Origin of the sequence: Paenarthrobacter sp. PH39-S1, from assembly GCF_030063245.1 — a bacterium.
In the GTDB taxonomy this organism is placed as follows: Bacteria; Actinomycetota; Actinomycetes; order Actinomycetales; family Micrococcaceae; genus Arthrobacter_M.
On sequence record NZ_JASISR010000008.1, the window covers coordinates 56,869 to 112,844 of the forward strand.

The 55,976-nt window shown below is 61.6% G+C and carries 62 protein-coding genes, 1 tRNA gene and 1 pseudogene (2 of these 64 only partly in view); 10 read left to right on the top strand and 54 right to left on the bottom strand.

The features are described 5' to 3' along the window. From rpsM to rpsJ, 27 genes and pseudogenes are all read right to left on the bottom strand, one after another. On the bottom strand, positions 1-164 hold the 5' end (the start) of the coding sequence (rpsM, locus tag QMG52_RS07045; protein ID WP_196396962.1) for a 30S ribosomal protein S13. Its footprint begins 214 nt before the window's first position; the window shows 164 of its 378 coding nt (coding positions 1-164); the start codon lies at positions 162-164; its stop codon lies off the left edge, out of view. 204 nt (positions 165-368) lie between these two features. Next, entirely contained in the window at positions 369-482 is a 114-nt protein-coding gene (rpmJ, locus tag QMG52_RS07050) for a 50S ribosomal protein L36 (RefSeq protein ID WP_009358722.1), read from the bottom strand. A gap of 30 nt (positions 483-512) precedes the next feature. Then, positions 513-734 carry a translation initiation factor IF-1 gene (infA, locus tag QMG52_RS07055; RefSeq protein WP_009358723.1) on the bottom strand — a complete coding sequence of 74 codons (222 nt, stop codon included), beginning with the start codon at positions 732-734 and terminating at the stop codon, positions 513-515. A 234-nt stretch (positions 735-968) separates the two neighbouring features. Continuing rightward, positions 969-1,946: a P1 family peptidase gene (locus QMG52_RS07060; protein WP_283559717.1), complete on the bottom strand. Its 978-nt coding sequence runs from the start codon at positions 1,944-1,946 to the stop codon at positions 969-971. A gap of 39 nt (positions 1,947-1,985) precedes the next feature. Beyond that, positions 1,986-2,828, bottom strand: coding sequence for a type I methionyl aminopeptidase (map, locus tag QMG52_RS07065; protein WP_283559718.1), 843 nt, complete (start codon positions 2,826-2,828; stop codon positions 1,986-1,988). 82 nt (positions 2,829-2,910) lie between these two features. Then, positions 2,911-3,480 carry an adenylate kinase gene (locus tag QMG52_RS07070; protein WP_434621635.1) on the bottom strand — a complete coding sequence of 190 codons (570 nt, stop codon included), beginning with the start codon at positions 3,478-3,480 and terminating at the stop codon, positions 2,911-2,913. 5 nt (positions 3,481-3,485) lie between these two features. Further along, positions 3,486-4,811, bottom strand: a complete 1,326-nt coding sequence (secY, locus tag QMG52_RS07075) for a preprotein translocase subunit SecY (protein ID WP_283559720.1) — start codon at positions 4,809-4,811, stop codon at positions 3,486-3,488. Positions 4,812-5,020: 209 nt separating this feature from the next. Beyond that, a complete protein-coding gene (gene rplO, locus QMG52_RS07080; RefSeq protein WP_283559721.1) occupies positions 5,021-5,518 on the bottom strand; it encodes a 50S ribosomal protein L15 in 498 nt (165 codons plus the stop codon). A 2-nt stretch (positions 5,519-5,520) separates the two neighbouring features. Further along, positions 5,521-5,733, bottom strand: a complete 213-nt coding sequence (rpmD, locus tag QMG52_RS07085) for a 50S ribosomal protein L30 (protein ID WP_283559722.1) — start codon at positions 5,731-5,733, stop codon at positions 5,521-5,523. Further along, a complete protein-coding gene (gene rpsE, locus QMG52_RS07090; RefSeq protein ID WP_434614945.1) occupies positions 5,733-6,518 on the bottom strand; it encodes a 30S ribosomal protein S5 in 786 nt (261 codons plus the stop codon). Before rpsE ends, rpmD begins: the two co-directional genes overlap by 1 nt. Continuing rightward, entirely contained in the window at positions 6,515-6,886 is a 372-nt protein-coding gene (rplR, locus tag QMG52_RS07095) for a 50S ribosomal protein L18 (RefSeq protein ID WP_283559724.1), read from the bottom strand. The genes rpsE and rplR overlap by 4 nt, the downstream gene beginning before the upstream one ends. A gap of 2 nt (positions 6,887-6,888) precedes the next feature. After that, entirely contained in the window at positions 6,889-7,425 is a 537-nt protein-coding gene (rplF, locus tag QMG52_RS07100) for a 50S ribosomal protein L6 (protein WP_283559725.1), read from the bottom strand. 18 nt (positions 7,426-7,443) lie between these two features. Beyond that, positions 7,444-7,842, bottom strand: a complete 399-nt coding sequence (gene rpsH / locus QMG52_RS07105) for a 30S ribosomal protein S8 (RefSeq protein ID WP_283559726.1) — start codon at positions 7,840-7,842, stop codon at positions 7,444-7,446. 108 nt (positions 7,843-7,950) lie between these two features. Then, on the bottom strand, positions 7,951-8,550 hold the full coding sequence (gene rplE, locus QMG52_RS07110) for a 50S ribosomal protein L5 (RefSeq protein WP_283559727.1): 600 nt from the start codon (positions 8,548-8,550) through the stop codon (positions 7,951-7,953). Beyond that, positions 8,547-8,927: a 50S ribosomal protein L24 gene (gene rplX / locus QMG52_RS07115; protein ID WP_283559728.1), complete on the bottom strand. Its 381-nt coding sequence runs from the start codon at positions 8,925-8,927 to the stop codon at positions 8,547-8,549. Before rplX ends, rplE begins: the two co-directional genes overlap by 4 nt. A 3-nt stretch (positions 8,928-8,930) precedes the next feature. Beyond that, positions 8,931-9,299, bottom strand: coding sequence for a 50S ribosomal protein L14 (rplN, locus tag QMG52_RS07120; protein ID WP_283559729.1), 369 nt, complete (start codon positions 9,297-9,299; stop codon positions 8,931-8,933). A 211-nt stretch (positions 9,300-9,510) separates the two neighbouring features. Beyond that, positions 9,511-9,831: a 30S ribosomal protein S17 gene (rpsQ, locus tag QMG52_RS07125; protein WP_283559730.1), complete on the bottom strand. Its 321-nt coding sequence runs from the start codon at positions 9,829-9,831 to the stop codon at positions 9,511-9,513. After that, entirely contained in the window at positions 9,828-10,202 is a 375-nt protein-coding gene (gene rpmC / locus QMG52_RS07130; protein WP_283559731.1) for a 50S ribosomal protein L29, read from the bottom strand. Before rpmC ends, rpsQ begins: the two co-directional genes overlap by 4 nt. A gap of 2 nt (positions 10,203-10,204) precedes the next feature. Further along, positions 10,205-10,621, bottom strand: coding sequence for a 50S ribosomal protein L16 (rplP, locus tag QMG52_RS07135; protein WP_196396948.1), 417 nt, complete (start codon positions 10,619-10,621; stop codon positions 10,205-10,207). Next, on the bottom strand, positions 10,622-11,503 hold the full coding sequence (rpsC, locus tag QMG52_RS07140) for a 30S ribosomal protein S3 (RefSeq protein ID WP_283559732.1): 882 nt from the start codon (positions 11,501-11,503) through the stop codon (positions 10,622-10,624). After that, a complete protein-coding gene (rplV, locus tag QMG52_RS07145; RefSeq protein WP_283559733.1) occupies positions 11,504-11,869 on the bottom strand; it encodes a 50S ribosomal protein L22 in 366 nt (121 codons plus the stop codon). It lies immediately after the preceding gene. 38 nt (positions 11,870-11,907) lie between these two features. Beyond that, positions 11,908-12,189, bottom strand: coding sequence for a 30S ribosomal protein S19 (rpsS, locus tag QMG52_RS07150; RefSeq protein ID WP_283559734.1), 282 nt, complete (start codon positions 12,187-12,189; stop codon positions 11,908-11,910). Between the two features lie 11 nt (positions 12,190-12,200). After that, positions 12,201-13,040, bottom strand: a complete 840-nt coding sequence (gene rplB / locus QMG52_RS07155; protein ID WP_283559735.1) for a 50S ribosomal protein L2 — start codon at positions 13,038-13,040, stop codon at positions 12,201-12,203. 30 nt (positions 13,041-13,070) lie between these two features. Further along, entirely contained in the window at positions 13,071-13,376 is a 306-nt protein-coding gene (rplW, locus tag QMG52_RS07160) for a 50S ribosomal protein L23 (protein ID WP_196396943.1), read from the bottom strand. A gap of 194 nt (positions 13,377-13,570) precedes the next feature. Next, positions 13,571-14,173: pseudogene (gene rplD / locus QMG52_RS07165) on the bottom strand (50S ribosomal protein L4); the annotation flags it as partial. 4 nt (positions 14,174-14,177) lie between these two features. After that, positions 14,178-14,828, bottom strand: a complete 651-nt coding sequence (gene rplC / locus QMG52_RS07170; RefSeq protein ID WP_283559736.1) for a 50S ribosomal protein L3 — start codon at positions 14,826-14,828, stop codon at positions 14,178-14,180. A 17-nt stretch (positions 14,829-14,845) separates the two neighbouring features. Beyond that, positions 14,846-15,154 carry a 30S ribosomal protein S10 gene (rpsJ, locus tag QMG52_RS07175; RefSeq protein ID WP_003803825.1) on the bottom strand — a complete coding sequence of 103 codons (309 nt, stop codon included), beginning with the start codon at positions 15,152-15,154 and terminating at the stop codon, positions 14,846-14,848. A 570-nt stretch (positions 15,155-15,724) separates the two neighbouring features. Between rpsJ and QMG52_RS07180 the strand changes: the two genes are divergently transcribed. After that, complete coding sequence (locus QMG52_RS07180) at positions 15,725-17,161, top strand: GH1 family beta-glucosidase (RefSeq protein WP_283559737.1); 1,437 nt, start codon at positions 15,725-15,727, stop codon at positions 17,159-17,161. Positions 17,162-17,283: 122 nt separating this feature from the next. On the opposite strand, the gene tuf is transcribed toward QMG52_RS07180, so the two are convergent. From tuf to rpsL, 4 genes are all read right to left on the bottom strand, one after another. Beyond that, positions 17,284-18,474 (bottom strand): elongation factor Tu, encoded by a 1,191-nt coding sequence (tuf, locus tag QMG52_RS07185; RefSeq protein ID WP_283559738.1) that lies wholly within the window; start codon positions 18,472-18,474, stop codon positions 17,284-17,286. 160 nt (positions 18,475-18,634) lie between these two features. Continuing rightward, on the bottom strand, positions 18,635-20,737 hold the full coding sequence (fusA, locus tag QMG52_RS07190; RefSeq protein WP_283559739.1) for an elongation factor G: 2,103 nt from the start codon (positions 20,735-20,737) through the stop codon (positions 18,635-18,637). 77 nt (positions 20,738-20,814) lie between these two features. Beyond that, positions 20,815-21,285, bottom strand: a complete 471-nt coding sequence (rpsG, locus tag QMG52_RS07195) for a 30S ribosomal protein S7 (protein ID WP_196396940.1) — start codon at positions 21,283-21,285, stop codon at positions 20,815-20,817. A 1-nt stretch (position 21,286) separates the two neighbouring features. Then, positions 21,287-21,661: a 30S ribosomal protein S12 gene (rpsL, locus tag QMG52_RS07200; RefSeq protein WP_196396939.1), complete on the bottom strand. Its 375-nt coding sequence runs from the start codon at positions 21,659-21,661 to the stop codon at positions 21,287-21,289. 402 nt (positions 21,662-22,063) lie between these two features. On the opposite strand from rpsL, the gene QMG52_RS07205 reads away from it, so the two are divergent. Then, positions 22,064-22,828, top strand: coding sequence for a C1 family peptidase (locus tag QMG52_RS07205; RefSeq protein WP_283559740.1), 765 nt, complete (start codon positions 22,064-22,066; stop codon positions 22,826-22,828). A 199-nt stretch (positions 22,829-23,027) separates the two neighbouring features. Here QMG52_RS07205 and QMG52_RS07210 read toward each other — a convergent pair whose 3' ends face one another. Next, positions 23,028-26,930: a DNA-directed RNA polymerase subunit beta' gene (locus QMG52_RS07210; protein WP_283559741.1), complete on the bottom strand. Its 3,903-nt coding sequence runs from the start codon at positions 26,928-26,930 to the stop codon at positions 23,028-23,030. A gap of 279 nt (positions 26,931-27,209) precedes the next feature. Next, complete coding sequence (gene rpoB / locus QMG52_RS07215) at positions 27,210-30,743, bottom strand: DNA-directed RNA polymerase subunit beta (protein WP_283559742.1); 3,534 nt, start codon at positions 30,741-30,743, stop codon at positions 27,210-27,212. A gap of 364 nt (positions 30,744-31,107) precedes the next feature. Here rpoB and QMG52_RS07220 point away from each other — a divergent pair, with 364 nt between their 5' ends. Further along, complete coding sequence (locus tag QMG52_RS07220) at positions 31,108-32,301, top strand: acetyl-CoA C-acetyltransferase (protein WP_283559743.1); 1,194 nt, start codon at positions 31,108-31,110, stop codon at positions 32,299-32,301. Between the two features lie 189 nt (positions 32,302-32,490). On the opposite strand, the gene rplL is transcribed toward QMG52_RS07220, so the two are convergent. From rplL to QMG52_RS07265, 9 genes are all read right to left on the bottom strand, one after another. Beyond that, complete coding sequence (gene rplL / locus QMG52_RS07225) at positions 32,491-32,865, bottom strand: 50S ribosomal protein L7/L12 (RefSeq protein WP_283559744.1); 375 nt, start codon at positions 32,863-32,865, stop codon at positions 32,491-32,493. A 97-nt stretch (positions 32,866-32,962) separates the two neighbouring features. Then, positions 32,963-33,553, bottom strand: a complete 591-nt coding sequence (gene rplJ / locus QMG52_RS07230; protein WP_283559746.1) for a 50S ribosomal protein L10 — start codon at positions 33,551-33,553, stop codon at positions 32,963-32,965. Between the two features lie 308 nt (positions 33,554-33,861). Then, complete coding sequence (locus QMG52_RS07235) at positions 33,862-34,974, bottom strand: GNAT family N-acetyltransferase (RefSeq protein ID WP_283559747.1); 1,113 nt, start codon at positions 34,972-34,974, stop codon at positions 33,862-33,864. A 179-nt stretch (positions 34,975-35,153) separates the two neighbouring features. Further along, positions 35,154-35,714 carry a GNAT family N-acetyltransferase gene (locus QMG52_RS07240; protein ID WP_283559748.1) on the bottom strand — a complete coding sequence of 187 codons (561 nt, stop codon included), beginning with the start codon at positions 35,712-35,714 and terminating at the stop codon, positions 35,154-35,156. 122 nt (positions 35,715-35,836) lie between these two features. Beyond that, on the bottom strand, positions 35,837-36,544 hold the full coding sequence (gene rplA / locus QMG52_RS07245) for a 50S ribosomal protein L1 (RefSeq protein WP_283559749.1): 708 nt from the start codon (positions 36,542-36,544) through the stop codon (positions 35,837-35,839). A 268-nt stretch (positions 36,545-36,812) separates the two neighbouring features. Then, positions 36,813-37,244, bottom strand: a complete 432-nt coding sequence (rplK, locus tag QMG52_RS07250; protein WP_283559750.1) for a 50S ribosomal protein L11 — start codon at positions 37,242-37,244, stop codon at positions 36,813-36,815. Positions 37,245-37,385: 141 nt separating this feature from the next. Further along, positions 37,386-38,336, bottom strand: coding sequence for a transcription termination/antitermination protein NusG (gene nusG / locus QMG52_RS07255; protein WP_283559751.1), 951 nt, complete (start codon positions 38,334-38,336; stop codon positions 37,386-37,388). Positions 38,337-38,423: 87 nt separating this feature from the next. Beyond that, positions 38,424-38,717: a preprotein translocase subunit SecE gene (gene secE, locus QMG52_RS07260; protein ID WP_283559752.1), complete on the bottom strand. Its 294-nt coding sequence runs from the start codon at positions 38,715-38,717 to the stop codon at positions 38,424-38,426. 160 nt (positions 38,718-38,877) lie between these two features. Next, positions 38,878-38,950 (bottom strand) — tRNA-Trp (locus QMG52_RS07265). Positions 38,951-39,162: 212 nt separating this feature from the next. Here QMG52_RS07265 and QMG52_RS07270 point away from each other — a divergent pair. Then, on the top strand, positions 39,163-40,398 hold the full coding sequence (locus QMG52_RS07270) for a pyridoxal phosphate-dependent aminotransferase (RefSeq protein ID WP_283559753.1): 1,236 nt from the start codon (positions 39,163-39,165) through the stop codon (positions 40,396-40,398). A gap of 60 nt (positions 40,399-40,458) precedes the next feature. Here the strand turns inward: QMG52_RS07270 and QMG52_RS07275 are convergent, their stop codons facing one another. From QMG52_RS07275 to QMG52_RS07325, 11 genes are all read right to left on the bottom strand, one after another. Continuing rightward, entirely contained in the window at positions 40,459-41,184 is a 726-nt protein-coding gene (locus tag QMG52_RS07275; protein ID WP_283559754.1) for a glycosyltransferase family 2 protein, read from the bottom strand. An 86-nt stretch (positions 41,185-41,270) separates the two neighbouring features. Then, entirely contained in the window at positions 41,271-41,486 is a 216-nt protein-coding gene (locus QMG52_RS07280) for a hypothetical protein (protein ID WP_283559755.1), read from the bottom strand. 151 nt (positions 41,487-41,637) lie between these two features. Continuing rightward, positions 41,638-43,047, bottom strand: a complete 1,410-nt coding sequence (locus tag QMG52_RS07285) for a cryptochrome/photolyase family protein (protein WP_283559756.1) — start codon at positions 43,045-43,047, stop codon at positions 41,638-41,640. Positions 43,048-43,086: 39 nt separating this feature from the next. After that, positions 43,087-43,569 carry a pyridoxamine 5'-phosphate oxidase family protein gene (locus tag QMG52_RS07290; protein ID WP_283559757.1) on the bottom strand — a complete coding sequence of 161 codons (483 nt, stop codon included), beginning with the start codon at positions 43,567-43,569 and terminating at the stop codon, positions 43,087-43,089. 77 nt (positions 43,570-43,646) lie between these two features. Next, on the bottom strand, positions 43,647-44,528 hold the full coding sequence (locus QMG52_RS07295; RefSeq protein WP_283559758.1) for a prenyltransferase: 882 nt from the start codon (positions 44,526-44,528) through the stop codon (positions 43,647-43,649). Next, entirely contained in the window at positions 44,521-44,883 is a 363-nt protein-coding gene (locus QMG52_RS07300) for a lycopene cyclase domain-containing protein (protein ID WP_283559759.1), read from the bottom strand. The genes QMG52_RS07295 and QMG52_RS07300 overlap by 8 nt, the downstream gene beginning before the upstream one ends. Further along, on the bottom strand, positions 44,880-45,263 hold the full coding sequence (locus tag QMG52_RS07305; protein WP_283559760.1) for a lycopene cyclase domain-containing protein: 384 nt from the start codon (positions 45,261-45,263) through the stop codon (positions 44,880-44,882). The genes QMG52_RS07300 and QMG52_RS07305 overlap by 4 nt, the downstream gene beginning before the upstream one ends. Then, the gene (gene crtI / locus QMG52_RS07310) at positions 45,263-46,918 is read right to left on the bottom strand and encodes a phytoene desaturase family protein (RefSeq protein WP_283559761.1); all 1,656 of its coding nucleotides are present in this window, start codon (positions 46,916-46,918) and stop codon (positions 45,263-45,265) included. Before crtI ends, QMG52_RS07305 begins: the two co-directional genes overlap by 1 nt. Continuing rightward, positions 46,911-47,804, bottom strand: a complete 894-nt coding sequence (locus QMG52_RS07315; RefSeq protein ID WP_283559762.1) for a phytoene/squalene synthase family protein — start codon at positions 47,802-47,804, stop codon at positions 46,911-46,913. The genes crtI and QMG52_RS07315 overlap by 8 nt, the downstream gene beginning before the upstream one ends. A gap of 6 nt (positions 47,805-47,810) precedes the next feature. Further along, a complete protein-coding gene (locus tag QMG52_RS07320) occupies positions 47,811-49,001 on the bottom strand; it encodes a polyprenyl synthetase family protein (RefSeq protein WP_283559763.1) in 1,191 nt (396 codons plus the stop codon). Further along, positions 49,001-49,492 (bottom strand): MarR family winged helix-turn-helix transcriptional regulator, encoded by a 492-nt coding sequence (locus QMG52_RS07325; RefSeq protein WP_283559799.1) that lies wholly within the window; start codon positions 49,490-49,492, stop codon positions 49,001-49,003. Before QMG52_RS07325 ends, QMG52_RS07320 begins: the two co-directional genes overlap by 1 nt. Before the next feature lie 83 nt (positions 49,493-49,575). Between QMG52_RS07325 and QMG52_RS07330 the strand changes: the two genes are divergently transcribed. From QMG52_RS07330 to idi, 4 genes are read left to right on the top strand one after another with little or no spacing between them, the layout of a single operon-like run. Next, entirely contained in the window at positions 49,576-50,460 is an 885-nt protein-coding gene (locus QMG52_RS07330) for a TspO-related membrane protein (protein WP_283559764.1), read from the top strand. Continuing rightward, positions 50,457-52,130 carry an MFS transporter gene (locus tag QMG52_RS07335; protein ID WP_283559765.1) on the top strand — a complete coding sequence of 558 codons (1,674 nt, stop codon included), beginning with the start codon at positions 50,457-50,459 and terminating at the stop codon, positions 52,128-52,130. The genes QMG52_RS07330 and QMG52_RS07335 overlap by 4 nt, the downstream gene beginning before the upstream one ends. Continuing rightward, positions 52,127-53,623 (top strand): SDR family oxidoreductase, encoded by a 1,497-nt coding sequence (locus tag QMG52_RS07340; RefSeq protein WP_283559766.1) that lies wholly within the window; start codon positions 52,127-52,129, stop codon positions 53,621-53,623. Before QMG52_RS07335 ends, QMG52_RS07340 begins: the two co-directional genes overlap by 4 nt. Continuing rightward, positions 53,620-54,162: an isopentenyl-diphosphate Delta-isomerase gene (gene idi, locus QMG52_RS07345; protein WP_283559767.1), complete on the top strand. Its 543-nt coding sequence runs from the start codon at positions 53,620-53,622 to the stop codon at positions 54,160-54,162. Before QMG52_RS07340 ends, idi begins: the two co-directional genes overlap by 4 nt. 40 nt (positions 54,163-54,202) lie before the next feature. Here idi and QMG52_RS07350 read toward each other — a convergent pair whose 3' ends face one another. Further along, complete coding sequence (locus tag QMG52_RS07350) at positions 54,203-54,508, bottom strand: hypothetical protein (RefSeq protein ID WP_283559768.1); 306 nt, start codon at positions 54,506-54,508, stop codon at positions 54,203-54,205. Positions 54,509-54,719: 211 nt separating this feature from the next. On the opposite strand from QMG52_RS07350, the gene QMG52_RS07355 reads away from it, so the two are divergent. Beyond that, a complete protein-coding gene (locus QMG52_RS07355; protein ID WP_283559769.1) occupies positions 54,720-55,745 on the top strand; it encodes a 6-phosphofructokinase in 1,026 nt (341 codons plus the stop codon). 59 nt (positions 55,746-55,804) lie between these two features. After that, positions 55,805-55,976, top strand: the start of a protein-coding gene (locus QMG52_RS07360) for a GNAT family N-acetyltransferase (RefSeq protein ID WP_283559770.1). It continues 536 nt past the right edge of the window; 172 of the gene's 708 nt are visible here — the first part of the coding sequence; its start codon is at positions 55,805-55,807; its stop codon lies beyond the right edge, outside the window.

Below are 55,976 nucleotides of genomic sequence, written 5' to 3' on the forward strand. Positions count from 1 at the left end.
TGAACCATTTCAGCGTCGGACAGGTCCTTTACACGGACGTCGGGAGAGATCCCGGTGTCAGCCAAAGTCTTGTGAGCACGGGTCTTGCCCACGCCGTAGATGTATGTAAGCGCTACTTCCAGCCGCTTTTCGCGGGGAAGGTCTACGCCAGCGAGACGTGCCATATCGGCTGTACTCCTTGTGTAAACCGGAGGTCCTAAGCAGTACACCCACACGTTCCGTGTGGCCCCGGCCTCCGACCGGGGGTCCGCTGACTGTTTCGGTTTGACCCGACACCCGATGGGCAACCATCGGGACAGCTCAGCTTGTGCTGCCTTTAATTTACTTGCGTGGGTAAAGCAGTGTCAGGAATTTCCCGGAAAGGGAAATCAGCCCTGGCGCTGCTTGTGGCGCGGGTTCTCGCAGATCACCATGACTCGACCATTACGGCGAATCACCTTGCACTTTTCGCAGATCTGCTTGACGCTCGGCTTGACCTTCATGGCGTTCCTTTGCGTGTTGTGCAGTTGTGGTTATTTGTAGCGGTAGACAATACGACCACGTGTCAGGTCGTAAGGGCTCAGCTCCACCACTACTCGGTCCTCAGGAAGGATACGAATATAGTGCTGGCGCATTTTTCCTGAGATATGGGCAAGAACGATGTGCTTGTTGGTCAGCTCAACGCGAAACATCGCATTGGGCAGAGCCTCAGTCACAACGCCCTCGATCTCAATGACCCCGTCTTTCTTGGCCATATCCTCCGCTAACTGGTTCGGCCTCATGCCTGAAGATCTGGTAAATATCCCGGCAGGGGGCTAGGTTTACTACTGATTTGGTGTTTAAGTTGCCCCGGCACCCGGTCACAAATGCTTCCCAGCCCTGAGCCCATCCACAACTGATGCGAATCAGCGGGCGGATTCTACTCTGGAGAAGGCACGCGAGGGCGCAGACAACCAACAAGCCACTCTACGTCATGACAGGGGATAAAGTTAAATCCGTTCCGTCCCGGGCTCCGGGTACGCGGGCAGCGAGCCGGCCTTGGTCGAAATGGCACTGGCGGAATGGATGCCATCCAGGATGGCCAGCCGCACCGCCGTGGCCGCCGCCGCCTGCAGTTCCATCAGTGAGCCGACCAGGGAACCGGTCCCGGAGTCGAGCGCCGCGGCACCGGTGGCGAGGGTGAAGATGGTGTCCCCATCGGCCAAGGTATGCACCGGGTCCAGCGCCCGCGCCATCCCGGCGTGCGCCGCCGTCGCCGTCCTTTTGGCTTCGGCTGCTGTCAGCACGGCGTTGGTCGCCACCACCACGAGAGTCGTATTCAGCCCGGCGGACTCCTTGGGTCCGCCGGGTGTCCCGTCCACTGGTGCGGACGGCTGCCACGGCAGCCCGGCAGCGTTAACAACGGCGAAGGCGCCGACCAGCACGTCCCGGTTGGCTCCCGTCAAACGCACCGAAGCGGTGCCCGTGCCGCCCTTGAACCGGCCCCCACCCAGCGCCGCCCCGGTGCCGGCACCGACGTTGCCGCGCGCCACCCCACCGTGTTCATCCGAGGCCCCGGCGGCAGCCGCGGCTGCATACCCCATCGCCGCATCCGGCCGGGCCGCGAAGTCACCACCGCGGCCAAGATCAAAAATGGCGGCGGCGGGCACGATCGGGACCACCCCTCCCGGAACCCGGAAGCCGCGGCCTTGCTCCTCGCACCACAGCTGCGCGCCCGTGGCCGCCGCCAACCCGAAGGCGCTGCCGCCGGTCAGCACCACCGCATCCACGGTGGGAACCAATGTGGTCGGATCCAGCGCATCAGTCTCGTGGGTTCCCGGGCCACCGCCGCGGACGTCAACGGAACCAATGCTGTCCGGCGGCGGAAGCACCACGCTGACACCGGTCAGCCAGCCGTCGCCGACGCGCTGTACCTGCCCCACCCTGATGCCCGGGACGTCGGTAATGGATCCGCCGGTCTCACTCATGCTTCCATTGTGCCCGCATCCACACCCCTGCGGCCGGGACTAGGCCGCGGGAACCGGGACAGGGGTCACGCCCAGCGGAACCAGCCGGGACGCCCCGCCGTCCTCGGCGCTCAGGACCCAGATGCCCTGGTCATGAATCGCTATCGAGTGCTCCCAGTGCGCCGCCCTGGCGCCATCGGCCGTGATTACGGTCCAATCGTCACCGAGCACCTCGGTGTCCAGCCCCCCACGCACCAGCATCGGTTCAATGGCCAGGCACAGACCGGACCGGAGCCGCGGACCGCGGTGGCTCGTGCGGTAATTGAGCACATCCGGGGGCATGTGCATCGCGCTCCCGATGCCGTGGCCCACGTAGTCCTCCAGGATGCCCAGCGCGTGCCCCGGCACCGAGCTGACGTAATCATCGATCGCTGCACCGATATCACCGACAAATTTCCCACCAGCCATCGCCGCAATCCCGCGCCACATGGCTTCCTCGGTAATGTCCGAGAGCCGCTGGTCCGCCGGGTCCGCCGCCGGCGCTGCGCCAACAATCATGCTCCGTGCAGAGTCCGAGTGCCAGCCATCGATGATCGCCCCGCCATCCACGGACAGGACGTCGCCGTCCTTGAGCACGCGCGCGGACGGGATGCCGTGGACCACCTCCTCATTGATCGAGGTGCAGACAGTGGCCGGAAACCCGTGATAGCCCAGAAAGTTGGAGGTCGCACCGGCTTCCTTGAGCACGCCGGCGAAGGCAACATCCAGATCCTTCGTCGTCGCTCCCGCAACGGCGGTCGCCAGCACCGTGTCCAGGGCACGGCTGAGCACCACGCCGGCCTCGGCCATGGTGCGCATCTGCGCGTTTGATTTGTATTCGATCCGCGGTTGGCCGAAAGCCATGGCAGTGTCCCTTCCAAAAGACTAAACAGCTAAGGCTCCTCCCTGGCGGGGAGGAGCCTCAGCGTGCATGATTACGCAAAATTTAGGCGGTCTTGGCTACTTCGATGGCCTTCATAACGCGGTCTGTGACCTCATCGATTTCACCGATCCCGTCGACCTGCGTCAGGATCCCGCGTTCGGCATACCGTGCGACGACGGCTTCGGTCTGTCCGTGGTAAAGGTCCAGACGGTGCCGGATGACGGCGGTGTTGTCGTCGCTGCGTCCGGTGTCCAGCGCCCGTCCGAGCAGACGCTTGACCAGCTCGTCGTCGTCGGCCGTCAACTGCAGCACAACGTCCAGCCTCGACTCGGCTTGGGCCAGAATGTCGTCGAGCTCATCGACCTGAACCGTGGTCCTCGGGTAGCCGTCCAGCAGGAACCCGTCCTGCACATCGTCCTGCAGCAGCCGGTCGCGGACCATCTTGTTCGTCACGCTGTCCGGGACAAAGTCGCCGTTGTCCATGTACTTTTTCGCCTCGATGCCCAGCGGCGTCTCACCCTTGACGTTGGCGCGGAAGATATCTCCGGTGGATATCGCCACCACGCCCAGCCGCTCGGAAATCCGTTCCGCCTGAGTGCCTTTACCCGATCCGGGGGGACCGATAATCAGCATTCTCGTCATCGCAATAACCCTTCGTAGTGGCGTTGTTGAAGCTGCGCATCGATCTGCTTGACCGTTTCCAACCCAACGCCAACAATGATCAACAGCGAGGTTCCGCCGAACGGGAAGTTCTGGTTTGCCTGAATCAGGACCAGAGCGATCAGCGGGATCAGCGCCACAAAACCGAGGTACACGGCTCCGGGCAGCGTGATGCGCGAAATAACGTACTGCAGGTAGTCCTGGGTCGGTTTTCCCGCGCGGATGCCCGGAATGAAGCCGCCGTACTTCTTCATGTTGTCCGACACTTCTTCAGGGTTGAAGGTGATGGCCACATAGAAGTAGGTGAAGAAGACGATCAGCAGGAAATAGATCACCATGTACAGCGGATGATCGCCCTTCGTTAGGTTGCTCGTGACCCAGGTGACCCAGGCCGGCGGCTCGCTGCCGTTCTTGGGCGCGGCGAACTGCGCGATCAACGACGGCAGGTAGAGCATCGAGGAGGCGAAGATCACCGGGATAACGCCGGCCATATTGACCTTGATCGGAATGTACGTGCTGGTTCCGCCCATCGTGCGGCGGCCGATCATGCGTTTGGCGTACTGTACCGGGACCCGCCGCTGCGACTGTTCAACAAAGACAACAAGAGCGACGACGACGAGCCCGATCAGCAGGACCGTCATAAAGACGCCCCAGCCCTTGGTCTTGATGATTTCACCCAGCGAGGTGGGGAAGCGCGCCGCGATGGCGATAAAGATGAGCAACGACATTCCGTTGCCCACGCCCTTCTCCGTGATGAGCTCCCCCATCCACATGATCAGACCGGTACCCGCGGTCAGCGTGATGACCAGCAGGAGGGTGGTGATCAGGCTGTCATTGGGAATGATGGCCGTCGGAGTGCCGGCGGCGCCGCAGTTGCCCAGCAGCTGTCCGGAACGCGCCAGCGTTACCAGCGTGGTGGCATTCAAAAGCCCCAGGGCGATGGTCAGGTACCGGGTGTACTGGGTCAGGGTCCCCTGCCCCTGGGCCCCTTCCAGATGCAGCTCCTGGAAGCGCGGGATCACCACGCGCAGCAGCTGAATGATGATGCTGGCCGTGATATAGGGCATGATGCCCAGGGCAAAGATGGAAACCTGAAGCAGGGCGCCGCCGCTGAACAGATTCACCAGCTGATAGATGCCTTGGTTCGTGTCGGCGCTGTTCAGGCAGGCCTGGACATTGCGGTAGTTCACACCGGGCGAGGGGACAAAAGCACCCAAGCGGAAGATAGCGATTATTCCCAGCGTGAACAACAACTTGCGTCGCAGATCAGGCGTGCGAAAGGCGCGGCCAAATGCGGTAAGCAAGCGTCCTCCTGAAGTCTAGTAAGTTGAGGCGGGATCCGGTCGATGAGGCCCAATAACCGAGTCTAATGGGTGGCGCGGCCGGCAAAGGAACGACGGCGTGCAGCTGGCAGCAGGTGTGCTTCGCACCTTAGATGACGAAAACTCTTGGTGAGCGGGAACACGTCCCGCTCACCAAGAGTCTAGTCTGCTGACAGATTCACTCGTAAACGTTAAAGTTCGGTCGTGCTTCCGCCTGCTGCGGCAATCTTTTCTTTTGCACTGGTTGAGTATGCATCGACTGTGACATCAACCTTGACGGTGATGTCACCGGTGCCGAGCACCTTCACGGGCTGGTTCTTGCGGACCGCACCCTTCTCAACCAGGTCCGCCACGGAGATGGTGCCACCGTCGGGGAACAGCTCGGAGATCCTGTCCAGGTTCACGACCTGGTACTCGACCCGGAACGGGTTCTTGAAGCCGCGCAGTTTCGGCAGCCTCATGTGCAGTGGCAGCTGGCCACCGGCGAATCCGGCCTTGATCTGGTAGCGGGCCTTCGTACCCTTGGTACCACGCCCGGCAGTCTTACCCTTGGAACCTTCACCACGACCGACTCGGGTCTTGGCGGTTTTGGCTCCGGGGGCGGGACGCAGGTGATGGACCTTCAGAGCAGTCTGCTTCTGGGGAGTCTGCTCCTGGGCAGTTCCCTCGGTCGTCTTGTCTGTAGCCATAATTACTTCGCCTCCTCAACCTTTATCAGGTGCGGAACCGTGTTGATCATGCCAACGGTCACTGCGTCAGCCGTACGAACGACGGAGTCGCCGATGTGCTTTAGGCCCAGCGAACGCAACGTGTCCTTCTGGTTCTGCTTGCCACCAATGGTGGACTTGGTCTGAGTGATTTCCAGTTTCGCGTCAGACGCCTGGATTCTCTTCGGTGTCGTCATTACGCACCCACCTTCTGGTTCTGCATGGCACGCAGCAGGGCCGGCGGAACAACCTCGTCCAGCGGCAGGCCCCGACGGGCAGCCACAGCGGCAGGTTCTTCCAGGGCCTTCAGCGCGGCAACAGTTGCGTGCACAATGTTGATGGCGTTGGTCGAGCCCAGGGACTTGGAGAGAACATCGTGGATGCCCACGCACTCCAGAATGGCGCGGACCGGACCGCCGGCGATAACACCGGTACCCGGGGAAGCCGGACGCAGCAGGACAACGCCTGCAGCAGCCTCGCCCTGAACCTGGTGCGGGATGGTCCCGCCGATGCGCGGAACGCGGAAGAAGGACTTCTTGGCTTCTTCAACGCCCTTGGCAATGGCCGCGGGAACTTCCTTGGCCTTGCCGTAGCCGACGCCGACCATGCCATTGCCGTCCCCGACGACGACCAGTGCGGTGAAGCTGAAGCGACGACCGCCCTTGACGACCTTGGCGACACGGTTGATGTTGACAACGCGCTCGACGAACTGGTTCTTCTCGGCCTCGCGGCCGCCCCGTCCGCCATCGCGTCCACCACGGCCACCATCGCGTCCACCACGGCCACCTTCGCGGCCGCCCCGATCGCCGCCGCGGCTTGCGCCACGGCCGCCATCGGTTGCAGTCGCCGGAGCGGCTGCGGCGGTTGCGTTGTCAGCTGCCGCATTCTCAGCGCCTGCGGCTTTGGTCGCTGCTGCGGCTGTTGCGGTGCCTTCGGCACTTGTTTCAGACACAGTGTTCTCCTTGTTGATGTTTTCGCTCACAGTGCCAGCCCACCTTCACGTGCGCCTTCAGCGATCGCTGCGACGCGGCCGTGGTAACGGTTGCCTCCGCGGTCGAAGACGACGGCTTCGATACCGGCCTTCTTTGCGCGCTCGGCAACGAGCTCGCCAACGCGCTTGGCCTTGGCGGTCTTATCACCGTCAAATGCGCGCAGGTCGGCTTCAAGCGTCGAAGCGGAGGCCACGGTTACACCCTGGCTGTCATCGACGATCTGAACGAATACGTGGCGCGCTGAGCGGTTGACCACCAGACGCGGGCGGACCGCGGTACCGGTGACGCGCTTGCGGACCCGCAGGTGGCGACGGCCGCGTGCTGCGGACTTGGACTTGCCTTTAACGGACATAGCCATGATTACTTACCAGCCTTTCCGACCTTGCGGCGGATGATCTCGCCGGCGTAACGGATGCCCTTGCCCTTGTACGGGTCCGGCTTCCGGAGCTTGCGGATGTTGGCAGCAACCTCGCCCACCTGCTGCTTGTTGTTGCCTGAGACAGAGATCTTGGTGGGGCCCTCTACCGTCAGTGTGATGCCGGCGGGAGCCTTGACGGCAACCGGGTGGCTGTAGCCCAGGGCGAACTCGAGATCCGAGCCCTTCGCCTGGACACGGTAACCGGTCCCAACGATTTCCAGCTTCTTCTCGTACCCCTGGGTAACGCCAATAATCAGGTTGTTGATCAGGGTACGGGTGAGGCCGTGCAGCGAACGCGAGGCGCGCTCGTCGTTGGGGCGGCTGACAGTCAGCGTGCCTTCTTCAAGAGCGACCTCGATCGGGCTGGCCACAGTGTGGTCCAGCTCGCCTTTGGGACCCTTGACGGAAACTACGCTGCCATTGATCTTGACCTCTACGCCGGCGGGCACGGAGATGGGGAGACGTCCAATACGTGACATTATTCTTTCCCTTCCCTGTTACCAGACGTAGGCGAGGACTTCCCCACCCACGCCTTTCTTGGCGGCCTGACGGTCGGTCAGCAGACCGGAAGACGTCGACAGTATGGCGATACCCAGGCCACCGAGCACGCGCGGCAAGGTGGTGGACTTAGCGTAAACGCGCAGGCCGGGCTTAGAGATCCGACGGATGCCGGCGATTGAACGCTGGCGCTCCGGGCCGAATTTCAGGTCAATGGTCAGCTTCTTGCCGACCTCAGCGTCTTCGATCTTCCAGGCTGCGATGTAACCCTCAGCCTTGAGAATGTCGGCAACGTGTCCCTTGAGTTTGCTGTATGGCATGGTCACGGAATCGTGGTATGCCGAGTTTGCATTGCGCAGACGCGTGAGCATATCTGCGACAGGATCTGTCATTGTCATGTGGGCTCTTGCCCTCCCTCGAAACGGTTTCCTTGCCCGGCGCCAAGGCTTGTCGGGACCTCGGTCCCGACAAGCCTTGCTACCGGAATACCGGACCTGTTACGTAGATTAGTTATCTTCGGTCTTGAACGGGAAGCCAAGCGCCTTCAGCAGCGCACGGCCCTCGTCGTCGGTCTTTGCGGTGGTGACAACCGTGATATCCATACCGCGGACGCGGTCGATGGAATCCTGGTCGATCTCATGGAACATAACCTGCTCGGTCAGACCGAAGGTGTAGTTTCCGTTGCCATCGAACTGCTTGCCGTTGAGGCCGCGGAAGTCACGGATACGCGGAAGAGCCAGCGACACCAGACGATCCACGAACTCCCACATGCGGTCGCCGCGCAAAGTTGCGTGCGTACCGATCGGCATGCCTTCGCGCAGTTTGAACTGTGCGATGGATTTGCGGGCCTTGGTGACCACGGGCTTCTGGCCGGTAATCAGGGTCAGATCGCGGACAGCGCCGTCGATCAGCTTGGAGTCCTTGGCGGCATCTCCAACACCCATGTTCACAACAACCTTGACCAGGCGGGGCACCTGGTTGACGTTCTCGTACTTGAAATCGTCAGCCAGGGTCTTCTTAATCTCGGCCGCGTAGCGGGCCTTCAGACGGGGCGCGACCTTCGGGGCAGCGTTATCGGCTGCGGCCTCAGTTACTGCTGCACTCATGACAGGTCCTTCCCGGAGCTCTTGGCAACACGGACGCGGACGTCACGCGAGCGGCCGTCGCGCTCGACGGTCTCGGTGCGGTAGCCAACGCGCGTCGGCTTCTTCGTGGACGGGTCCACGACGGCGACGTTGGAAATGTGGATAGCGGCTTCCACCGTCTCGATGCCACCGGTCTTGGTGCCGCCCTGCGACTGCCCAGCCTTGGTGTGCTTCGTGACCCGGTTGACGCCCTCCACCAGCACGCGGTTCGTCTCCGGGAAAACGCGCAGAACCTTGCCCTGCTTGCCGCGGTCTCCGCCGCGCTCCTGCTTGGCGCCGGACATGACCTGAACCAGGTCACCCTTTTTGATCTTGAGCTTCACTGTTTTCTGTCCCATGGTTTAGAGCACCTCCGGAGCAAGCGAGATGATCTTCATGAACTTCTTGTCGCGAAGTTCACGGCCAACGGGACCGAAGATACGGGTACCGCGGGGGTCGCCGTCGTTCTTCAGAATCACCGCAGCGTTCTCATCAAATTTAATGTAGGAACCATCCGCGCGGCGGCGTTCCTTCTTGGTGCGAACGATGACGGCCTTGACGACGTCACCCTTCTTGACGTTTCCGCCCGGGATTGCATCCTTGACGGTGGCGACAATAACGTCACCGATGCCTGCGTAGCGACGGCCAGACCCGCCGAGAACACGGATGGTCAGGATTTCCTTGGCCCCCGTGTTGTCAGCGATCTTAAGTCGCGACTCCTGCTGAATCACTTAGTACTCCTGTCGTCGCGCCGGTTCTCTCAACGAGCCTTGCGGAACGGATATTTGTCTCATGGACGGCCTGGTGTCCAGAACCATCCCCACGGCCTCCCAATGTATGCCGCGCTGGGCGCAGCATACATTGGGTCCTTCGGCCCGCGTGGGCCCAAGGCATCTCCCGCCTTTGACGGCGCGTGCGGAGACCAGGCAAACTACAGTTTTGCTATTTGGCCTTTTCGAGAATCTCGACCAGACGCCACCGCTTGGTAGCGGAAAGCGGCCGGGTTTCACTGATCAGAACCATGTCGCCGATGCCGGCGGTGTTCTGCTCATCGTGAACTTTGACCTTTGAGGTGCGACGGATAACTTTACCGTACAAAGCGTGCTTTACACGATCTTCAACCTCTACGACGATCGTCTTCTCCATTTTGTCGGAGACGACGTAGCCGCGAAGCTTCTTCCGGTCACCCCGGACCGCGGCCTTGGCCGCGCCCGTCGTGGCTCCGGTTTCAGCCGCGGCTGCATCCTTATGCTCAGTGCTCACTTGGCGTCCTCCTCAGACTTGTCAGCCTTCTTGGCAGCCTTTTTGGCTTCCTTGTCGGCCTTGTCAGCCTTCTTTTCGGCGTCAGCCTTCTTGTCAGTCTTCTTGCCTGCCTTGTCCTCGGACACGGCATCCACCACCGCGGTGGCGACGGCCGGGCGGATGCCCAGCTCGCGCTCACGCAGCACGGTGTAGATCCGGGCAATGTCGCGCTTCACAGCGCGCAAACGACCGTGGTTTTCAAGCTGACCAGTGGCGGACTGGAAACGGAGGTTGAACAGCTCCTCCTTAGCTTTACGGAGTTCTTCAACGAGACGCTCGTTGTCCAAACCATCAAGCTGCTCAGGTGCAAGTTCCTTTGACCCAACTGCCATTTCTATTCACCACCTTCGCGACGCACAATGCGTGCCTTCAACGGGAGCTTGTGGATTGCCAGGCGCAGGGCCTCACGAGCTACCTCTTCATTTACACCAGACAGTTCAAACAGGACACGGCCCGGCTTGACGTTCGCGATCCACCACTCGGGTGAACCCTTACCGGAACCCATGCGGGTTTCGGCCGGCTTCTTTGTCAGCGGACGGTCCGGGTAGATGTTGATCCAGACCTTACCGCCACGCTTGATATGACGCGTCATGGCGATACGAGCGGACTCGATCTGACGGTTCGTGACGTAGGCCGGAGTCAGCGCCTGGATTCCCCAGTCACCGAAGGTGACAGTGGTACCGCCGGTTGCCTGGCCGGAACGGCCGGGGTGGTGCTGCTTGCGGAACCTAACTCGACGTGGGATAAGCATTTAAGCCTGTCCTCCTTCTGCTGCCGGAGCAGCCGCCTGTGCCACGGGAGCGGCGGCCGCGGGGGCTGCGGCCGGAGCTGCACCCTCAGCGGACTCGCCCTGCGGGCGGTCATTACGACGACGGTCGCCGCCGCGGGGGGCGCCAGCGCCGCCCCGGGGTCCACGATCGCCGCCGTCGCCGTCCCTACGCGGGGCACGGCCACGGGACGGAGCGGCAGCTGCCTGGGCAGCCAGCTCCTTGGACGTGACGTCGCCCTTGTAGATCCAGACCTTGACTCCGATGCGGCCAAACACAGTCTTGGCTTCGAAGAAGCCGTAGTCGATGTTGGCACGCAGGGTGTGCAGGGGCACACGGCCTTCGCGGTAGAACTCGGTGCGGGACATTTCCGCTCCGCCCAGACGGCCTGCACAAGCGACACGGATGCCCTTGACGCTGCCGGTGCGCTGTGCCGACTGCATGGCCTTCTTCATCGCGCGGCGGAAAGCCACACGCGAAGTCAGCTGCTCGGCGATGCCCTGGGCCACCAGCTGCGCGTCTGCTTCCGGGTTCTTTACCTCCAGGATGTTCAGCTGCACCTGCTTCCCTGTGAGCTTCTCCAGCTCGCCGCGGATGCGGTCCGCCTCGGCGCCACGGCGGCCGATTACGATGCCCGGACGGGCCGTGTGGATATCCACACGGACGCGGTCCCGGGTGCGCTCGATCTCAACCTTGGAGATGCCGGCCCGCTCCATGCCGGTGGACATGAGCGCGCGGATCTTGATGTCCTCGCGGACAAAATCCTTGTAACGCTGGCCGGCCTTGTTGCTGTCAGCAAACCAGTGCGAAACATGGTCGGTGGTGATGCCGAGTCGGAACCCGTGCGGGTTTACTTTCTGTCCCACTTAGCGAGCCTCCTCTTTCTCGGGAGTTGCAACGACCAGGGTGATGTGGCTGGTGCGTTTCTTGATCTGGAACGCACGGCCCTGGGCCCGCGGCCGGAACCGCTTCATCGTTGCGCCTTCATCAACGAATGCTTCGCTGATGTACAAATCGCCTTCATCAAACGCGATGCTGTCGCGGTCAGCCAGTACGCGGGCGTTAGCCATCGCGGACTGGAGTACCTTGAAGACCGGTTCTGAAGCTGCCTGGGGGGCAAACTTCAGTATCGCCATTGCCTCATTCGCCTGCTTGCCACGAATCAGGTTGACGACGCGCCGGGCCTTCATAGGCGTTACGCGAATATGACGCGCAATTGCCTTGGCTTCCATTGCTATCCTTCTCTCGTCTTAGCCGTCAGTGCAGGCGCCTAGCGGCGCTTGCCCTTACGGTCGTCCTTCACATGGCCGCGGAATGTCCGCGTCAGAGCGAATTCGCCGAGCTTGTGCCCGACCATCGACTCGGTCACAAACACGGGGATGTGCTTGCGCCCGTCATGCACGGCGATCGTGTGTCCCAGCATGTCCGGGATGATCATCGAGCGGCGGGACCAGGTCTTAATAACGTTCTTGGTGCCCTTTTCGTTTTCCGCAGCGACCTTGACAAAGAGGTGCTGGTCAACGAAAGGACCCTTTTTTAGACTGCGTGGCATGCGTCAGGCTCCTATCGCTTGTTCTTGCCAGTACGACGGCGACGCACAATGAGTTTGTCGCTCTCTTTGTTCGGGCGGCGGGTACGGCCCTCGGGCTTACCGTTCGGGTTGACTGGGTGACGTCCACCGGAAGTCTTGCCCTCACCACCACCATGGGGGTGGTCCACCGGGTTCATGGCCACACCACGCACGGTCGGGCGGACGCCCTTCCAGCGCATACGGCCGGCCTTACCCCAGTTGATGTTGGACTGTTCAGCGTTACCGACCTCACCGATCGTCGCGCGGCAGCGGACGTCAACGTTGCGGATTTCGCCGGAAGGCAGTCGCAGCTGGGCGAAGCGGCCTTCCTTGGCGACGAGCTGGGTTGATGCTCCGGCGGAGCGGGCCATCTTGGCGCCGCCTCCGGGACGCAACTCCACGGCGTGGATAACGGTACCCACCGGGATGTTGCGCAGCGGCAGGTTGTTACCCGGTTTGATGTCGGCACTCGCGCCGGCCTCAACAAAGTCACCCTGCTTGAGCTTGTTCGGAGCGATGATGTACCGCTTGGTGCCATCAAGGTAGTGCAGCAGCGCAATACGCGCGGTGCGGTTGGGATCATATTCGATCTCAGCAACGCGGGCATTAATGCCGTCTTTGTCGTGACGACGGAAGTCGATCAGACGGTACTGGCGCTTGTGGCCACCACCCTTGTGACGGGTCGTGATGCGGCCGGTGTTGTTGCGGCCACCCTTTTTGGGCAGCGGACGTACCAGAGACTTTTCCGGCGTCGACCGCGTGATTTCGGTGAAGTCGGCAACGCTCGAGCCACGACGGCCCGGGGTTGTCGGCTTGTATTTACGGATTCCCATGTTTTATTTCCTCGTTAAAGTGGTCTCCGCTTATGAAAGCGGACCGCCGAAGATGTCGATTGTGCCTTCTTTGAGGGTCACGATGGCACGCTTGGTGCCCTTGCGCTGACCCCATCCGAACTTGGTCCGCTTGCGCTTACCGGCACGATTGAGAGTGTTGATCGATTCGACCTTGACGGAGAAAATCTTCTCCACGGCCAACTTGATCTCGGTCTTGTTCGAGCGGGGGTCGACCAGGAAGGTGTACTTACCTTCATCGATCAAGCCGTAGCTCTTTTCCGATACGACGGGTGCAATGACGACGTCGCGCGGATCCTTGATGGTGGCGGCGCTCACTTGGCGTCCTCCTCGGTTACTGGGGCTTCGACAGATGCCTCGGCCGCAGCCTTCGGAGCGGCCTTGGCCTTGGGGGCGGCCTTAGCTGCGGCTGCGTCAACCACCACTGAATCAACCACCACCGCTTCAATTGCAGCGTCGTCGGCGGCGGCGTCAACATCCTCAAGTCCGAGCAGCGCACCGGAAGCGAAAGCCTCCGCAGCAGCGTTGCCGGACACGAAAGCATCGTAGGCAGCCTTGGTGAAGACAACGTCGTCGGAAACCAGCACGTCGTAGGTGTTCAGCTGATCCACGTACAGCACGTGCAGGTCCGGCAGGTTGCGCACGGACAGTGCCACGACGTCGTTTGACCGCTCAATCGCGACGAGCAGGTTCTTGCGCGCGGTGAGTGAACGCAATGCTGCCAGCGCTTCCTTGGCGGACGGCTTGGAGCCGCTCACCAGGTCGGCGACGACGTGGATACGGCCGTTGCGTGCCCGGTCGGAGAGAGCGCCGCGCAGTGCAGCTGCCTTCATCTTCTTGGGTGTGCGCTGGGAGTAGTCACGCGGTGTCGGCCCATGGACAACGCCACCACCGGTCATGTGAGGAGCACGGATGGAACCCTGACGGGCGCGGCCGGTGCCCTTCTGCTTGAATGGCTTACGGCCTGCACCGGATACCTCGGCGCGGGTCTTCGTCTTGTGCGTGCCCTGGCGGGCAGCGGCAAGCTGAGCCACGACGACCTGGTGCAGCAACGGCACGTTGGTCTGAACGTCGAAGATCTCTGCAGGCAGGTCTACGGAAATAGTCTTTGCCATTTGGTTATGCTCCCTTCACGGCAGTGCGCACGAGGACGACCTGGCCGCGGGCGCCGGGAACGGCACCCTTGATGAGCAGCAGCGACTTCGCGGCGTCAACGCCATGAACCGTGAGGTTCAGCGTGGTGTGACGGACGGCGCCCATGCGGCCGGCCATGCGCACGCCCTTGAATACGCGGCTGGGGGTGGATGCGCCACCGATGGAGCCAGGCTTGCGGTGGTTCTTGTGAGCACCGTGCGAGGCACCGACGCCATGGAAGCCGTGACGCTTCATAACGCCGGCGAAGCCCTTGCCCTTTGAAGTACCGACGACGTCGACCTTCTGGCCGGCTTCGAAGATCTCCACGGAGAGCTCCTGGCCGAGGGTGTAGGAGTCGGCGTCCGCGGTGCGCAGCTCGACGACGTGGCGACGGGGGGTGACACCGGCCTTGTCAAAGTGACCAGCCAGCGGCTTGGTGACCTTGCGCGGGTCGATCTGGCCGTAGCCGATCTGGACGGCGGTGTAGCCATCAAGGTCTGCATTGCGCAGCTGGGTGATGACGTTGGAATCGGCCTGGACGACGGTAACCGGCACAAGCCGGTTGTTTTCGTCCCAGACCTGGGTCATGCCGAGCTTCGTGCCCAGGATGCCCTTAACGTTGCGGGTAGCGGTCATAGTTTCTCAGCCCCTCCCTACAGTTTGATTTCGATGTTCACGTCGGCCGGCAGGTCAAGACGCATAAGCGAGTCAACAGCCTTCGGCGTGGGGTCGATGATGTCGATCAGACGCTTGTGCGTGCGCATTTCAAAGTGCTCGCGGCTGTCCTTGTACTTGTGAGGCGAACGGATAACGCAGTACACGTTCTTTTCCGTCGGCAGCGGCACGGGGCCGACCACCGTTGCGCCTGCGCGCGTGACCGTCTCAACGATCTTCCGTGCTGATACGTCAATGACCTCATGGTCATATGACTTCAGCCGGATGCGGATTTTTTGTCCCGCCATGGCGTCGTGACTCTCTTTCCTGACATAGCGCCCTGCACTAGCGACACTGTTGACTAAACGCTGTTTACTTACTCGTTCTGCCGGGCACCCGGTACTACCCGGTGCCCAGCGGTGCGGCTCTCACAGCCACGCTTCCAGCGGACTGAATCCGGACATATCCGGGTTCCTCAATCGGCCGAAGCTCCGACCCCCGCGGTCGGGCGTGTCGCGGATCTAATGCGCACATACCCGTAAACCGCAAGGAGGTGGGTTATGTTTGGGCTTCAACTTGGACCCTGGCACCGAGCATTATCTCGATCGGGACACGAAGAAGCGCTTGAACAACTTATCCAGTATGGCGGATATCCGCGGCAAATGCCAATTCCCCAGCCGTCAGCGCCTGCCCCGGCGCCCGGAAAGCCATGGTTTCCCGCCCGGAGGCCGTGTGAGATGCTGGTGCTGTGACAGGGGCCACGCCCGTGCCTGATGTGCTGGGCAGTTTGTTCATCCCGGTTGTTTATTCCCGTCTTCTTCCGGACCCCGCACCACCGCCGGTCCTGTCGCCGTCGCCCATGTAAAGGATGTCCGCTGATGACCGGCTCTGCGCTTTCCCTCCCGGCTCTCGCCGCACTGCTGCCAGCGGATTTCACCCTGGGCGTGGCCACCGCTGCCTTTCAGATTGAAGGCGGTGTGCGCGAAGGCGGGCGTGGCCCATCGGGCTGGGACGACTTCACCCGGCAGAGCGGCCGGATCCTGAACGCGGACACCGCAGATGTTTCCTGCGACCACTACCACCGTTTCGCCGAGGACATAGCCTTGATGAAGGACCTCGGCGTTGACTCCTACCGGCTTTCGCTGGCCTGGCCAAGGGTTCAGCCGGGCGGCAGCGGGGCCGCCAACCCCGCCGGTCTGGCGTTCTACGACCAGCTCGTGGATGACCTGCTGGCCGCAGGCATCAAGCCGATGGCCACGCTCTACCACTGGGACACTCCGCTCCCCCTGGAGCTGGCCGGCGGCTGGCTGACGCGTTCAACCGCAGAGCGCTTTGGCGAGTATGCGGCACTCGCCGGGGCGGCCCTCGGCGACAGGGTGGACAAGTGGATCACCGTCAACGAGCCGTCCTCGGTTACGCTCAACGGCTATGGGCTCGGCGTGCACGCCCCCGGCCGGGCCCTGCTCTTTGATGGTCTCCCTGCAGCCCACCACCAACTGCTGGGACATGGACTGGCGGTTCAGGCTTTGCGTTCGGCCGGGGCCACAGGCGGAATTGGCATCACCAACGTGCACACGCCGGTGGTCCCGGCGGCTGTTGACGATACCGGCGACCAGCTCTTCGCCGAGCTCTTCGATCTGCTGCACAACCGCATCTTTGCGGACCCGGTACTTCTGGGCCGGTACCCCGAAGTTCCCGCGTTCCTTGCCCCTGTCTTTGAGCCGCTGCTCGCCATGCCTGCGGCCGATCTCGAGACGATCCGACAGCCGCTGGATTTTTACGGGCTGAACTACTACGCGCCGACCAGGATCGCCGCCGGCCCGGGACCCTCCGGCACCGCGGCCGGCACCGGGGACGGCACCGCCAACGCGCTGGCCGGGCTGCCGTTCCGGCTGGAACCCTGGCCGGAGTATCCACAGACCGCGTTCGGCTGGCCGGTTGCGCCTGACTATTTTTCCACCGCGCTGGAGCAAATGGCGAACCGCTACGGTGCCGACCTGCCTCCCGTCTACATCACGGAAAACGGCGCGAGCTTCCCGGACGAGCTCACGACCGGAGGTCGGATCGAAGACAGTCGGCGGATTGACTATCTCGGCGCGCACCTGGCCGCGGCCGTGGACGCCGTGCAGCCCGGCGGCCCCGCCGCGGCCCTGGAACTGCGGGGATACTACATCTGGTCCCTGTTGGACAATTTTGAATGGGCCGCCGGTTACTCTCAACGCTTCGGGCTGGTCCACGTCGACTTCGAGACCCTGGTCCGCACGCCGAAGGACTCCTACTATTGGCTGCAGGAACTCATCAGGCTTCGGCCGTAGCGTACGCGGCGTTAAACGCCAAAGGGCGCCCCTCCGAAGTGGAGTGACGCCCTGACGCGAGCCGGCTAGCACCGGGTCCCTACGTGGCGACGAAGTCGACACGAAAAGGTATGCCGAACGCGCTACTTGACGATCTTGGTGACGCGGCCTGAGCCAACGGTGCGGCCACCCTCACGGATGGCGAAGCCGAGGCCTTCTTCCATGGCGATCGGCTGGATCAGCGCGACAGTCATTTCGGTGTTGTCGCCGGGCATAACCATTTCCGTACCCTCGGGCAGGGTGATGACGCCGGTAACATCCGTGGTGCGGAAGTAGAACTGCGGGCGGTAGTTGGAGTAGAACGGGTTGTGACGCCCGCCTTCGTCCTTCGCCAGGATGTAGACGTTGGCCTCGAAATCGGTGTGCGGGGTAATGGAACCCGGCTTGACGATAACCTGGCCACGCTCTACGTCTTCGCGCTTGATACCGCGCAGCAGCAGACCACAGTTCTCGCCGGCCCATGCCTCGTCGAGCTGCTTGTGGAACATTTCGATACCGGTAACGGTGGTCTTCTGGACCGGACGGATACCAACAATTTCAACTTCAGAGTTGATCTTGAGGGTACCGCGCTCGGCGCGACCCGTGACAACGGTTCCCCGGCCGGTGATGGTGAAGACATCTTCAACCGGCATCAGGAACGGCTTGTCCTTGTCGCGGATCGGATCCGGAACGCTCTCGTCCACGGCATCCATCAGGTCCTCAACGGACTTGACCCATACCGGATCGCCTTCCAGGGCCTTCAGGCCCGAAACGCGCACCACGGGAGCGTTGTCGCCGTCGAAGCCCTGCGCGGTGAGCAGCTCACGAACTTCCATTTCGACGAGGTCGAGGAGCTCCTCGTCATCCACCATGTCCGACTTATTCAGCGCAACCAGCAGGTAGGGAACGCCAACCTGGCGGGCGAGCAGAACGTGCTCGCGGGTCTGGGCCATCGGGCCATCGGTAGCGGCAACCACGAGGATCGCGCCGTCCATCTGCGCTGCACCAGTAATCATGTTCTTGATGTAGTCAGCGTGGCCGGGAGCATCGACGTGTGCATAATGACGCTTCTCGGTCTGGTACTCAACATGGGAGATGTTGATGGTAATGCCGCGCTGCTTCTCCTCAGGAGCAGAGTCAATCGACGCGAAGTCGCGCTGCTCGTTGATCGTCGGGTACTTGTCGTACAGTACCTTGGAGATGGCAGCCGTCAGCGTCGTCTTACCATGGTCAACGTGACCGATGGTGCCGATGTTAACGTGCGGCTTAGTCCGCTCGAACTTTGCCTTTGCCACAGGTTCCTCCTAGAACGTTTTGAGAAGACTTACTCGTCAGCGGCGCTTTTCGCTACTGAAACTTCAGCAAGTCTACTGGGGGGCTTTGGGTTTGGTGAAATTGCCGGTTTCTTCGGGCATCGGCTGCAATGCCCTCGGCGTTGTTGCTACTTGCTGGTTGTTACTCGCCGCGGTTCTTCTGGATGATCTCGTCGGCAACAGCCTTCGGAACCTCAGAGTAGCTGTCGAACTTCATCGAGTACACGGCACGGCCCTGGGTCTTGGACCGAAGGTCACCGATGTATCCGAACATCCCCGACAGCGGCACGTGGGCAACGATTACCTTCACGCCGCTTGCATCCTCCATCGACTGCATCTGGCCACGACGGGAGTTGAGGTCACCGATTACTTCACCCATGTATTCCTCAGGGGTGCGGACTTCAACTTCCATCAGCGGTTCGAGCAGAACCGGGTTCGCCATCCGTGCGGCTTCCTTGAAAGCCATCCGGCCGGCGATCTTGAACGCCATTTCAGACGAGTCGACGTCGTGGTAGGCGCCATCAAGCAGTTTCGCTCTGATGCCCACAACCGGGTAACCGGCCAGGACACCATCATTGAGCGCGTCCTGGATGCCGGCGTCAACGCTGGGGATGTATTCACGCGGAATACGGCCACCGCTGACCTTGTTCTCGAAGGCATACAGCACGCCTTCAACAACATCCATCGGCTCAATCGCAATCTGCACCTTGGCAAACTGACCGGAACCACCGGTCTGCTTCTTGTGGGTGTAGTCGTGCTTGACGACGGCGCGCTTGATGGTTTCGCGGTACGCGACCTGCGGCTTGCCCACGTTGGCTTCAACGTGGAATTCACGGCGCATACGGTCAACCAGGATATCCAGGTGCAGCTCACCCATGCCGGCAATGATGGTCTGCCCGGTGTCCTCGTTGAGGGAGACCTGGAAGGTCGGGTCCTCTTCGGAGAGCTTCTGGATGGCGGTAGAGAGTTTCTCTTGGTCACCCTTGGTCTTCGGCTCGATCGCAACCGAGATCACGGGCTCCGGGAAGCTCATGGACTCGAGCACGATCGGGGCCGCAAGGTCGCACAGCGTGTCGCCGGTAGTGGTGTCCTTCAGGCCGATCGCCGCGTAGATGTGCCCCGTGGTGACCCCGTCCACCGGGTTTTCCTTGTTGGCGTGCATCTGGAACAGCTTGCCGATGCGTTCCTTCTTGTTCTTGGTGGAGTTCAGCACCTGCGTTCCCGAGGATGCATGCCCGGAGTACACGCGGATGTAGGTCAGACGCCCGAAGAACGGGTGCGTCACAACCTTGAACGCGAGAGCCGAGAACGGCGCCTGCGAATTTGCCGCCCGCGTGACAATCTTCTCTTCATCGCGCACGTCGTGACCCTGAATATCAGGAACGTCCAGCGGCGACGGAAGGTAGGAGACAACCGCGTCCAGCATCGGCTGGACGCCCTTGTTCTTGAACGCAGATCCGCACAGCACCGGGTAAATCTGGCTGCTGACGGTCAGCGTACGGATGCCCGCCTTGATCTCGGCGACGGTGAGTTCTTCACCACCGAGGTATTTCTCCATCAGCTCGTCGTCGGATTCGGCGACGGTTTCGAGCATGGCGGCGCGGTACTCTTCGGCCTTGGCCTGCAGCCCGGCGGGGATGGGTTCAACGGTGTACTTGGCACCCATCTCGGTCTCGCCACGCCAGGTGAGCGCACGCATTTCGATCAGATCGACAACGCCTTCAAATTCGCTCTCCGAGCCGATCGGCAGCTGGAGAACCAGCGGCTTGGCACCCAGTCGCTTGATGATGGTGTCCACGGTGAAGTAGAAGTCCGCGCCGAGCTTGTCCATCTTGTTGACGAAGCAGATACGGGGAACATCATACTTATCGGCCTGGCGCCATACCGTCTCGGACTGCGGTTCCACCCCTTCCTTGCCGTCAAACACGGCGACGGCGCCGTCGAGGACGCGCAGTGAGCGCTCCACCTCAACGGTGAAGTCGACGTGACCGGGGGTGTCGATGATGTTGATCTGGTTGTTGTCCCAGAAGCAGGTGGTGGCGGCGGAGGTGATCGTAATGCCACGTTCCTGCTCCTGTGCCATCCAGTCCATGGTCGAGGCACCGTCGTGCGTTTCACCAATTTTGTGGTTCACGCCCGTGTAGAACAAGATGCGCTCGGTGGTGGTGGTCTTGCCTGCATCAATGTGAGCCATGATGCCAATATTGCGGACCTTACTAAGGTCGGTAAGCACGTCGAGTGCCACGGTGTCTCCCTTTGTCGGAAAGCCTTTTTTCCGGCCGACGACGTCAGGCTAGTGCCGCCGTCGTCGGCCGAAAGGTTCTACCAGCGGTAGTGGGCGAAGGCCTTGTTGGACTCGGCCATCTTATGAGTGTCTTCGCGCCGCTTCACGGCCGCACCAAGACCGTTGGAGGCATCCAGAATCTCGTTACGCAGACGCTCGGTCATGGTCTTCTCGCGGCGGCCCTTGGAGTAGCCGACCAGCCAACGCAACGCCAGCGCGGTTGCGCGGCCCGGCTTGACCTCAACGGGAACCTGGTAGGTCGCGCCACCGACACGGCGGGACTTGACCTCAAGGCTGGGCTTGATGTTTTCCATGGCCTTCTTCAGAGCGGCAACGGGGTCTCCCCCGGACTTCTCCTGAGCGCCCGCGAGTGCGCCGTACACGATGCGCTCTGCGGTGGACTTCTTGCCGTCAACGAGGACCTTATTGATCAGCTGCGTGACCAACGGCGAACCGTAAACGGGATCAATGACTAGCGGCCGCTTGGGGGCCGGACCCTTGCGAGGCATATTACTTCTTCTCCATCTTTGCACCGTAGCGGCTGCGGGCCTGCTTGCGGTTCTTTACGCCCTGGGTATCAAGTGCACCGCGGACGATCTTGTAACGAACACCGGGAAGGTCCTTAACACGACCACCGCGGACGAGCACAATGGAGTGCTCCTGCAGGTTGTGGCCCACACCGGGGATGTAGGCGGTTACTTCCACGCCACCGTTGAGGCGCACGCGGGCAACCTTCCGCAGAGCCGAGTTAGGCTTCTTCGGAGTCGTGGTGTAAACACGGGTGCACACGCCGCGGCGCATGGGGCTTCCCTTAAGAGCGGGAGCCTTGGTCTTTGAGATCTTAGGGGAGCGGCCCTTACGGACCAACTGCTGAATCGTAGGCACTTTCGTGTTCTCCGTTTTTTCTCGAGAGGGTTCTCGTGTTGCTTTGCCCCGCCACTCACCTGCGTAGCCGCGTGTGGTGAGCGCTGAAGCGAAGCCCTATCATTCGTCGTCGCACCCTACGCGGCCTGAGCGCACCTAGGCATGCAAAAATGTGGCATTCGTTGCACAGGAACCCTGCAACCCGGAACTGCGTTGCGAGGCAACCGCCTCACAGCACATTCATCCACTGCCACACTAACAATTGTTAACCAGTCTAACACGCCGCCGGGCCGCCCATTGACTTCGGCTGCTCCCGCCGTTTCGGACCTCTTGACGCAGCCACCGGGCCGGAGCACTCTCAGGGTGGCGCATGCGTTTCCCTGGCCCGCCGGGCCTGCTCATGCGCCAGGAGGGTGACCCGCCATGACAAGGACCAACTCCCATTACGGATGGATTCCCGATCTGCCGGACCAGCGTGATCATCTGTACGCCGTTCCCCCACCGTTGGTCGCCAAACTTCCGGCCAAGGTCGATCTGACCCCGCAATGCCCGCCGGTCTATGACCAGGGACAGCTCGGCTCCTGTACCGGCAATGGCATCGCGGGGAGCCTGCAGTTCGACGCCATGAAAGAGGGGCTTCCCGACACTTCCGTCCCCTCCCGGCTGTTCATCTACTACAACGAGCGCGTGATCGAGGGCACTGTCGGCTCGGATTCCGGTGCGATGATCCGGGACGGGATTAGGACGGTGGCCCAAACGGGCGCCTGTGATGAATCGAACTGGCCGTACGACATCACAAAATTTTCGGTCAAACCTCCGGACAGCTGCTTTCAGCAGGCCGGCTCCCACCGGGCGATCAGCTATTCACGCGTGGTCCAATCGCTGGGACAGCTGAAGGGATGCCTTGCCTCCGGCTATCCAATCGTCTTCGGCTTTACCGTGTACGAGAGCTTCGAAGAGCCCACCGTCACCTCCACCGGAACGGTACCAATGCCGGCGTCCAATGAGAAGGTCCTGGGCGGCCATTGCGTGCTGGCGGTCGGCTATGACGACGCGGCACAGCGCTTCGTCATCCGGAATTCCTGGGGCAGCGGATGGGGCAAGCAGGGCTATGCCACCATGCCGTACGCGTATCTATTGACCAGCGCACTGTCCACCGATTTCTGGACCATCCGGTCCACGAGCTGAGCGTCGGCGGACGGCGGGTCCCCCGCACGCAGGGCCATTGACGCCGGGTCCATCAACGAGGTCCGTAAACGAGGGCCATAAACGAGGGCCATAAACGAGGGCGGCCCCGCACCGGAAGGTGCGGGGCCGCCGTCGTCGTTCGCCGCCTCCCAAGCTTCGCAAGCTCAGCTTGGGACCCTCGGCAGCTTTCTTAGCTCAGCTAGTTGCTGAAACCGGTACCCAGGTCGTAGTCATCCAACGGGATGGCATGGAACTCCGGTGATAGGTCTCCGCCGACGCCGGTGTAGTCAAAGTCGCTGAAGGCGCTCGGGCCGGTGAACAGGTTGGCCTTCGCTTCCTCGGTCGGCTCCACCTTGACGTTGGTGTAGCGCGGCAGGCCGGTCCCGGCAGGGATCAGCTTACCGATGATGACATTTTCCTTCAGGCCCAACAGCGGATCGCTCTTGCCTTCCATGGCCGCCTGCGTGAGGACGCGGGTGGTCTCCTGGAAGGATGCTGCGGACAGCCAGGACTCGGTGGCCAGCGAAGCCTTGGTGATACCCATCAGCTCGTTACGGCCCGACGCCGGCTGCTTGCCTTCGGATACCACGCGGCGGTTCTCGGATTCGAACCGTCCGCGCTCTGCCAGCTCGCCCGGCAGGAGGTTGGATTCGCCGGATTCGATGACCGTAACGCGGCGCAGCATCTGGCGGACGATAACCTCGACGTGCTTGTCGTGGATCCCCACACCCTGGCTGCGGTAGACACGCTGGACTTCCTCCACCAGATGCTTCTGAGCGGCACGCGGGCCTAGAATACGCAGCACCTGCTTCGGGTCAACTGCACCCACCACCAGCTTCTGGCCGACCTCCACGTGATCGCCATCGGCAACCTGCAGACGCGCACGGCGCAGCACCGGGTACGCGATTTCCTCGGTACCGTCGTCGGGAGTCAGCACCAGCCGCATCTGACGCTCGGACTCTTCGATGCTGATGCGTCCGGCCGCCTCGGCGATCGGGGCAACACCCTTGGGCGTGCGTGCCTCGAAGAGCTCCTGAATACGCGGCAGACCCTGCGTGATGTCCTCACCGCGGCTGGCCGAAACAGCACCACCGGTGTGGAACGTACGCATGGTCAGCTGGGTACCGGGCTCACCAATGGACTGTGCGGCGATGATGCCTACGGCCTCACCTATGTCCACGGTCTTACCGGTGGCCAGTGAACGGCCGTAGCACAGGGCACAGGTTCCGACGGCGGACTCACAGGTGAGTACGGAGCGGACCTTGACGTCGGTGATGCCGGCGGCGAAGAGCTCGCCGATCAGCACGTCGCCGACGTCGGCACCGGCCTCGGCCAGCATCTTGCCGGTGGAATCCAGCACTTCGGTGGCCAGGGTACGGGCGTAAACGCTGTTCTCGACCTCCTCGTGCAGCGTGAGCTCGCCATTGGCATCCACCACGGCGATCGGCAGGGTCAGGCCCCGCTCGGTGCCGCAGTCATCTTCACGGACGATGACGTCCTGCGAAACGTCCACCAGACGGCGGGTCAGGTAACCCGAGTTGGCGGTACGCAGCGCCGTATCGGCCAGTCCCTTGCGGGCACCGTGCGTGGCAATGAAGTATTCCAGCACCGACAGGCCCTCGCGGTAGGAGGACTTGATCGGTCGGGGAATAATCTCACCCTTCGGGTTGGCCACGAGGCCGCGGATACCGGCAATCTGACGGACCTGCATCCAGTTCCCACGGGCACCGGATGAAACCATCCGGTTGATCGTGTTGGAAGCGGAAAGGTTCTTCCGCATCACATCGGCGATCTCGTTGGTGGCCTGGTTCCAGATGTCGATCAGTTCCTGACGGCGCTCGTCATCGGCGATCAGGCCCTTCTCGAACTGGGACTGCACCTTGGCGGCCTTAGCCTCGTAACCCTCCAGAATGGCGGGCTTCTCCTTGGGCACCTCAATGTCGGAGATGGCCACGGTGACACCGGAGCGCGTGGCCCAGTAGAAACCGGCATCCTTGAGGTTATCCAGCGTCGCCGCCACAACAACCTTCGGGTAACGCTCTGCCAGGTCGTTCACGATCGTGGAGAGCTCGCCCTTGTCAGCGACATTCTCCACCCACGGGTAGTCCTCGGGCAGGGTCTCATTGAAGATGACCTGTCCCAGCGACGTGTTGACGATGGCCGGCTGACCGGCCTCCCAGCCTTCCGGAGCTTCCCAGCCCGCGTACGGGACAAAGTTGTCCAACCGGATCTTGACCTGCGAATTCAGGTGCAGCACACCCGCATCGTGGGCCATGATGGCTTCTGCCGCTGTGGTGAAAGACCTGCCTTCCCCGGCGGAACCGGAGCGCTTGGTGGTCAGGTGGTACAGACCAATGATCATGTCCTGTGAAGGGAGGGTCACCGGACGGCCGTCCGAGGGCTTCAGGATGTTGTTCGAGGACAGCATCAGAATGCGTGCCTCGGCCTGCGCCTCGGGGCTCAGCGGCAGGTGCACTGCCATCTGGTCGCCGTCGAAGTCGGCGTTGAACGCGCCACAGACCAGCGGGTGCAGCTGGATGGCCTTACCCTCCACCAGCTGGGGCTCGAACGCCTGGATACCCAAACGGTGCAGGGTTGGTGCACGGTTCAGCAGTACCGGGTGCTCGGTGATGATCTCCTCGAGCACATCCCAGACCTGTGGGCGGAAACGCTCCACCATCCGCTTGGCGCTCTTGATGTTCTGCGCATGGTTCAGATCAACCAGGCGCTTCATCACGAACGGCTTGAAGAGCTCCAGCGCCATCTGTTTGGGCAGACCACACTGGTGCAGCTTCAGCTGCGGCCCGACGACGATCACGGAACGGCCGGAGTAGTCTACGCGCTTACCCAGCAGGTTCTGGCGGAAACGACCCTGCTTGCCCTTGAGCATGTCGGAGAGCGATTTCAGCGGACGGTTACCCGGTCCGGTGACCGGGCGGCCGCGCCGGCCGTTGTCGAAGAGGCTGTCAACGGCCTCCTGAAGCATCCGCTTCTCGTTGTTGACAATGATCTCCGGCGCGCCCAGATCGAGCAGCCGCTTGAGACGGTTGTTGCGGTTGATCACGCGGCGGTACAGGTCGTTCAGGTCCGAGGTGGCGAAACGGCCACCGTCGAGCTGGACCATCGGGCGCAGTTCCGGCGGTATCACCGGGACAGCATCCAGCACCATGCCGAGCGGGGAGTTGTTGGTGGTCAGGAACGCGTTGACCACCTTCAGCCGCTTCAGGGCGCGGGTCTTGCGCTGGCCCTTGCCGTTGGCGATGATGTCGCGCAGCAGCTCGCCTTCGGCGGGCATGTCGAAGCTTTCCAGCCGCTTCTTGATCGCCTCGGCGCCCATGGAGCCCTCGAAGAACATGCCGTAGCGGTCACGCAGCTCGCGGTACAGGCCCTCATCGCCTTCGAGATCGGCAACCTTGAGCCCCTTGAAACGGTCCCACACCTGGGTGAGGCGCTCGATTTCCGCATCCGCACGCTTGCGGATGTTGGCCATCTGTCGGTCCGCGGAGTCGCGGGCCTTCTTCTTCTCGGCCGCCTTGGCGCCCTCGCCCTCGAGACGGGCAAGCTCGTTCTCCAGATCCTGGGCCACCGTGGCGATGTCCGAATCGCGGGTATCGACGAGCTGCTTCGTCTCCAGGTCATGCTCGACCTGCAGGTTCGGCAGTTCCGCGTGGCGCGCTTCCTCATCGACGCTGGTGATCATGTAGGCAGCGAAGTAGATGACCTTTTCGAGGTCCTTCGGGGCCAGGTCAAGGAGGTAGCCCAGACGGGACGGGACACCCTTGAAGTACCAAATGTGCGTGACCGGTGCGGCCAGCTCGATGTGCCCCATCCGCTCGCGGCGCACCTTCGCACGGGTGACCTCGACGCCGCAGCGCTCACAGATGATGCCCTTGAAACGGACGCGCTTGTACTTGCCGCAGTAGCACTCCCAGTCCCGGGACGGGCCGAAGATCTTCTCGCAGAAGAGGCCGTCTTTCTCGGGCTTGAGCGTACGGTAGTTGATGGTTTCCGGCTTCTTGACTTCGCCGTGCGACCAGTCGCGGATATCATCCGCGGTGGCCAGGCCGATCTGCATGAGGCCGAAGGAGGATTCGCTGGACATATGGTCCCTGTTCTCTCTTGTTCTCTAATTCTGAATGTCTATGCGGGTGCGGAGGGAAGTTCGACGGCGGCGTACCCGGCTTTCGCCGGTTGACCGCCCGGAACGGCGGGCCGAAGGTATCTTCGGCCGCGGACGGCCTTCGATCCTTGGCGCCCGCCTTCCTCCGGACGGCCCAACCGGCTAGTGACTAGGCTCGGGGGAAGGCGTGCGCCAAGCGACTAAGGCCGCCCGCGGCTGCAGGAGCCTTCGGCACGCCGTCCCGAGCCTAGGCACTAGCGCCTAAACTTCCTCGACGGAATTCGGCTCGGCCCGTGAAAGGTCGATGCCCAGTTCCTCCGCTGCCCGGAAGACTTCTTCATCCGAGTCACGCATCTCAATCGTGGTGCCGTCGGTGGAAAGGACTTCCACGTTCAGGCACAGCGACTGCATTTCCTTGATCAGAACCTTGAAGGATTCGGGGATACCCGGCTCCGGAATGTTCTCGCCCTTGACGATGGCCTCATAGACCTTCACGCGGCCGTGGATGTCATCGGACTTGATCGTCAATAGTTCCTGCAGCGTGTATGCCGCGCCATAGGCCTCCAGTGCCCACACTTCCATCTCACCAAAGCGCTGTCCGCCGAACTGCGCCTTACCGCCCAAGGGCTGCTGGGTGATCATGGAGTACGGACCGGTGGAGCGGGCGTGGATCTTGTCGTCCACCAGGTGGTGGAGCTTCAGGATGTACATGTAGCCCACTGAAATCGGGTCCGGGAACTGCTCGCCGGAACGGCCGTCGAAAAGCACGGTCTTTCCGGAGGAGTCGATCAGGCGCACACCGTCTCGGGTGAGCGTCGTCGAATCGAGCAGGCCGGTGATTTCTTCCTCACGGGCGCCGTCGAACACGGGCGTGGCAACCGTCGTCTGGCCGGAAACCCGGGGCAGATTCGGCAGGTTCTTGACCCATTCCGGCTCTCCCTCGATGTTCCAACCGGTCTTCGCGACCCAGCCGAGGTGCGTTTCCAGCACCTGGCCGACGTTCATGCGGCCCGGAACACCCAGCGGGTTGAGCACGATGTCGACCGGGGTACCGTCAGCCAGGAACGGCATGTCCTCGATCGGCAGGATCTTGGAGATAACACCCTTGTTGCCGTGCCGGCCGGCCAGCTTGTCACCATCGGTGATCTTGCGCTTGTTGGCTACGTAGATGCGCACCAACTGGTTGACGCCCGGGGGCAGCTCGTCGTCGGAGTCGCGGTCAAAGATCCGGACGCCGATGACGGTGCCGGACTCGCCGTGCGGAACCTTCAGCGAGGTGTCGCGGACTTCGCGGCTCTTCTCACCGAAAATGGCGCGCAGCAGACGCTCTTCCGGAGTCAGTTCGGTCTCGCCCTTGGGAGTGACCTTGCCGACCAGGATGTCGCCGGCCTCTACCTCGGCACCGATGTGGATGATGCCGCGCTCGTCCAGACCGGCGAGGATTTCCTCGGAGACGTTCGGGATGTCGCGGGTGATTTCTTCGGCACCGAGCTTGGTGTCGCGGGCATCAATCTCATGCTCTTCGATGTGGATGGAGGAGAGTACATCCTCGGCCACAATGCGCTGGCTGAGGATGATCGCGTCCTCATAGTTGTGGCCTTCCCAGGACATGAATGCCACGAGCAGGTTCTTCCCCAGTGCAAGCTCCCCCTGATCCGTGGCGGGACCGTCGGCGATGATGCCGCCGACTTCCAGCCGCAGGCCCTCGGAGACCAGGACGCGCTGGTTGTACGCGGTGCCCTGGTTGGAGCGGTGGTACTTGGCAATCGGGTACTTCGTTTCGGTGCCGTCGTCGTTGAGCATGACGACCAGGTCCGCCGAAACCTCGGAGACCACCCCCGCCTTCTTGGCAATGACGACGTCGCCTGCGTCGACCGCCGTCGCGCGCTCCATGCCGGTGCCCACGAAAGGAGCCTCGGAACGGACCAGCGGCACGGCCTGGCGCTGCATGTTCGCACCCATCAGGGCGCGGTTGGCGTCGTCATGCTCCAGGAACGGGATCAGGGCGGTAGCCACCGACACCATCTGGCGCGGCGACACGTCCATGTACTCGACCTCGGCGGCCGGAATAAGCACCGGCTCGCCGCCACCGCCGCGCTGGCGGACCAGGACGGTTTCCTCGGCAAAGTCGCTGTCAGTCGTCAGCGGCGCGTTGGCCTGGGCAATGACAACTTCAACCTCGTCATCGGCGGTGAGGTAATCGACATCGTCGCTCACGTGGCCGTTGGCAACCTTGCGGTACGGCGTCTCGATGAAACCGAAGGGGTTGATCCGGCCGTAGGACGCCAGCGATCCGATCAGACCGATGTTCGGGCCTTCAGGGGTCTCGATGGGACACATGCGTCCGTAGTGCGACGGGTGAACGTCACGGACCTCCATGCCGGCGCGGTCACGGGACAGACCACCCGGGCCGAGCGCGGAAAGACGGCGTTTGTGCGTCAGACCGGCCAGCGGGTTGTTCTGGTCCATGAACTGCGACAGCTGCGACGTTCCGAAGAACTCCTTGATCGCGGCCACCACCGGACGGATGTTGATCAGGGTCTGCGGCGTGATCGCTTCGACGTCTTGGGTCGTCATGCGCTCGCGGACAACGCGTTCCATCCGGGAAAGACCGGTGCGGACCTGGTTCTCGATCAGCTCGCCGACGGCGCGGATACGGCGGTTGCCGAAGTGGTCGATGTCGTCGGTTTCGACGCGGAGCTCGTGCGCCTTGCCGTCGCGCTTGCCGGCCAGCGTCTTGTCGCCGTTGTGCAGCGCAACCAGGAACTTGATCATCGCGACGATGTCGTCGATGTCCAGCACCGATGCATCATCGGCGTTGAGCTGCTTGTCGATGCCGAGTTTGCGGTTGATCTTGTAACGGCCGACCTTGGCCAGATCGTAGCGCTTCGGGTTGAAGTACAGGTTGTGCAGCAGTGCGTCGGCAGCCTCGACTGTGGGCGGCTCGCCCGGACGCAGCTTCCGGTAGATGTCCAGCAAGGCATCTTCGCGGGTCACGGTGGTGTCTTTTTCCATCGTGGCACGGATGGAGTCGTACTGGCCAAATTCCTCGAGGATCTGGCCCTCGCTCCAGCCAAGTGCCTTCAGCAGGACGGTGACCGACTGCTTGCGCTTGCGGTCAAGGCGGACGCCGACCTGATCACGCTTGTCGATTTCGAGTTCAAACCAGGCGCCGCGGGACGGGATGATCTTGGCGGTGAAGATGTCCTTATCGCTCGTCTTGTCCGCGGTGCGCTCAAAGTACGCACCCGGGGAACGGACCAGCTGGGAGACGACGACGCGCTCGGTGCCGTTGATGACGAAGGTACCTTTCTCCGTCATCAACGGGAAGTCGCCCATGAACACCGTCTGCTGCTTGATCTCACCGGTGTTGTTGTTCATGAACTCGGCCTTCACGTACAGCGGAGCCGCAAAGGTCGCGTCGCGGTCCTTGCACTCAGCCATCGTGTACTTCGGATCGGAGAACTCCGGTTCCGAGAAGGACAGGGACATGGTGCCCTGGAAATCCTCGATCGGGGAGATCTCTTCGAAGATGTCGGCCAGCCCCGATGTGGTGGCGACACTCTGGTCCCCGGATTCCACGGCGACGTGCATTCGTGACTGCCAGCGCTCATTGCCGACGAGCCAGTCAAAGCTCTCGGTCTGCAGCGCGAGCAGATTCGGAACGTCAAGGGGCTCATGAATCTTTGCGAATGAGATACGACGCGTGGCACCATCGGTGCTGTTGGTATCAATAGCGGTTGAAGCACTGGTTACATTAGCGCTGTTTACATTAGAGGTGCTCGAGGCGACCAAGAGGGATCCTTCCACAGACCTTCAGGCGTGTTCTGCGAAACCCTTACCGTTCTTCGAACTGATTCGACGCCAAACTGACCCGCTGCGTTCGGCGAACACAACTGATTTCATGGCAAAGCCCACCGCTATATGAAGGCTGAAGGTTAAGAGGGGAGACGCAAAGATCCACAATACGGCAAATCGCCGGCCATGTCCAATGGACCATCCATCATACGCCTCGTCGAGAATTTCTGTGCGCGTGGAGTGCCCGTGCCGGAAATATCCCGCCGCGGCAAGCTGTTAGATTCTATGTGAGCGGCGCCTCAAATTGACCAGCGCCGGTGACGTGACGAACTCCGACCCGATGAAAGCGAAGTGCTCTTCCATGACCGCAAATCCTTCTGACGTTGTCATCTTGTCCGGGGCGCGGACACCCTTCGGGCGACTGAACGGCCAGCTGGGCGGATTCACCGCCGTCGAGCTGGGCGCCAAGGCCATTACCGGCGCGCTGGACCGGGCGGGCGTCAGTGCCGGTCAGGTGGACGCCGTCATTATGGGCCAGGTAATCCAGGCCGGAGCCGGCCAGAACCCGGCCCGGCAGAGCGCGATTGCAGCCGGTATCGGCTGGAATGTCCCCACCGTGACGATCAACAAGGTGTGCCTGTCCGGACTGGCCGCCATCACGGATGCCGCCCGGCTGATCCATTCCGGTGAGGCGAGCGTGGTGGTCGCCGGCGGCCAGGAGTCCATGAGCAACGGTCCGCACCTGCTCCCCGGTTCCCGCCAAGGCTGGACCTACGGTGACTTCACCGCCATCGATTCCGTTGCCCGTGACGGGCTGACCGACGCCTTTGACCATGAATCGATGGGCAGCTCCACGGAGCGGCACAACGGCCGGCTCGGCATCGACCGGCGCGCCCAGGACGAGGTTGCGGCCGCGTCCCATCAGCGCGCCTCAGCCGCCGCGGAGTCGGGAATTTTTGTCGACGAAATCGTTGCGGTGACGGTTCCCCAGCGCAAGGGCGCCGACCTTTCCGTGGCCAAGGATGAAGGTTTGCGGCCGCAGACAACGGTCGAGACGCTGGCAGGCCTGCGGCCCGCGTTCGCCAAGGACGGGACCATCACCGCCGGAAACTCCTCGCCGCTCTCCGACGGCGCCGCCGCCGTCGTGCTGAGCACCCGCGGTTATGCCGAGGACAACGGACTGCGGTGGCTCGCCGTTGTCGGCAAGCCCGGGCAGGTGGCCGGACCGGATACCTCGCTGCAGTCACAGCCCTCCAATGCGATCAACAAGGCGCTCAAACTTGCCGGTTGGGCGGTGGCGGATCTGGACTTCATCGAAATCAACGAGGCGTTCGGGGCCGTCGCCGTGCAGTCCCTGAAGGATCTTGATTACCCGCTGGAAAAGTGCAATATCCACGGCGGGGCGATCGCCATGGGACACCCCATCGGTGCGTCCGGCGCGCGGCTTGCCCTGCACGCCGCACAGGAGCTCAGCCGGCGCGGCGCCGGCAAGGCTGCGGTGTCCCTCTGCGGCGGCGGCGGCCAGGGCGAGGCCCTGTTGCTGTACCGCGACTGACCCGAAACAGGGGCTAACCCCTTACCAACGCGAGTCTGCGACACAAGCCGCGCACTGTTGGGGTCTCGCCCCGCGCAGGAGCAGTTCCTGCGCGGGGCCCACTCCCAGCAGTGCGCACAATGATCCGCCCCGATGCAAAGAAGCCCCGCACCTACCGGTGCGGGGCTTCTTTGCAACTGAGAGTGACTGTTACTTGAGGGTAACGGTTGCTCCGGCTGCTTCCAGGGATTCCTTTGCCTTCTCGGCAGCTTCCTTGGTCGCGCCTTCGAGAACAGCCTTCGGCGCGGAGTCTACGACGTCCTTGGCTTCCTTCAGTCCGAGGGAGGTCAGGGCGCGCACCTCCTTGATGACGGCAATCTTCTTGTCGCCGGCGGCTTCGAGGATAACGTCGAAGGAATCCTTCTCGGCTTCTTCCTCAGCGGCACCGGCCGCGGGGCCCGCAACGGCAACGGCGGCGGCGGTGACCTCGAAGGTCTCCTCGAAGACCTTGACGAACTCGGAGAGTTCGATGATGGTCAGTTCCTTGAAAGCTGCAATGAGCTCGTCGTTGGTGAGCTTAGCCATGTGTGGCGCTCCTTCTTGTTTTTGGCCGTGATGGCGAGTCTATAACCTAAAGTCCTCGTGGAATTCAGGATGGAACCGGGGTTGGACCCCATGAGGACTAGGCCTCGGCGGACGCTTCTGCCGCAGGCGCTTCTGCTGCCGGCTCTTCGCCGGCGGCCGGTGCTTCGGCGTCAGCGGCCGAAGCCTCAACAACGGGAGCTTCGGTGCCTTCGTCAAGCTTGAGGCGCAGCGCGTCGAGGGTGCGGGCGGCCGCAGCCATCGGGGCGAGCAGAACCGCAGCAACACGGGCCAGCTGCACTTCACGCGACTCAAGAGCCGCAAGTGCGGCAACTTCAGCAGCATCCAGCGCTCTACCTTCGAAGTAACCGGTCTTGATGACCAGCGCCTTGTTGGTCTTTGCAAAATCCGTCAGGCTCTTTGCTGCCGCAACAGCGTCACCCTTAATGAACGCGATAGCGGTCGGGCCGGCCAGGTGGCCTTCGAAAGCACCAACACCGGCTTCCTTGGCCGCAATGGCGGTCAGGGTGTTCTTGACGACCGAGAATTTGTTCTCGCGGCCGAGAGAAACACGCAGCTCCTTGAGCTGTGCAACGGTGAGCCCGCGGTATTCGGTTAGGACTGCAGCGTTGGAGGCGTTGAAATCGTTGGTGATTTCCTCCACGGCTGCCACCTTGTTCGGCGTTGCCATAACCCTCCTTCCGGGAAATTAAAGCCGGTCAGTTCGGGTCCCCGTGCCGGATGAGCAGCACATACTAAAAACGCCCCGCGCAGATGCCCGGGGCTTCGCCTCGACAGGGCATCCGGAGTCCGGATGGTGGTGGAGGCTCACTTCGTTCACCTGCGCCGGCCGCCCTAGGATAGGGACTTTCGGATGGAATTCCGCCCGTAATCCCGCACGCGATGACAGATTGTGATCACTAGCGGGGGGTGAATTTCCGTCGACCGACGGTCTTTGGTGATTTCAGCCTACGGGATGTACCCCCGGGTCGCCAAATCCTAGGTCCCGGTGCCGAGCGGCTTTTTCCACTGCCCGGTGACCCCCGCCGGCGCGAAGCCGAGCTTGCGGTTGACCTCAATCATGTAGTCCCGTTCCACCACGTTCCAGGTATAGACGGAACGGGCAAGCGGAAACCGCTCGGCCAGTAGCTCAAGATTCCCCACCTTGATCAACATGCCCAGGTTTTTCCCCCGATGCTCAGGCAGAACGATCGTGTCGTCCTGGAAAACCACGTCGTCCCGGTGTCCTAGCACCGAGATGGACGTGAAGCCAACCAGCTTGCCGATGGCCAGTTCCTCCACCGCTGTCACCAGCGTGTGCCGGCCACGCGCCTGGGCTAATGCCTCGGTCTCGCGGAGCCGGTCTACGGTCCACAGATCCTGCCCGTCGCCGTCGTGAGCAGCGTCGTCGCCGTCCGCGGCGGCGTCGGCGGCCATGGCGGCTTCCAGCGCGACGATGCATTCCGCCCACCGGTCCGGGCACTGGTCCACCCATTGATGCAGTGCGTAATCACCGCCCTGCAGTCCGCTCAATCCGGCCTTCAGTCGGGCGGCCACAGCCGGGTCCAAGGGCACGTGGCAGGCACTGAACTGCCCTACCTGCTGCAGGTCATACCCGGCACTCCGGGCGAAAATCACCTCCCGGCTGCTCAGCGGCAGATATCCCAGGCCATCGGCCGCAGTCAGGCTCTCGTCGTCGCGCTGGCCGAGGGTGGAGGCCGGATGATTCGTCTCCACCATCACCTTGCGCCGGTTTTCGCCCCGGACAAACTGCTCGGCGGCGGCGAGCAGCTCACGGCCCACGCCGTTGTTCTGGGCCGAGGGCAGAACATCCAAGGTCACGTGCGCCAGATCGGTGTTGTCGGTCAGCGGCAGGGCAATCCCGGCACGACCCACAATCACCCCGTCGACCCGCGCCAGCAGGACCACGTACCACTCATATGGGTCCGAAAATGTCTGCAGCATTTCATCCGCCGTATAGGCGAGGTCGTCATTTCCCCAGGTATGGATCCGGACCTGACGTGATACCGCCACGGACGCCAGCAGGTCCTGCGCCTCGGGACCCTCGAGGGAGTCCGGCGGCCGAAGCTGTTCGATCTGGATCGTCTTCACAAAATCCCTTCCGGACATGGACGGCCCGGCACCATACCCGCAACGTGCGGGGTACCGGGACGGCTGGGCAGATGTACCGCGTCGGTGCTGACGCTCAACGTCATTGTTGAAGCCACTTTCTCAGGGTTGATCAAATCATAGGCCCGCGGAAGGGGACACGGAGTCTGCGGGGGCGCCATCTACCGAATCCCGGCCGTCCCGGGATAGTCATCGATGACCAGTTGTAGGACAAAGTCGTGTTCCACGCGGGCGCCCAAGCGGAAGCTCTTCGTGCCGACTTCATGAAATCCGCACTTGGCGTAAAAGCGGAGCGCGCGCGTGTTTTCGCTATCGACGCCCAGCCATACCGACGCTCCGCCGAACTCGCGGGCGCGGTTGACGGAGTCATTCATGAGCCGGCGCGCCGTTCCGCCGCCGTGGTGTTCCGGATGGACATAGAACTTGCTCAGTTCGATGGCCGGCAGGGCCGTAACGGCGGCAGCCACTTTTGAATCCGACGGCGGCTCGGCCACCAGCAGGCTGTAGGCCAGCAGCGCCCCGTGCTCCTGCGCGACAAGGACCGCCGCGCGCGGATCCACGATGAAGCCGTCGAAATTCTCCGCGGCCAGATTGGACCCGATAAACGCCGCGATATCCGTTTCACCGGCGTCCGGAGGACACGCCAGCGGGAAGGTCAGCGCAGCCAGGCTGGCAAGTGCCGGAACGTCAGGGATCTGGGCTGCACGGATCGTCACGGTCATGCCGGTTCCTTTCTGGTGGTGATGGCGTGGCCGAAACCCTGCGCAGGGCAGAAAAGGACGGCGCAGGGTACAAAAAGGCCGGTGCAGCAACTGCTGCACCGGCCTTCAGCGGGCTTTTATCCCTATGCTTCCGTCAGGACTTTGGTGACGCTCGGGTCCACGGCGATGCCGGGGCCGAACGTGGTGGCGACGGTTGCCTTCTGCAGGTAACGGCCCTTGGAAGCGGACGGCTTCAGACGAAGCACCTCTTCCAGGGCTGCCGCATAGTTCTCAGCCAACTGGACGGCCCCGAAGGAGACCTTGCCGACGATGAAGTGGAGGTTGGAGTGCTTGTCCACGCGGAAGTCGATCTTTCCGCCCTTGATGTCCTGCACAGCCTTGGCAACATCGTTGGTGACGGTACCGGTCTTCGGGTTCGGCATCAGGTTGCGCGGGCCCAGGATCTTACCCAGGCGGCCGACCTTACCCATCAGGTCCGGAGTTGCCACGGCGGAGTCGAAGTCGGTCCAGCCGCCCTGGATTTTTTCGATCAGGTCGTCGGAACCAACGAAATCGGCTCCGGCTGCGATCGCTGCCTCGGCACGGTCACCCGTGGCGAAAACAAGTACGCGGGCGGTCTTACCGGTTCCGTGCGGCAGAATAACGGTTCCGCGCACCATCTGGTCCGCCTTGCGGGGGTCGACGCCCAACCGGAAAGCAACCTCTACGGTCGCATCGAACTTGGACGGGTTGGTTTCCTTGGCGAGCTTAATGGCCTCCATCGGCGCGTAGAAATTCTCCGCGTCGATCTTGGCGGCCGCTGCCTCATATGCTTTGCTGCGCTTTGCCATGCTGCTGTTTCTCCTTGTGCAGTTGTGGTCTGCGGACCGCGCTGGGCCCTGCCACCGGCGGCGGTTGGCACCTGCGCGCCCTGTCCGCCGTCGTTATCTGGTTTGTCTTGATATTCGGCGATCTCCACCCAGGCGCTGACGCCCTTGGTCGATCACCAGGGTAATGCTCGGGTTCCTCAGGCTTCGACGGTATTCAATGTGTCGAAGCCTTGCGGGACTCACTTCCGGCGGGTGCGTCGTTCCTCAACCCCCACCGTCCGTTCATTCCTCAGACTTCGACGGTGATGCCCATGGAGCGGGCGGTGCCGGCGATGATCTTCATGGCGCCTTCGATGTCCGTCGCGTTCAGATCCACCATCTTCTGCGTCGCAATCTCGGTCACCTGGGCCTTGGTCAGGTTGGCAACCTTAACGGTATGCGGGGTTCCTGAACCCTTGGCAACACCGGCGGCCTTCTTGATCAGCTCTGCAGCCGGCGGCGTCTTGGTGATGAACGTGAAGGAACGGTCTTCGTAGACCGTGATTTCCACCGGGATAACGTTTCCGCGCTGGGATTCCGTGGCAGCGTTGTACGCCTTGCAGAATTCCATGATGTTGACACCATGCTGACCAAGGGCGGGTCCGATGGGAGGCGCCGGGTTAGCGGCACCTGCCTGGATCTGCAGCTTGATGAGGCCGGTGACCTTTTTCTTGGGGGCCAATTTCGGGTCCTTCTTTCAATAACTTTCCTGGGGCGACGGAGCGCACCCCAGGTTCTTTGACCATCATGGCGTGACGGTCACCGCTCCGTTCCGGCTAAGCGGGCCGGTCCGGAGCGAAAACTAATTATACGAGCTCCAGCCCTAGATCTTTGAAACCTGATTGAACGAGAGCGTGACGGGGGTTTCACGTTCAAAGATGGAGACCAACACCACCAAGGTCTGGGATTCCGGCTTGATTTCGGAGATGGTGGCCGGCAGCGTCTCGAACGGGCCGTCCTTGACGATAACGGACTCGCCAACCTCGAAGTCGATAATCGCATCAGCTGGATGGTGCCTGACCGGTTGGCCTGCTTCGGCCTGCTCTTCCTCGAAGATCGGCGCCAGCATCGAGAAGACCTCGTCCAGACGCAGCGGGACCGGGTTGTGGGCGTTGCCCACAAAGCCTGTGACGCCGGGAGTGTGGCGGACGACACCCCACGATGCGTCGGTCAGATCCATCCGGACCAGGACGTAGCCGGGGATGCGAACGCGGTTCACGACCTTGCGCTGCGCATTCTTGATCTCCACGACCTCCTCCATCGGAACCTGGATTTCGAAGATGTGCTCTTCCATATTCAGGGACGTGATGCGGGTTTCGAGGTTCGCCTTGACGCGGTTTTCGTAGCCGGCGTAGGAGTGGATGACATACCAGTCACCGTCCTGGCGACGCAGCCTGGCCTTGAATTCATCGGCCGGGTCCACTGCGGCTTCCGCCGCGGCGACCGCGAGGGCATCGACGTCGGACGGATCGGCGACGGCGTCGCTCGGGTCGGTCTCGTCGTCGGCCGTGTCGGTGCGATCGGCGACGGCGTCGCTCGGGACGGTCTCGTCGTCAGCCGGTTCCGTGTCGTCGGACGTGTCGCCGGCGGAATCGGGCGTGTCTGCGACGGCGTCGCCCGAGTCGGTCTCGTCGTCGGCCACCTCCCCGTGCGCCTCCACGGATGATTCTTCTCCGGTTTCGGCTACAGCGGAATTCGAGTCGCCGTCTGCGTTTGCCGCAGCCGCACTTTCGTCCAGCACACTCTCGTTTACTTCGAGCTCCTGCTCAGACACGTATTTCCTGCTTTCCTAATCCGAACTTAAATGGCTCAAACCGACCCCGTACCGATGATTCCTGCGGGGTCGGCAATGTCGAGCGCCTTATTGCTCTACGGGGCCGCTTCCGCCAAAAATCCACAGGACGGCCTTACCGAAGGCAAGATCCAGGCCGGTGACGATTGCCATCATGATGATCACGAACACCAGCACCACAACCGTGTAATTCACCAGCTCTTTACGAGTCGGTGCCACAACCTTACGCAGCTCTCCGATGACTTGCCGGATGAAAAGTGCGATGCGCGCGAAGAACCCGGGCTTACTGGGCTTCGTGCTTTTCTTGGCGGGACGGCCCCGGGAGCTGCTGGCAGCTGTTTCGGTCACCAATGCCTCACTCATCCTCGTAGGTCCGGTCACCTGTTCAGAGCTGAACGGTTCCTTAGTGCTGGTTTTTCCACGCCGCTGTTTACTTCAGTGCTGGTTGTCGCTGAGCCGTGCAGCGGATCCGGGATCGATAATCGTGATGACTATCGGCCCGGGCCGCCGCACCGATTGTGCGCAGGGCAGACAGGACTCGAACCTGCAACCTGCGGTTTTGGAGACCGCTGCGCTACCAATTGCGCCACTACCCTATGTAGCCGGTGATCCCTCGCCATCCGCCCCGGCCTCCATCGGAGATCCTCTGCAGGAATCCGTCCGATAGGCGCGGTTCATCATGGCGATTTCAACACCGGGAAACAGTCTACGCAATCAAAGGCCCCACGTCGAACCGGGACGCCCGTACGCCTAAACTAGACTCGGATATCCCCACCAGGTACGAACCTCTCCAGAAAGAGTCCCCCAAATGTCTGCCGAAGTGAGCGCAGTTCCCTCCGCCCCTGCCGCGCGGGTATCCGCCCGGATCGCCGCGATTGCCGAGTCGGCCACGCTGGCCGTGGATGCCAAGGCCAAGGCGCTCAAGGCGGCGGGACATCCGGTGATCGGATTCGGCGCCGGGGAACCCGACTTCGCGACTCCCGATTACATTGTTGAGGCGGCCATCGAAGCTGCCCGTCAGCCCCGCAACCACCGGTATTCCCCCGCGGCTGGCCTGCCGGAGCTCAAGGCGGCCATTGCCGCCAAGACCCTGCGGGATTCCGGTTACCGCGTTGACCCGTCGCAGGTGGTCGTCACCAATGGAGGGAAACAGGCCGTCTACGAGGCATTCGCAACCCTGCTGGATCCGGGTGACGAGGTGCTGCTGCCGACGCCGTACTGGACAACCTATCCGGAGGCCATCCGGCTTGCCGGCGGTGTACCGGTGGAGGTTTTCGCCGGGCCGGAGCAGGGCTATCTGATCAGCGTCGACCAGCTGGAGGCTGCCCTGACCCCGCGGACCAAGATCCTATTGTTCGTCTCGCCGTCAAACCCGACCGGGGCCGTATATTCCCCGGAACAGACCAAGGACATCGGTCAATGGGCGGCCGCGAAGGGCTTGTGGGTCATCACCGACGAAATCTACGAGCACCTGACATACGACGGCGTGCCGTTCACCTCGATTGCCACCGCGGCGCCGGAACTCGGCGACCGCGTGGTCATCCTCAACGGCGTCGCTAAGACCTACGCCATGACCGGCTGGCGGGTTGGTTGGATGATCGGGCCCAAAGACGTAGTGAAGGCGGCGACGAATCTGCAGTCACATGCGACCTCCAACGTCGCCAACATCACCCAGCTGGCGGCCCTAGCCGCCGTCGCCGGTCCTTTGACTGCCGTGGAAGAGATGAAGGTGGCCTTCGATCGTCGCCGCAAGGCCATCGTTGCGGGTCTCAATGCGATCGACGGCGTCGTTTGCCCAACGCCGCACGGCGCCTTCTACGTGTACGCGGACGTCCGCGGGTTGCTCGGCCGCGAACTGGGCGGCGTGCGGTGCGCCACTTCGGCCGAGCTGGCCGCCCTCATCCTGGACACGGTGGAGGTGGCCGTTGTTCCCGGCGAGGCGTTCGGCCCTAGTGGCTTCCTCCGATTCTCCTACGCCCTCGGAGACGATGACCTAGCCGTTGGCGTCCGTCGGCTGCAGGAGTTCCTGGGCAGCGCGGAGTAAGGGCAGCACAGAGTAGTGGCAAGGGAAAGTGGGGCGGTGCAAAAGAGGCGAGCCATGACGCTAGTGTTCGAGGCGATCCTGCCAGCGATGCCAGGGCGCTTCCATTTTCCAATGAACGCTTAGGGTGTGGAATGCGCGGGAGAAACGACGCATGAGATTCCTTGACCCGCATAGGGCTCGAGGCGAGATTCCCACACGGAGATTGGAATCGTAGCGGATTTTGCGATGCGGTCCAAGGATGAAGCTCAAATCGATGTCGTCGTGCACTTGCGCATCGTATCGTCGTACGCTGCGCCGGACCTCGCACCAGCAGCTGCGCCGAATAGCCATATTGGAACCGAACAGGGGCCAGTGCGCCAGCGCTGCACCGACGGCGAGAAAGTACAGCCTCATGTACAGGATCCCTGCTAAGGCTCGCTGATAGCGGGGAAGACCATAAAAAACGCCGGGGCCGGTGAGACCTGTTAGCGTCTCATCCGCAGCAAAATGCGCGGCGATCCTGGCCAACCAATCGGGGGGAGGCCTGGAGTCCGCATCACACCGGACAAGAATATCCCCGACGGCGGCGTCGTAGCCGGCCGCGGCAGCGGCCCAAATGCCGTTCGCTTGCTCAGGAACCACCGCGGCACCATAGAGTTCGGCAATACGTGCGCTTTCGTCCCGGCATCCGTTGTCAACGACGATAACTTCAATCGGGTCCACTGTTTGCTTGGCGAGGGCCTGTAAGCACTGCTTGAGGTTTTCGGCGTCGTCCCTGCAGGGGATCACCACAGACAGCGTCAGCACTCTGCGGACGGTCCACCTTTTGGGACAATCCCAACCTGACCGCCCGCCGTCCTCATACTCCGCCTAACATGAATGAAGGCTGCGGGCTACTTTTTTTCTTCCAGCCGCAGTGCGATGCCGATTGCGAAAAAAGTGGGTGCCCAGTGCCCGATGAAAATTCCCCAGCGGTCTGATTGGGCCTTGGAATCGCCCGGCTTGCCTCGGCTAATAAGCCACGCTATGAAGGAAAGGGCAATGGAGGCGAATCCACCAAGATACGCATACTCACTCTTGATTCCGGTTTCGTGAAGCTTCTCAATCATTCAGACCGACCTCCGTAGGTAATCAAATCGTTGAAGAGCTTCCAGCCTTGCACAGATCGTGCATGATTTGAAGGGTCTGGATGACGCTCCCCCTTTGACGGATGGCAACCTTCTCTCCGTGCGGGATCTGCAACTGATGTCAGCGCTTGACCTAGAGCGGGTCCTCGAGAGCGGCGTAGGCATCCAATGCTCTCTCCCGTGAAGGTGCTAGTTCTACTATGGGCGGTGGGTATTTCTTATTGCCGTCCTGGGAGTGTGGCCCTTTCCAAGGCTCGTGGATCGCCTTGGGACCGAGCCCGGCGAGCTCGGCGACGAACTGGCGCAAATAAGCCCCGTCCGGATCGAATTTACGACTCTGCGTTATTGGATTGAAAACTCTAAAATATGGTGCCGCGTCGGCACCGGAGCCGGCCACCCATTGCCAGTTCGCCGGATTGTTGGCGGCGTCAGCGTCCACCAACGTGTCCCAGAACCATTGCTCGCCAACCCGCCAGTCTACGAGCAGATTCTTGACCAGGAACGACGCAACGACCATGCGTATGCGGTTATGCATCCAACCGGTCTGCCAGAGCTGGCGCATTCCGGCGTCCACCAGCGGGTATCCGGTACGGCCTTGCTGCCAGGCTGCCAGTTCCCCCGGGGACGGTGTCTGCCATTGGAAGGCATCAAATTTCCGACGATAGTTTACAGCGGCGAGGTGCGGATGGAAGTAGAGCAACTGCCAGCAGAACTCCCGCCACCCCAGTTCGGTACGGAACACCGCCAGATCCTCGGCTGCGCCACCCTGGACGGAACGAATCGCGTGCCAGATTCGAAAGGGGCTGATTTCGCCAAACCGCAGATGTGGTGACAGCCGGCTGGTTGCTTCGACGGCTGGCTTGTCTCGATCCACGGCGTAGCCGGCGCCGCCGCGGTCGCAGAATTCCGCCAAGCGGCGTTCGGCTCCGTCTTCGCCCGGGGACCATTCAGCGCTCAGTCCGGCAGCCCAGTCAGGTTTGGGCAGCAGGGACCAACTGCTCAACACGTCGCTGTCAGCATGGACGGCATCAATAAAGGACGATGCGGGCAGGGGATGGCGAGGTTCGGACCGATCGGTGCACGCTCGCCAAAATGGCGTGAAAACTTTATAGGGTGTTCCCGATCCCGTCTTGATCTCCCAAGGCTCGAACAGCAGATTGGCGTGAAAACTTGCCACCTCCAGCCCTTGGTTAGTCAAGGCGGCTTTGATCTGCCCATCAATGGCCCTCTCCGCCGAGCCATAGCGGCGGTTCCAAAAAACCGCTTCTACTTTCATCTCGCTGACGAGATCGCCCACTACGTCAAAGGCTTTGCCGCGCCGGAGTACAAGAGTGGAGCCGATTGCCTTCAGCGACAAGTCCAACGCAGCCAAGGATTTGTGGAGCCACCATTTCGTGGCACCGCCCAAAGGCCGTATCCCGGTGCTCTGCTCATCCAGAATGTAGACGACGGCAACCTTTCCGCCTCGGCCGCAGGCAGCATGAAGTGCAGGATTGTCGACTAGGCGCAGGTCATCGCGAAGCCACACCAGAGAAGTGCCCATTGGCGGTCAATCCACCGTTCAATTAGTGTTCGGACGCGCCTAGAGTTCGACGACGTGACTGTCACCGGCGTTGATCTGCTTGCCGGTGACGCGCGCCTTGGCCCAGCGAAAGGCGACGCTGGCCACGCCGCCGGGCGTTTCCCAGTATTCGGCCGAATCCGAGTCGACGTGAATGAGCGTCAGACCAGGTGTTTCAGGGCCGTCGGGGAAGAACGCCGTATTGGCCTGACTCCACAGCTCCCTGACCTTCGCCGTGTCCTGCAAGGTTTTAGCAGTGCCGGAGACCGATACCCAGTCGGTGCCATGACCGAAGGAAACATTGACCTTATTGCTTAGTTCCAGCTCCGCCACGACGGAGGTGTCCTTATCGGTAAGGAACCACAGGTCCGCATCGTCAGCGGTCTGCTGTACGGTCATCGGCCGGCTGATCGGCGTTCCAACCTTGTCGACGGTGGTGAACATGCCGATTTTGGACTTATTAACGATATCGATGATCCGGCGGATTTCCTCATTCTCTGCCATGACGTCTCCTTGCGTTGCGGTGGTAGCTTCTTCCTTTTTCATCCTATGGGTCCCGGTCAAGGGCCGGGAGGAGAACTTCATCGTGCGGCGTACCAGATGAGTAACAGCGTCACCAGGAAGCCGGTCGAAAAATTGATCCACAGGAATCGCTTCCAGCCGGCATTGGCGGATTCGGCCGAGGCGTCCGTGATGAACCAGTAGGGCGCGGCGCTGGCCGCGTAAGGAAGGACAAGAATGGCAGCTAATGGTCCCGGCCAGCTGGTGCCTAGCATCAGGACGCCGCCCAAGAGGTACAGGATCACGGACAGCCGGACGGTGCGTCTTCCATTGAGGACTGTGGCGATGGAACGGATGCCGGCGTCGCGGTCCGCGGTGATGTCCTGCACAGCGCCGAAGGCATGACTGGCTACGCCCCATAAAAAGAACGCACCCAACAGGGCCAGGAGCTGCGTGTTCCATACCGCCCCTGCCAATGCCAGTGCGAAGGTGGCGGGGCTGACGAAGTGGGTACTGGAGGTAGTAGAGTCCAAAAAAGGCCGCTCCTTGAAGCGCAGCCCTGGAACGCTGTAGGCCATAACAGCGAAGACGCTCACCGCGAGCACGGCCCACGACAGCGGATTGCCGACCACGGCAAGATAGATCAGAAAAGGGACATTAGTGACTGCCGCGGCGATGAGCGTCGTGCGATGCATGACCCGCCCGAGTACCGCGCCCTCCACTCCGCCTTTTCGTGGATTTCGCAGATCGGACTCATAGTCGAAAACATCGTTGATGCCGTACATGGCCAAATTGTAGGGAATCAGGAAGTACAGGGTTCCGATAACCCAGGTGAGATCTATTCCTCCGGTCGTCAGCAGATAGGCGGCCCCAAACGGGTATGCGGTGTTGACCCAGGAAATGGGTCGGGAGGAGACGAATAGAACTCGTAGGGGGGATGGTGTGGTTGACTGCTCACTCATGGGGTCCTTCCTGCAACGTTGTCGTCCTACCCGGCTTCTTGGCCAGCCCGATCCACATGGCCGGCAGCAGCAGGAGCGCACCGACCGGGTACGCGAAGTCCTCGAGGGGGGCCAGCCCGATCATTGCGCCGGAAATCTTCTCCGGATTGTAGCCAAAGAGGCCTGCGGCGATCATCGCGTTGTCGAAAACAGCCGTCAGCACCAACAGCAGCGCTGCAGATTGCCCCACCGCTCGCAGGTGAAAGGACCAAAGCTTGCCGCTAAGGGGGCTCCGCTGACTGATTCGGATGAAGGCGGCAACCGCGGCGACGGCAGCAGGTAGCAGGAACACGACGTTGATAGTCCAATACGTCATGAGGCACTCGCATCCCGGGATGCACGGCCGACGGAACCGGTGCCGGTCCGGGGAGGCGGCTGGAAGCTGCCGGTGCGCGCCCGCCGACTCAGGCCGGTGTAAAGGATCATGGTCAGATAGCACAGGAATGCCAGGAAGAAGGCTTCCTCCAACGGAAGCTCGGGAGCGATCATGAGGCCCGTCATAATATCTGTTTCCCCGCGATAGAAGATGCCCAATCGAATTCCCGTCACGTCCCACGACAGAAAGAATGCCATCCCTATAGCCACCACAACGGAGGCGCAGACTGGTTGTTCCCAGAAAAACAGGCGGTATCGCCAGTCCAACGTGGCCATTCCGGCCAGGGAAAGGAGCAAAACGCCCAAATACAGCATGCTCATCACCGGCTGACTCTGTCCCCGGACCTCAAATATAGGGGGGTGAGTGGTTCCGGCATAGGAGAGCTGGAGCGGTCTTTGCGGAGGCGTTTGACGGCCAGTTCGGCACTGATCAGGCACATCGGCAACCCGATGCCGGGGATGGTTGAGCTTCCCGCGTAGATCAGCCCCGTCACTTTTCGGCTCGCGTTCCCGGAACGGAGGAACGCGCTTTGTTTGAGCACATGTGCCGGTCCGAGGGCTCCCCCATGCCAGGCATTGAGGTCCATGGCGAAGTCACCCGGTGAAATTGTCCGTCGTGTTCGGACCCGGTCGGCCAGGTCGGGGATACCGGCCCAGGAGGAAATTTGCTCGATCACCGCATCCGCTATCCTCTCGATCCGATCGTCACCGGCTTTATCGACGCCGCCGCGGCCCAAGGAGGGGTCCGCCGGAATCGGCACCAGGACGAAGACGTTCTCACTGCCGTCCGGACTAAGAGAATCATCCGTTTGGCTCGGTTTGCAGATGTACAGCGACGCCGGCTCGGGGACGGAAGAGGGATCGCCGAAAATGCGGTCGAAATTCTCGGTCCAGTTTTCGGTGAACAATAAGGTGTGATGTTCCAGTTGGGGCAGGCTTCCCTCGACGCCCAGGCAAAGCAGGATGGCGCCGGGCCCACAGATTCGCCGGCCCCAATACCGCTCCGGAAAGGTCTGCAAATGGTGCGGGAGCAGCGTAGTTTCCATGTGATGGAGATCGGCGGCGCCCACCACAACGTCCGCGGCCAGCTCGCGGTTGTTCCCGTCGGCGTCAGTGAAGCGGACCCCGGTCACGCGTGGACGACTCCGATTGCGACCGCTGGGTGCGGTGATGATTTCAGTGACGGGACTGTTGGTGAGAAGGTTCGCCCCCTCTGCGTGGGCAAGACCTGCGATGGAACGAATCACCGTATCGAAGCCGCCCATGGGGTAAAGAACGCCGTCGGAGAGGTCCAAATGGCTCATCAGGTGGAACATGCTGGGCGCGGTGAAAGGTGACGCACCCAAGAACACGGCCGGATATCCCAGAATCTGGCGTAATTGCGGATTTCGAACGTACCTCCCCGCAAAGCTATCCAGAGGCTGCAGCAACAGACGGGCCAGTTTGGGCAGACGCTGCAGGACCTCCGGTCGCAGGAACGATCGAAAGGACTGGAACGAGGTGTAGAGAAAATGACGAATCGCCATCGTGTAGGTCTCTTCGGCAGAGGTGAGGTATTTGTCCAGCATTTTGCCCGCACCTGGCTCCATGCTTTCAAATAGTTCGACGACGTTGGTCCTGCCCGCCGGCAGGTCCACCGGTGTTTTTTCGGCTTCAAAAATAACGCGGTAGGCGGGGTCCAGCCGCACTAAATTCAATTGCTCCGCCGCAGAGGTGCCGAGGAGTCGGTAGAAGTGGTCGAATACCTCCGGCATCAGGTACCAGGAAGGCCCGGTGTCGAAGGTGAAGCCTTGCGATTTCCACTGGCCTGCCCGGCCGCCGAGGGTGTCCTGCTTTTCCAGCAAAGTGACGGTGTATCCACTCCTGGCCAGCAGTGCGGCGGCAGCGAGGCCGCCGATGCCACCGCCGATTACCACGGCGTGCGCTGCCGTGTGCTCCGTTGGGGGAGAGCCTGCGAAGTCATTGGGCTCAGACATCAGCCGGCGTTTCTGCTCGTGAAAATGACACGAGTGTGAGGGCAGCGGCAACGACAAGCCGTAATTTGACGCGGTTTGGTACTCGGATTCGACGTTGGAGCAAGTCGTTGGCCGGCGTACGGCGGGTCCGTCGGGACAATTCGGAGAACAACGCATGGGCAAGGGCCACGGCCCGTCTGCTGCCTGGCGGCAGAGCGCTGATTGCTGCTTTGCTGATCAATAGATCCCTATCAATGTCATCCAGCAGGCCGTCTTTTTGAGCATCGGTCAGCCGGTCAGGCACAAGATCCGGAAAGTAGCTTCGCCCCAGGACCATGAAATCCATTGAAAGATCACGCAGGAAGTTGATCTTTTGGAATGCCGCCCCCAAGTGGCGGGCCCCGTCCTTTAGCGCCTCGTAGGTGCCAGTGGCATCGCACTGACCAATGAGGAACGCTCGCAAACACATCAGTCCGATCACTTCGGCTGATCCATAAATATATTGTTCGAAGCTCTCACGCGTAAACGCTGCTGGTTGTAGGTCCGATCGCATGGATGAGAAGAATGGACGCGTCAACTCTTGTCCAAAGCCGGCGGCTCTGGCCGTCCGTGCAAAGGCATGCACGATCAGGTTGGTGCTGTAACCACATTTGATGGCGCGTTCCACTTCCGCCTCAAGGTCATCGAGCTGGCGGCCGATAGCGCTGACTTCAATTTTGGCTGCAGCCGCACCGTCTACCATTTCGTCCGCTATCCGCACCAGGGCATAAACATTCGCCACATGCGGACGAATCTCGACGGCGAGCAGCCGAACAGCCAGCGAGAAGGACGTAGAGTACTGCCGGATGACGACGGCGGCGCTCTGCGCCGCGACTCGGTCATAAAGGTCCGCTGTCGTATTTTTCATTTCTGCTCACCTTGTTCTGGCAATAACGGCCGCTATCAAGTTTTCCAGTCGCTTCCTTAGGGCTTCCGGGATGTGGGCACTGGACAGGCCTTCCAGGCCTTGATCAGCGAAACTTCGGGCCAGCCGTTCCGCATTGCGGCGGGAGCCGGATGTGGTCAGCAGTTTACGCACCGCGTCCGCTTGCGTATGGGATAAATCAGGGTTCCCCAAATGTGCTGCAATCGCGGGCCATTCGGACTGGGTCGCGGCGTAGCCCATAAGGACCGTCCGCTTGCCTTCGCGCAGATCTCCCAAGGTGCTCTTGCCGGTACCAACCTCGTGGCCAAAAACTCCGAGCAGGTCATCGACGATTTGGTAGGCGATGCCCATATCGCGACCAATTTTTCCTAGTTCTGCGATGGTTTGATCATTGGCGCCCGCGAGCACGGCGCCTGCTTTCAGCGGCGCTTCGAAGGAGTAGACAGCTGTCTTTAGCTGTTCCATCCCAATGATGTCCGAGGCCGAGATGTCAGCATCGGGAAAGGAATACTCGATGTCCAGCAACTCCCCCGCGGCCGACGCCATGATCGCGTCGTCCAAGATTTCCAGCAGACGTGTTCTGACGGTTTCCCCGACCTCGCTGCGGTCAATCAGGCGGTAGGCGTTAAAAAGAGCCAGGTCTCCTGCCACCACTGCGACGGACATGGCGCGATGTTTCGCTTCCCCAGCCGGCAGCCCAGCAGCCTTGGCTTGCTGGAGGTAACGGCCGGAAAGATTAGGCCGACCGCGGCGGACGAAATCCCGGTCCACAACGTCGTCGTGAATGATGAAGGCCGTGTGCAATAGCTCAAAGGCTGTTCCTATTTGAGCCGCGTTAAGCATTTGGGATCCGTCCAAGCCCTTATACGCCGTCCACACCATCAGGGGCCGGAAGCGCTTGCCGCCCAACGTTGTCTCTTCCAACGAATCCCACAACTTCGCAAAGCGGGGCGTCAGCTGCGCTGCCCGGGCTTTGGAGCCGGCAAAAAAGTCAGCCATAACCGTATCCACGAGACCGAGATAGACCTCGGTGGAGCCGCCAGTCTTCGTTGCTGTCCCCGGCGCAGGGCCGTTGGGGACACTACGCCCATGACCGTCCAAGAAGGAAAGTGCGTTCTCCGGGTCGGGATCAGGGACCTGATTTCGGCTGTAGTCGAATTTTACCTCGGGGTGAAACATCAGTTCTCACCTTTTCCTTCAGTCGTGGCAGGGGCGACCTTGCGTTCGAGTACGAGGACAATCCTGGCCAGATAGTCGGTGATCGCCGCCTGCTGGTCACGGCTGTAGTCAGCCACAAGTGCGTCAATTTCACTGATCATGGGCAGCAGGCTGCCCATGGCCCGCTGAGCGGATTGCGGACTGGGTACCACCAGAAGGCTGCGGCGGTCTGTGGGGTGCGGTTTGCGGTACACGTGTCCGACCTTGGCCAGTCGGTCTACCGCAACCGTCATAGCTGCTGTGCTGATCCCCAGCAATTGCGCCAAGGTACTGGGCGTCATTGGACCGCGCTGTATAAGGTGCTGCATCGCATCAAGATCCGTGGCGTTGACTTCAAGCTCTCTCCCGAGTTGCTTCTCCACTTCGTGGTTGAGGACCAATATCCGGCGCATGAGCTGCGAAGCCTCATTCCGGGTTGTCCTCGCATCCAGCCGCGGCGCTTCCTCCTCCATGAGATTCAAGATACACCTAAATCTATATACCTTGATAACTAAAATACTTAGTAATAAAGTTGTTAGGTGAAAGGAGGATGACCATGCATCCGAACCGGCGATCGTCAGGGAACGAGTTGCTCGCCCTCTCCAGCAAGAAAGATGAAGTCCGTCGACTGGTGGTTCTGCTCAGTGCCATTGCGGCGGTGATGGGTTCCTTCATCGGCTCTGGTGCCGCGGGCGGTACTCCGATTGCGCAAGCGGCAGGCGGTGCGCTGGGACCCAACGCGACGCTGATGGCCCCTGCCGTACCGGCTTTCGGTGTCTGGAGTGTGATTTATCTTGGGTCGTGTGCCTATGCCGTGTGGCAAATCCTGCCGGGCCGCGCCTTAAGCACACGCCAACGGCGACTGGGGTATCCAGTAGCGGCCTCGCTGCTGCTCAACGCCGGTTGGATTTTCGCCATCCAGGCAGGAAACCTCGCGTTGAGTGTGGCAGTCATCGCGCTTCTCGTTGCCGTACTGAGCTGGATCTTCACACTCTGTGTGCGGATGCGTCCTCAGTCCCTGGTTGAAGCCGCGATCTGCGACGGCACGTTGGGACTATATCTTGGCTGGATTTGCGTTGCCGCTGCTGCCAACGTCAGTGCCCTGCTGGTCACCGTCGGCTTCTCCGGGTGGGGAATTCAGCCAGCCGTGTGGGCTTGGTTCGTCCTGGCTGTGGCCGGGCTGATCGGAGTCGGCCTCGCAGTTTACGGTCAGGGCAGGCTGGCACCGGCGGCAACCCTGATTTGGGGTCTGGGGTGGGTGGCCGTGTCGCGGCTGTCGGGCGACCTTCCCTCAGTACCGGCGGCGTTAGCTGCGATGATCGCGGCCGTAGGCGTCGCCGTCGTAACCCTTGCGGTTAGGTTTGCAAGGGGCCGGCGCGTGAACTTGAAAAGCAGCCGGCTCCCTTCCGCCTCCGCGAGCGTCAGAGGATGTGCGTTATGAACGCCCCTAATCATGCACGTTGGTTCGGTTTGGTATTCATTAGCCTGGCGGTCGCCCTCATCATCGTCGACTCGACGATAGTCAACGTCGCAATTCCCTCGATTGTCAAAGATCTTTCCGTCACCTCTACCCAAGTTCAATGGGTGCAGGAATCTTACACTTTGGTCTTCGCAGCGCTATTGCTCGTTTTCGGTAACCTGGCGGACCGATTCGGACGGCGTCGACTGCTGGTGCTGGGGGTTGCCGTCTTTGCTCTGTCCTCGGTCCTTGCCGCGCTAAGCCAATCAGGTGATTTCCTGATCGGTGCCCGAGTACTCCAAGGGATCGGCGGAGCGATGGTGCTTCCCACCACCCTTTCCATCATCAACGCCACGTTCCAGGGCAAAGAACGCGCCCTGGCGTTCGCAGTGTGGGGGTCCACCATTGGCGGCATGACCGCCGTCGGCCCGTTGCTAGGCGGCTGGCTAACCACCGATTTTTCATGGCGGTGGGCCTTCGCCATCAATATTCCTCTCGGCGTCATCATTATCGTCGGAGCACTGCTCACCGTCGCCGAAACGAGCGATCCGGGGGCCGGCCGGAGCGTGGATTGGGGAGGTGCCGCCTTATCCGTGCTTGCAAGCGCCAGCTTGGTGTTTGGGCTCATCGAAGGACGCAACTACGGATGGTGGCTGACGAATAAACCGTTCCAGATCGGCGATTTGTCCTGGCCATACCAGCTTTCCCCCGTGCCGGTAGCGTTCGCCCTCATGGCAGCTTCCGGTGTCGTGTTCGTCGTTCGGGGCCGCGCCCGCGACCGTCGCGGCGCCAGCTCCATGCTTGACTTCAGCCTGTTCGCCATCCCATCCTTCCGCAATGGGAACATTGCCGCCATGATTGTCAGTTTGGGAGAATTTGGCATCATACTTTCGTTGCCCATTTGGCTTCAGAATGTCCTTGGCTACACCGCCCTACAAACAGGTCTAATCCTGATAGCCCTGGCCGTCGGATCTTTTCTGGCCAGCGGATTCGTTGGAGCTCTCGGAAACAAGATCCCCGCGGTGGCCGTCGTCAGGATCGGCATTGCCGCCGAAATTGTGGGGATCACAGGCCTCGGTGCGGTGATAGGACCTTCTACCGGCTGGGGAATTCTCATTCCTTTCCTCTTTGTCTACGGATTCGGCGTTGGACTCGCCACCGCCCAACTCACCGGTGTTGTCCTCAAAGACGTGCCACCTGCCAAAAGCGGGCAGGCATCCGGCACTGCGAGTACGGCTCGGCAGATCGGCTCCGCCTTAGGCATTGCAGTGCTCGGCACCATTTTGTTTACGACGGCCACCGTACAGCTGGACAACTCTCTTAAAGACCGGCTGGTACCCGAGCCGAGCCGTAGCGAGGTGGTATCCGCCGTCGTGGAAAGTTCCGGTGCCGCGATCGCAGGCTTGGAGAACAACACACAGACGCTTGCGGTAGCCGACGCTGGCAGGAAGGCATTTTCCAATGGCACTAAATACTCCGCCTATGCCGCAGCGGGTTTTCTGGCCATTGGGCTCCTGGCCACGTTGTCCTTGGGCCGCGGCACGGCGGCGGAAAAGATCCGAACCCCGGTTGCAATAACCGCCACCGTGCATCAGGCCCATAATGGACTACCGGACCACGACGACAAGAGAAACCGGAGATCTCGACCATGACTGCAACCGCCTTGGTGCTCGGATCCACCGGATACATCGGTGGCCGTCTCGTGCCACGTCTGCTGGATGCCGGATACAACGTTCGGGTTCTGGTACGGTCACCGAGCAAACTCACCGATGTTCCATGGGGGCCACGGGTGCATATTATCCAAGGGGATCTGGAGGATCCATCATCGCTGCGGACTGCGGCAGCCGGGGCTGACATCTTGTACTACCTTGTCCACTCCATGGGAGCCTCCTCGAAGAGCCACCAACAGTTTGATGAGATTGAGCGCCGCTGTGCCGCGAATGTCGCCGTCGCTGCCAGCGACGGCGGAGTGCATCGAATTGTGTACCTAAGCGGTCTGCACCCCTCCGTCACAGGGCTAAGCCGCCACCTGCGCTCAAGGGTGGACGTAGGGGAGATCCTACTGGCTTCGAGCGTCCCAACGGCCGTCCTGCAGGCGGGTGTCGTCATTGGATCCGGGTCTGCCTCCTTCGAAATGATCCGGCAGCTGACCGAAGTACTGCCCGTGATGGTGGCACCGCGGTGGGTTCGCAACCGAGTACAGCCCATCGCAGTCCGAGACGTACTGCACTACCTCCTGGGTGCCGCAGGGCTGCCGGCCGGTCTCAACCGAACTTTTGATATAGGGGGCCCGGACGTTCTGCGCTACGACGAAGTAATGAATGGCTACGCCGCGGAAACAGGGCTGCCGCATCGACCCGTTCTTGCCTTACCGGTCCTCACGCCATGGCTTGCTTCGCAATGGGTCAATCTCGTCACCCCGATTCCGCGGTCTTTGGCCGTGCCGCTGATCGGTTCGCTACTCTACGATTGCATCGTCCAAGAACAGGATATTCACAGCTACGTGCCGCTGCCGGGGCCCGGTCCGACCGGTTACCGTCAGGCCGTCCGGCTCGCCTTGGCCAAACTAGCAGTCGGAGACGTGGAAACGAGTTGGCAGGATGCGTCCGTCCTTGGCGCGCCCAGTGATCCTATGCCCAGCGACCCGCAGTGGGCCGGACAACGCATCTATCACGACACGAGACAACAGCACACCCACGCCGATAGGGAGCAACTATGGCAGGTCATTGAAGGCATCGGCGGCGACAACGGCTGGTACTCCTTCCCGCTGGCCTGGGCCATTCGTGGCTGGATGGACAGACTCGTCGGCGGCGTTGGATTGCGCCGCGGGCGACGGCACCCCAAACAACTGAATACCGGCGACGCGCTGGATTTTTGGCGGGTTGAAAAGATCGATCGTGGACACTTGCTTCGACTCAGGGCAGAGATGAAAGTACCGGGTCTTGCATGGCTCGAAATGCAGGCCAAGGACGACGACGGCGGCTCCCTATACGTCCAGCGGGCCCTGTTCTTTCCCAGGGGATTAGGGGGAAGGCTCTACTGGCTGGCCGTTCTGCCGTTCCATGGCGTGATCTTCAAAGGCATGGCGCACCGGATTTCAGAAGCTGCGGCCAGCACGACCACGAACCGAAAGGACATAAAATGAACACTCCGGTGGAGCACGTCCGGCTGATGGACCACGAGGGCCGCGAAATTGGCACCGCAGACAAGCGGACAGTGCACAGTCGAAACACCCCTCTGCACCTGGCCTTTTCCTGCCATGTTTTCGACACCCACGGACGCACCCTAGTCACCCGGCGCGCCCTGTCAAAACTGACATGGCCGGGGGTGTGGACAAACGCCTTCTGCGGACACCCGGCCCCCGGTGAATCGTTCGAGAATGCAATCGGCCGACGGGCAGCGGAAGAGCTCCGCATTGAACTAACCGCGCCCACCCTTGTATTGCCTGAATTCCGCTACCGCGCCGTTGACGCATCCGGCATCGTCGAAAACGAAATCTGCCCGGTGTTCAGCGCCATTTATTGGGATGGTCCGACCCTAGATCCGAACTCCCTCGAAGTGTGCGATTGGGCTTGGGTAAAGCTTCAAGACCTACGCCGGTCAGCGGCCGCGACTCCCTTTGCCTTCAGTCCCTGGCTGGTCCTTCAGCTGCAGGACGGCGTCGCACTCTCGTCAACGAACTGAGCCAGCCCAATGTGGAAGCTTCGATCCTGCATTTGCCGATTTAGTCGCCTTCGGTAAGGTACTTCTCGCCACTTTCTGATTCATGGCTAGTAAACTTTTTGTCCATTTCGGCCATCGACGCTGCTTCTGCCTCGCTCGGGGGCTTTACCGGGTCGTCGCTTGCCGAACGATCCGCATCACCGAAAATCGCTCCAAGGCCCTTGGCATCCTGAGTTACTTCACCCGGTGCCAATTCCTCGGAGGATCCGCGCCGGTTTTCATCTTCTCCCTGGGCTGCGGAACGGGCTCCGGAAGAACCTTGGACGGGGAGAGGAGGCTCTTCCCCGCGGTCGTCCTGACTCGCCATATCATGATCCTTCCAATCCCATTGAGTGGAGCTTGAAACCTCATGATAACAATTCAATCGTGAGCGGGCTCTCCTGGGCTGAGATTGGACATACAGCGTCCGCGCGCCGGACCCGAGTTGCCCGCGTCACACGACCGTCTAGACTCGTTGGAAGAGCTCAACGGAGTGCTCGGCATCCTTGACCACTCCTCCCGAAGGACTTGCGCCAAATATGAAAATCGGAATTCTCACCAGCGGCGGCGACTGCCCCGGGCTCAACGCTGTGATCCGCGGTGCCGTACTGAAGGGCATCAAAATCCATGGGCAGGAATTTGTCGGTTTCCGCGACGGCTGGCGCGGCGTCGTCGAGGGCGACATCATGGACCTGCCGCGGCAAAGTGTCCGCGGTATTTCCAAGCAGGGTGGCACTATTCTGGGAACCTCGCGCACCAATCCGTTCGAGGGTAACGGCGGTTCCGATGTCATCAAGGCGCACATGGACCGGATGGGGATCGACGCGATCATTGCGATCGGCGGTGAGGGCACCCTTGCAGCGGCCAAACGGCTCACCGACGCAGGATTGAAGATTGTCGGTGTGCCGAAAACCGTTGACAATGATCTGGACGCGACGGACTACACCTTCGGCTTTGACACCGCTGTCCAAATCGCGACGGAAGCGATCGACAGGCTCCGCACTACCGGCGAATCTCATCATCGCTGCATGATTGCCGAGGTGATGGGCCGGCATGTGGGCTGGATTGCGTTGCACGCAGGCATGGCCTCCGGCGCCCACGCAATCCTCATCCCCGAACAGCCCATCAGCATGGAACAAATCACAGACTGGGTCGACGAAGCCCACGAACGCGGCAGGGCGCCTCTGGTTGTGGTGGCGGAAGGCTTCGTCACCACGGACATGGAGTCACCCCATTCGGAACGGGGGCTGGACACCTTCGGCCGGCCGCGACTAGGCGGAATCGCCGATCAGCTGGCCCCTGCGATCGAGGAACGGACCGGAATCGAAACCCGGGCCACCATCCTCGGCCACATTCAGCGCGGCGGTGTGCCTTCGGCCTTTGATCGCGTCCTGGCCACCCGCTTGGGCATGGCGGCCATTGATTCGGTGGTCGACGGCATGTGGGGAACCATGGTCTCCCTCACCGGCACCGAAATTGACCATGTCCCGTTCGACAAGGCGCTGGGCAACCTTAAGACGGTTCCGCAGCACCGCTATGACGAGGCCGCCATCCTCTTCGGCTGATTCCGATCGGATCCCGACCCGACATGATTCCATCAGAGCGGATGTGAGACCGTGGAAACATGAGTTTTGACGAGGGCAGCATTCCCATCGTGCAGCTGGCGTGGGAACGGCGGCTCGGATTGCACGACGGCGCCATCGGCCGCGCCGCTGAAACGGACACCGGCAGGGTGGTTAAGTGCGACGACGACGCCGTTACCCTAAGCTTCATCCGACTCTGGGGCCGCTCGCTGC

Bases quoted from the DNA above. Each gene is read 5' to 3' on its own strand.
- infA (WP_009358723.1), bottom strand. From the start codon at position 734: ATGGCCAAGAAAGACGGGGTCATTGAGATCGAGGGCGTTGTGACTGAG.
- rpsH (WP_283559726.1), bottom strand. From the start codon at position 7,842: ATGACAATGACAGATCCTGTCGCAGATATGCTCACGCGTCTGCGCAAT.
- secE (WP_283559752.1), bottom strand. From the start codon at position 38,717: ATGAGTGAGGCATTGGTGACCGAAACAGCTGCCAGCAGCTCCCGGGGC.
- rplO (WP_283559721.1), bottom strand. From the start codon at position 5,518: ATGGCTACAGACAAGACGACCGAGGGAACTGCCCAGGAGCAGACTCCC.
- rplV (WP_283559733.1), bottom strand. From the start codon at position 11,869: ATGGAAGCCAAGGCAATTGCGCGTCATATTCGCGTAACGCCTATGAAG.
- rpsJ (WP_003803825.1), bottom strand. From the start codon at position 15,154: ATGGCGGGACAAAAAATCCGCATCCGGCTGAAGTCATATGACCATGAG.
- QMG52_RS07060 (WP_283559717.1), bottom strand. From the start codon at position 1,946: ATGAGTGAGACCGGCGGATCCATTACCGACGTCCCGGGCATCAGGGTG.
- rpmC (WP_283559731.1), bottom strand. From the start codon at position 10,202: ATGGCAGTTGGGTCAAAGGAACTTGCACCTGAGCAGCTTGATGGTTTG.
- map (WP_283559718.1), bottom strand. From the start codon at position 2,828: ATGGCTTTCGGCCAACCGCGGATCGAATACAAATCAAACGCGCAGATG.
- rplB (WP_283559735.1), bottom strand. From the start codon at position 13,040: ATGGGAATCCGTAAATACAAGCCGACAACCCCGGGCCGTCGTGGCTCG.
- QMG52_RS07270 (WP_283559753.1), top strand. From the start codon at position 39,163: ATGTCTGCCGAAGTGAGCGCAGTTCCCTCCGCCCCTGCCGCGCGGGTA.
- QMG52_RS07315 (WP_283559762.1), bottom strand. From the start codon at position 47,804: ATGAAAAATACGACAGCGGACCTTTATGACCGAGTCGCGGCGCAGAGC.
- rpmJ (WP_009358722.1), bottom strand. From the start codon at position 482: ATGAAGGTCAAGCCGAGCGTCAAGCAGATCTGCGAAAAGTGCAAGGTG.
- QMG52_RS07330 (WP_283559764.1), top strand. From the start codon at position 49,576: ATGCATCCGAACCGGCGATCGTCAGGGAACGAGTTGCTCGCCCTCTCC.
- QMG52_RS07325 (WP_283559799.1), bottom strand. From the start codon at position 49,492: ATGGAGGAGGAAGCGCCGCGGCTGGATGCGAGGACAACCCGGAATGAG.
- QMG52_RS07220 (WP_283559743.1), top strand. From the start codon at position 31,108: ATGACCGCAAATCCTTCTGACGTTGTCATCTTGTCCGGGGCGCGGACA.
- QMG52_RS07280 (WP_283559755.1), bottom strand. From the start codon at position 41,486: ATGATTGAGAAGCTTCACGAAACCGGAATCAAGAGTGAGTATGCGTAT.
- QMG52_RS07300 (WP_283559759.1), bottom strand. From the start codon at position 44,883: ATGACGTATTGGACTATCAACGTCGTGTTCCTGCTACCTGCTGCCGTC.
- QMG52_RS07305 (WP_283559760.1), bottom strand. From the start codon at position 45,263: ATGAGCATGCTGTATTTGGGCGTTTTGCTCCTTTCCCTGGCCGGAATG.
- QMG52_RS07335 (WP_283559765.1), top strand. From the start codon at position 50,457: ATGAACGCCCCTAATCATGCACGTTGGTTCGGTTTGGTATTCATTAGC.
- rpsS (WP_283559734.1), bottom strand. From the start codon at position 12,189: ATGCCACGCAGTCTAAAAAAGGGTCCTTTCGTTGACCAGCACCTCTTT.
- rplJ (WP_283559746.1), bottom strand. From the start codon at position 33,553: ATGGCAACGCCGAACAAGGTGGCAGCCGTGGAGGAAATCACCAACGAT.
- QMG52_RS07210 (WP_283559741.1), bottom strand. From the start codon at position 26,930: ATGTCCAGCGAATCCTCCTTCGGCCTCATGCAGATCGGCCTGGCCACC.
- rplA (WP_283559749.1), bottom strand. From the start codon at position 36,544: ATGGCAAAGCGCAGCAAAGCATATGAGGCAGCGGCCGCCAAGATCGAC.
- QMG52_RS07205 (WP_283559740.1), top strand. From the start codon at position 22,064: ATGACAAGGACCAACTCCCATTACGGATGGATTCCCGATCTGCCGGAC.
- QMG52_RS07290 (WP_283559757.1), bottom strand. From the start codon at position 43,569: ATGGCAGAGAATGAGGAAATCCGCCGGATCATCGATATCGTTAATAAG.
- QMG52_RS07295 (WP_283559758.1), bottom strand. From the start codon at position 44,528: ATGAGTGAGCAGTCAACCACACCATCCCCCCTACGAGTTCTATTCGTC.
- rplF (WP_283559725.1), bottom strand. From the start codon at position 7,425: ATGTCACGTATTGGACGTCTCCCCATCTCCGTGCCCGCCGGCGTAGAG.
- QMG52_RS07285 (WP_283559756.1), bottom strand. From the start codon at position 43,047: ATGGGCACTTCTCTGGTGTGGCTTCGCGATGACCTGCGCCTAGTCGAC.
- rplC (WP_283559736.1), bottom strand. From the start codon at position 14,828: ATGACCGCTACCCGCAACGTTAAGGGCATCCTGGGCACGAAGCTCGGC.
- rplP (WP_196396948.1), bottom strand. From the start codon at position 10,621: ATGCTTATCCCACGTCGAGTTAGGTTCCGCAAGCAGCACCACCCCGGC.
- QMG52_RS07340 (WP_283559766.1), top strand. From the start codon at position 52,127: ATGACTGCAACCGCCTTGGTGCTCGGATCCACCGGATACATCGGTGGC.
- rpsG (WP_196396940.1), bottom strand. From the start codon at position 21,285: ATGCCTCGCAAGGGTCCGGCCCCCAAGCGGCCGCTAGTCATTGATCCC.
- rpmD (WP_283559722.1), bottom strand. From the start codon at position 5,733: ATGACGACACCGAAGAGAATCCAGGCGTCTGACGCGAAACTGGAAATC.
- QMG52_RS07355 (WP_283559769.1), top strand. From the start codon at position 54,720: ATGAAAATCGGAATTCTCACCAGCGGCGGCGACTGCCCCGGGCTCAAC.
- QMG52_RS07320 (WP_283559763.1), bottom strand. From the start codon at position 49,001: ATGTTTCACCCCGAGGTAAAATTCGACTACAGCCGAAATCAGGTCCCT.
- QMG52_RS07180 (WP_283559737.1), top strand. From the start codon at position 15,725: ATGACCGGCTCTGCGCTTTCCCTCCCGGCTCTCGCCGCACTGCTGCCA.
- crtI (WP_283559761.1), bottom strand. From the start codon at position 46,918: ATGTCTGAGCCCAATGACTTCGCAGGCTCTCCCCCAACGGAGCACACG.
- idi (WP_283559767.1), top strand. From the start codon at position 53,620: ATGAACACTCCGGTGGAGCACGTCCGGCTGATGGACCACGAGGGCCGC.
- rplL (WP_283559744.1), bottom strand. From the start codon at position 32,865: ATGGCTAAGCTCACCAACGACGAGCTCATTGCAGCTTTCAAGGAACTG.
- rplX (WP_283559728.1), bottom strand. From the start codon at position 8,927: ATGGGACAGAAAACAGTGAAGCTCAAGATCAAAAAGGGTGACCTGGTT.
- QMG52_RS07240 (WP_283559748.1), bottom strand. From the start codon at position 35,714: ATGACCGTGACGATCCGTGCAGCCCAGATCCCTGACGTTCCGGCACTT.
- QMG52_RS07070 (WP_434621635.1), bottom strand. From the start codon at position 3,480: ATGCTGATTATCGGTCCCCCCGGATCGGGTAAAGGCACTCAGGCGGAA.
- rplE (WP_283559727.1), bottom strand. From the start codon at position 8,550: ATGAGTGCAGCAGTAACTGAGGCCGCAGCCGATAACGCTGCCCCGAAG.
- rplR (WP_283559724.1), bottom strand. From the start codon at position 6,886: ATGGCTATGTCCGTTAAAGGCAAGTCCAAGTCCGCAGCACGCGGCCGT.
- QMG52_RS07350 (WP_283559768.1), bottom strand. From the start codon at position 54,508: ATGGCGAGTCAGGACGACCGCGGGGAAGAGCCTCCTCTCCCCGTCCAA.